At 38.0% G+C, this 57,671-nt stretch carries 60 protein-coding genes and 1 pseudogene (2 of these 61 cut by a window edge); 33 read left to right on the plus strand and 28 right to left on the minus strand.

Annotated features, from left to right (window positions below; genetic code table 11):
• A protein-coding gene (locus tag PR834_RS02205; RefSeq protein WP_272536355.1) for a C80 family cysteine peptidase crosses the window boundary here: on the minus strand, positions 1 to 3,348 show its 5' end (the start). It extends 3,972 nt beyond the left edge of the window; only the first 3,348 of its 7,320 coding nucleotides appear in the window; its start codon is at positions 3,346 to 3,348; its stop codon lies off the left edge, out of view.
• 251 nt (positions 3,349 to 3,599) lie between these two features.
• On the opposite strand from PR834_RS02205, the gene PR834_RS02210 reads away from it, so the two are divergent.
• Together PR834_RS02210 and ydeE are read left to right on the plus strand one after the other, a co-directional pair.
• Complete coding sequence (locus tag PR834_RS02210; protein WP_272536356.1) at positions 3,600 to 4,757, plus strand: iron-containing alcohol dehydrogenase; 1,158 nt, start codon at positions 3,600 to 3,602, stop codon at positions 4,755 to 4,757.
• Between the two features lie 302 nt (positions 4,758 to 5,059).
• Complete coding sequence (gene ydeE / locus PR834_RS02215; protein ID WP_262960701.1) at positions 5,060 to 6,250, plus strand: efflux MFS transporter YdeE; 1,191 nt, start codon at positions 5,060 to 5,062, stop codon at positions 6,248 to 6,250.
• A 48-nt stretch (positions 6,251 to 6,298) separates the two neighbouring features.
• On the opposite strand, the gene PR834_RS02220 is transcribed toward ydeE, so the two are convergent.
• Positions 6,299 to 7,450 (minus strand): MFS transporter, encoded by a 1,152-nt coding sequence (locus PR834_RS02220; RefSeq protein ID WP_262960700.1) that lies wholly within the window; start codon positions 7,448 to 7,450, stop codon positions 6,299 to 6,301.
• Between the two features lie 526 nt (positions 7,451 to 7,976).
• On the opposite strand from PR834_RS02220, the gene PR834_RS02225 reads away from it, so the two are divergent.
• Positions 7,977 to 9,224, plus strand: a complete 1,248-nt coding sequence (locus tag PR834_RS02225) for an MFS transporter (RefSeq protein WP_262960699.1) — start codon at positions 7,977 to 7,979, stop codon at positions 9,222 to 9,224.
• A 113-nt stretch (positions 9,225 to 9,337) separates the two neighbouring features.
• Here PR834_RS02225 and ada read toward each other — a convergent pair whose 3' ends face one another.
• Positions 9,338 to 10,414 (minus strand): bifunctional DNA-binding transcriptional regulator/O6-methylguanine-DNA methyltransferase Ada, encoded by a 1,077-nt coding sequence (ada, locus tag PR834_RS02230; RefSeq protein ID WP_036957739.1) that lies wholly within the window; start codon positions 10,412 to 10,414, stop codon positions 9,338 to 9,340.
• Between the two features lie 177 nt (positions 10,415 to 10,591).
• On the minus strand, positions 10,592 to 11,512 hold the full coding sequence (locus tag PR834_RS02235; RefSeq protein WP_272536357.1) for a helix-turn-helix domain-containing protein: 921 nt from the start codon (positions 11,510 to 11,512) through the stop codon (positions 10,592 to 10,594).
• Between the two features lie 88 nt (positions 11,513 to 11,600).
• Here PR834_RS02235 and PR834_RS02240 point away from each other — a divergent pair, with 88 nt between their 5' ends.
• From PR834_RS02240 to PR834_RS02260, 5 genes are all read left to right on the plus strand, one after another.
• Positions 11,601 to 12,143 (plus strand): GNAT family N-acetyltransferase, encoded by a 543-nt coding sequence (locus tag PR834_RS02240; protein ID WP_136134953.1) that lies wholly within the window; start codon positions 11,601 to 11,603, stop codon positions 12,141 to 12,143.
• Positions 12,144 to 12,319: 176 nt separating this feature from the next.
• Entirely contained in the window at positions 12,320 to 13,747 is a 1,428-nt protein-coding gene (locus tag PR834_RS02245) for a Na+/H+ antiporter NhaC family protein (RefSeq protein WP_196724905.1), read from the plus strand.
• A gap of 15 nt (positions 13,748 to 13,762) precedes the next feature.
• Complete coding sequence (locus tag PR834_RS02250; protein ID WP_196724904.1) at positions 13,763 to 14,752, plus strand: D-cysteine desulfhydrase; 990 nt, start codon at positions 13,763 to 13,765, stop codon at positions 14,750 to 14,752.
• Positions 14,753 to 14,882: 130 nt separating this feature from the next.
• Positions 14,883 to 15,404, plus strand: coding sequence for a GNAT family N-acetyltransferase (locus tag PR834_RS02255; protein WP_196724903.1), 522 nt, complete (start codon positions 14,883 to 14,885; stop codon positions 15,402 to 15,404).
• Between the two features lie 28 nt (positions 15,405 to 15,432).
• The gene (locus tag PR834_RS02260) at positions 15,433 to 16,299 is read left to right on the plus strand and encodes an SDR family oxidoreductase (protein WP_272536358.1); all 867 of its coding nucleotides are present in this window, start codon (positions 15,433 to 15,435) and stop codon (positions 16,297 to 16,299) included.
• Between the two features lie 307 nt (positions 16,300 to 16,606).
• Here the strand turns inward: PR834_RS02260 and yqfB are convergent, their stop codons facing one another.
• Entirely contained in the window at positions 16,607 to 16,936 is a 330-nt protein-coding gene (yqfB, locus tag PR834_RS02265; RefSeq protein WP_196724901.1) for a N(4)-acetylcytidine aminohydrolase, read from the minus strand.
• Positions 16,937 to 17,120: 184 nt separating this feature from the next.
• On the opposite strand from yqfB, the gene PR834_RS02270 reads away from it, so the two are divergent.
• The gene (locus tag PR834_RS02270; protein ID WP_272536359.1) at positions 17,121 to 17,903 is read left to right on the plus strand and encodes a GNAT family N-acetyltransferase; all 783 of its coding nucleotides are present in this window, start codon (positions 17,121 to 17,123) and stop codon (positions 17,901 to 17,903) included.
• A 137-nt stretch (positions 17,904 to 18,040) separates the two neighbouring features.
• Here the strand turns inward: PR834_RS02270 and PR834_RS02275 are convergent, their stop codons facing one another.
• Positions 18,041 to 18,961, minus strand: coding sequence for an alpha/beta hydrolase family protein (locus PR834_RS02275; RefSeq protein WP_272536360.1), 921 nt, complete (start codon positions 18,959 to 18,961; stop codon positions 18,041 to 18,043).
• A gap of 145 nt (positions 18,962 to 19,106) precedes the next feature.
• Between PR834_RS02275 and PR834_RS02280 the strand changes: the two are divergent.
• The 5 genes and pseudogenes from PR834_RS02280 to PR834_RS02300 all read left to right on the plus strand — a co-directional run.
• Positions 19,107 to 19,373, plus strand: a pseudogene (locus PR834_RS02280) (inositol monophosphatase family protein); the annotation flags it as partial.
• A gap of 13 nt (positions 19,374 to 19,386) precedes the next feature.
• The gene (locus PR834_RS02285) at positions 19,387 to 20,547 is read left to right on the plus strand and encodes an MFS transporter (protein ID WP_110591704.1); all 1,161 of its coding nucleotides are present in this window, start codon (positions 19,387 to 19,389) and stop codon (positions 20,545 to 20,547) included.
• A 186-nt stretch (positions 20,548 to 20,733) separates the two neighbouring features.
• Entirely contained in the window at positions 20,734 to 20,922 is a 189-nt protein-coding gene (locus PR834_RS02290; RefSeq protein ID WP_262960693.1) for an FAD-binding oxidoreductase, read from the plus strand.
• Between the two features lie 3 nt (positions 20,923 to 20,925).
• Positions 20,926 to 21,699, plus strand: coding sequence for a GNAT family N-acetyltransferase (locus PR834_RS02295; RefSeq protein WP_272536361.1), 774 nt, complete (start codon positions 20,926 to 20,928; stop codon positions 21,697 to 21,699).
• Positions 21,700 to 21,816: 117 nt separating this feature from the next.
• Positions 21,817 to 22,257, plus strand: coding sequence for an adenylate kinase (locus PR834_RS02300; protein WP_272536362.1), 441 nt, complete (start codon positions 21,817 to 21,819; stop codon positions 22,255 to 22,257).
• Between the two features lie 158 nt (positions 22,258 to 22,415).
• Here PR834_RS02300 and ddlA read toward each other — a convergent pair whose 3' ends face one another.
• Entirely contained in the window at positions 22,416 to 23,519 is a 1,104-nt protein-coding gene (ddlA, locus tag PR834_RS02305; RefSeq protein WP_272536363.1) for a D-alanine--D-alanine ligase, read from the minus strand.
• A gap of 133 nt (positions 23,520 to 23,652) precedes the next feature.
• The gene (locus tag PR834_RS02310; protein WP_272536364.1) at positions 23,653 to 24,537 is read right to left on the minus strand and encodes a LysR substrate-binding domain-containing protein; all 885 of its coding nucleotides are present in this window, start codon (positions 24,535 to 24,537) and stop codon (positions 23,653 to 23,655) included.
• A 149-nt stretch (positions 24,538 to 24,686) separates the two neighbouring features.
• On the opposite strand from PR834_RS02310, the gene PR834_RS02315 reads away from it, so the two are divergent.
• The gene (locus tag PR834_RS02315) at positions 24,687 to 25,301 is read left to right on the plus strand and encodes a LysE family translocator (RefSeq protein WP_272536365.1); all 615 of its coding nucleotides are present in this window, start codon (positions 24,687 to 24,689) and stop codon (positions 25,299 to 25,301) included.
• Positions 25,302 to 25,330: 29 nt separating this feature from the next.
• Here the strand turns inward: PR834_RS02315 and PR834_RS02320 are convergent, their stop codons facing one another.
• Positions 25,331 to 25,804, minus strand: a complete 474-nt coding sequence (locus PR834_RS02320) for an NUDIX hydrolase (protein WP_036957747.1) — start codon at positions 25,802 to 25,804, stop codon at positions 25,331 to 25,333.
• 351 nt (positions 25,805 to 26,155) lie between these two features.
• The gene (leuE, locus tag PR834_RS02325) at positions 26,156 to 26,797 is read right to left on the minus strand and encodes a leucine efflux protein LeuE (protein WP_004254492.1); all 642 of its coding nucleotides are present in this window, start codon (positions 26,795 to 26,797) and stop codon (positions 26,156 to 26,158) included.
• Between the two features lie 473 nt (positions 26,798 to 27,270).
• Here leuE and PR834_RS02330 point away from each other — a divergent pair, with 473 nt between their 5' ends.
• From PR834_RS02330 to PR834_RS02350, 5 genes are all read left to right on the plus strand, one after another.
• On the plus strand, positions 27,271 to 27,972 hold the full coding sequence (locus PR834_RS02330; RefSeq protein ID WP_004254495.1) for an AzlC family ABC transporter permease: 702 nt from the start codon (positions 27,271 to 27,273) through the stop codon (positions 27,970 to 27,972).
• Positions 27,969 to 28,283, plus strand: a complete 315-nt coding sequence (locus PR834_RS02335; RefSeq protein WP_004254498.1) for an AzlD domain-containing protein — start codon at positions 27,969 to 27,971, stop codon at positions 28,281 to 28,283. The genes PR834_RS02330 and PR834_RS02335 overlap by 4 nt, the downstream gene beginning before the upstream one ends.
• A 187-nt stretch (positions 28,284 to 28,470) precedes the next feature.
• Positions 28,471 to 28,938, plus strand: a complete 468-nt coding sequence (locus PR834_RS02340; RefSeq protein WP_094960596.1) for a DUF1456 family protein — start codon at positions 28,471 to 28,473, stop codon at positions 28,936 to 28,938.
• An 88-nt stretch (positions 28,939 to 29,026) separates the two neighbouring features.
• Positions 29,027 to 29,488: a type II RES/Xre toxin-antitoxin system antitoxin gene (gene parS, locus PR834_RS02345; protein ID WP_004254502.1), complete on the plus strand. Its 462-nt coding sequence runs from the start codon at positions 29,027 to 29,029 to the stop codon at positions 29,486 to 29,488.
• On the plus strand, positions 29,485 to 29,943 hold the full coding sequence (locus tag PR834_RS02350) for an RES family NAD+ phosphorylase (protein WP_196724897.1): 459 nt from the start codon (positions 29,485 to 29,487) through the stop codon (positions 29,941 to 29,943). Before parS ends, PR834_RS02350 begins: the two co-directional genes overlap by 4 nt.
• Here the strand turns inward: PR834_RS02350 and PR834_RS02355 are convergent, their stop codons facing one another.
• The 6 genes from PR834_RS02355 to PR834_RS02380 form a co-directional block, all read right to left on the minus strand.
• Complete coding sequence (locus tag PR834_RS02355; RefSeq protein ID WP_096863730.1) at positions 29,944 to 30,834, minus strand: LysR family transcriptional regulator; 891 nt, start codon at positions 30,832 to 30,834, stop codon at positions 29,944 to 29,946.
• Positions 30,835 to 30,879: 45 nt separating this feature from the next.
• The gene (gene accA / locus PR834_RS02360) at positions 30,880 to 31,839 is read right to left on the minus strand and encodes an acetyl-CoA carboxylase carboxyl transferase subunit alpha (RefSeq protein WP_272536366.1); all 960 of its coding nucleotides are present in this window, start codon (positions 31,837 to 31,839) and stop codon (positions 30,880 to 30,882) included.
• Between the two features lie 105 nt (positions 31,840 to 31,944).
• Positions 31,945 to 32,367 (minus strand): helix-turn-helix domain-containing protein, encoded by a 423-nt coding sequence (locus tag PR834_RS02365; protein WP_272536367.1) that lies wholly within the window; start codon positions 32,365 to 32,367, stop codon positions 31,945 to 31,947.
• A 30-nt stretch (positions 32,368 to 32,397) separates the two neighbouring features.
• Positions 32,398 to 32,961 (minus strand): GNAT family N-acetyltransferase, encoded by a 564-nt coding sequence (locus tag PR834_RS02370; protein ID WP_442959643.1) that lies wholly within the window; start codon positions 32,959 to 32,961, stop codon positions 32,398 to 32,400.
• Positions 32,942 to 34,402 carry an AMP nucleosidase gene (locus PR834_RS02375; protein WP_153673684.1) on the minus strand — a complete coding sequence of 487 codons (1,461 nt, stop codon included), beginning with the start codon at positions 34,400 to 34,402 and terminating at the stop codon, positions 32,942 to 32,944. Before PR834_RS02375 ends, PR834_RS02370 begins: the two co-directional genes overlap by 20 nt.
• A 104-nt stretch (positions 34,403 to 34,506) precedes the next feature.
• The gene (locus tag PR834_RS02380; protein WP_272536369.1) at positions 34,507 to 35,412 is read right to left on the minus strand and encodes an AEC family transporter; all 906 of its coding nucleotides are present in this window, start codon (positions 35,410 to 35,412) and stop codon (positions 34,507 to 34,509) included.
• Between the two features lie 298 nt (positions 35,413 to 35,710).
• Here PR834_RS02380 and PR834_RS02385 point away from each other — a divergent pair, with 298 nt between their 5' ends.
• The 4 genes from PR834_RS02385 (at position 35,711) to PR834_RS02400 (ending at position 38,656) form a co-directional block, all read left to right on the plus strand.
• The gene (locus PR834_RS02385; protein ID WP_004254527.1) at positions 35,711 to 36,478 is read left to right on the plus strand and encodes a basic amino acid ABC transporter substrate-binding protein; all 768 of its coding nucleotides are present in this window, start codon (positions 35,711 to 35,713) and stop codon (positions 36,476 to 36,478) included.
• 65 nt (positions 36,479 to 36,543) lie between these two features.
• A complete protein-coding gene (locus tag PR834_RS02390) occupies positions 36,544 to 37,308 on the plus strand; it encodes an amino acid ABC transporter permease (RefSeq protein WP_004254530.1) in 765 nt (254 codons plus the stop codon).
• Positions 37,295 to 38,017, plus strand: a complete 723-nt coding sequence (locus PR834_RS02395) for an amino acid ABC transporter ATP-binding protein (RefSeq protein ID WP_004254533.1) — start codon at positions 37,295 to 37,297, stop codon at positions 38,015 to 38,017. The genes PR834_RS02390 and PR834_RS02395 overlap by 14 nt, the downstream gene beginning before the upstream one ends.
• Positions 38,018 to 38,116: 99 nt before the next feature.
• Positions 38,117 to 38,656, plus strand: a complete 540-nt coding sequence (locus tag PR834_RS02400; RefSeq protein ID WP_094960603.1) for an NADAR family protein — start codon at positions 38,117 to 38,119, stop codon at positions 38,654 to 38,656.
• A 105-nt stretch (positions 38,657 to 38,761) separates the two neighbouring features.
• Here the strand turns inward: PR834_RS02400 and PR834_RS02405 are convergent, their stop codons facing one another.
• Complete coding sequence (locus PR834_RS02405; RefSeq protein ID WP_272536370.1) at positions 38,762 to 39,220, minus strand: GNAT family N-acetyltransferase; 459 nt, start codon at positions 39,218 to 39,220, stop codon at positions 38,762 to 38,764.
• Between the two features lie 103 nt (positions 39,221 to 39,323).
• On the opposite strand from PR834_RS02405, the gene pdxR reads away from it, so the two are divergent.
• Positions 39,324 to 40,811 carry a MocR-like pyridoxine biosynthesis transcription factor PdxR gene (gene pdxR, locus PR834_RS02410; protein ID WP_272536371.1) on the plus strand — a complete coding sequence of 496 codons (1,488 nt, stop codon included), beginning with the start codon at positions 39,324 to 39,326 and terminating at the stop codon, positions 40,809 to 40,811.
• Between the two features lie 93 nt (positions 40,812 to 40,904).
• Positions 40,905 to 41,486 (plus strand): YebB family permuted papain-like enzyme, encoded by a 582-nt coding sequence (locus tag PR834_RS02415; protein ID WP_004254550.1) that lies wholly within the window; start codon positions 40,905 to 40,907, stop codon positions 41,484 to 41,486.
• A 197-nt stretch (positions 41,487 to 41,683) separates the two neighbouring features.
• Here the strand turns inward: PR834_RS02415 and yajD are convergent, their stop codons facing one another.
• The 7 genes from yajD to PR834_RS02450 all read right to left on the minus strand — a co-directional run bounded on the left by yajD (position 41,684) and on the right by PR834_RS02450 (position 47,942).
• Positions 41,684 to 42,031, minus strand: coding sequence for an HNH nuclease YajD (gene yajD, locus PR834_RS02420; RefSeq protein ID WP_004254555.1), 348 nt, complete (start codon positions 42,029 to 42,031; stop codon positions 41,684 to 41,686).
• A gap of 173 nt (positions 42,032 to 42,204) precedes the next feature.
• Positions 42,205 to 43,236 carry a methionine synthase gene (locus PR834_RS02425; RefSeq protein ID WP_272525459.1) on the minus strand — a complete coding sequence of 344 codons (1,032 nt, stop codon included), beginning with the start codon at positions 43,234 to 43,236 and terminating at the stop codon, positions 42,205 to 42,207.
• A gap of 29 nt (positions 43,237 to 43,265) precedes the next feature.
• Positions 43,266 to 44,243, minus strand: coding sequence for a DUF1852 domain-containing protein (locus PR834_RS02430; protein ID WP_272525460.1), 978 nt, complete (start codon positions 44,241 to 44,243; stop codon positions 43,266 to 43,268).
• A gap of 719 nt (positions 44,244 to 44,962) precedes the next feature.
• Positions 44,963 to 45,604 (minus strand): class I SAM-dependent methyltransferase, encoded by a 642-nt coding sequence (locus PR834_RS02435; RefSeq protein ID WP_272536372.1) that lies wholly within the window; start codon positions 45,602 to 45,604, stop codon positions 44,963 to 44,965.
• Positions 45,605 to 45,616: 12 nt separating this feature from the next.
• Positions 45,617 to 46,312: a hypothetical protein gene (locus PR834_RS02440; protein WP_272536373.1), complete on the minus strand. Its 696-nt coding sequence runs from the start codon at positions 46,310 to 46,312 to the stop codon at positions 45,617 to 45,619.
• A 229-nt stretch (positions 46,313 to 46,541) separates the two neighbouring features.
• Positions 46,542 to 46,790, minus strand: a complete 249-nt coding sequence (locus PR834_RS02445; RefSeq protein WP_210837572.1) for an ogr/Delta-like zinc finger family protein — start codon at positions 46,788 to 46,790, stop codon at positions 46,542 to 46,544.
• 45 nt (positions 46,791 to 46,835) lie between these two features.
• On the minus strand, positions 46,836 to 47,942 hold the full coding sequence (locus PR834_RS02450; protein ID WP_272536374.1) for a phage late control D family protein: 1,107 nt from the start codon (positions 47,940 to 47,942) through the stop codon (positions 46,836 to 46,838).
• Positions 47,943 to 48,100: 158 nt separating this feature from the next.
• Between PR834_RS02450 and PR834_RS02455 the strand changes: the two genes are divergently transcribed.
• The 6 genes from PR834_RS02455 to PR834_RS02480 are packed head-to-tail and all read left to right on the plus strand — an operon-like array spanning position 48,101 to position 53,606.
• Positions 48,101 to 49,267, plus strand: coding sequence for a phage tail sheath subtilisin-like domain-containing protein (locus PR834_RS02455; protein WP_272536375.1), 1,167 nt, complete (start codon positions 48,101 to 48,103; stop codon positions 49,265 to 49,267).
• Positions 49,268 to 49,279: 12 nt separating this feature from the next.
• Positions 49,280 to 49,792 (plus strand): phage major tail tube protein, encoded by a 513-nt coding sequence (locus tag PR834_RS02460; RefSeq protein WP_272536376.1) that lies wholly within the window; start codon positions 49,280 to 49,282, stop codon positions 49,790 to 49,792.
• Positions 49,793 to 49,852: 60 nt separating this feature from the next.
• Positions 49,853 to 50,155: a phage tail assembly protein gene (locus PR834_RS02465; protein WP_272536377.1), complete on the plus strand. Its 303-nt coding sequence runs from the start codon at positions 49,853 to 49,855 to the stop codon at positions 50,153 to 50,155.
• A 41-nt stretch (positions 50,156 to 50,196) separates the two neighbouring features.
• On the plus strand, positions 50,197 to 50,304 hold the full coding sequence (locus PR834_RS02470; protein WP_227024188.1) for a GpE family phage tail protein: 108 nt from the start codon (positions 50,197 to 50,199) through the stop codon (positions 50,302 to 50,304).
• A complete protein-coding gene (locus PR834_RS02475; protein ID WP_272536378.1) occupies positions 50,301 to 53,171 on the plus strand; it encodes a phage tail tape measure protein in 2,871 nt (956 codons plus the stop codon). The genes PR834_RS02470 and PR834_RS02475 overlap by 4 nt, the downstream gene beginning before the upstream one ends.
• A gap of 3 nt (positions 53,172 to 53,174) precedes the next feature.
• Positions 53,175 to 53,606 (plus strand): phage tail protein, encoded by a 432-nt coding sequence (locus PR834_RS02480; protein ID WP_272536379.1) that lies wholly within the window; start codon positions 53,175 to 53,177, stop codon positions 53,604 to 53,606.
• 51 nt (positions 53,607 to 53,657) lie between these two features.
• Here PR834_RS02480 and PR834_RS02485 read toward each other — a convergent pair whose 3' ends face one another.
• Both PR834_RS02485 and PR834_RS02490 read right to left on the minus strand, forming a co-directional pair.
• Positions 53,658 to 54,206 (minus strand): protein NO VEIN domain-containing protein, encoded by a 549-nt coding sequence (locus tag PR834_RS02485; protein WP_272536380.1) that lies wholly within the window; start codon positions 54,204 to 54,206, stop codon positions 53,658 to 53,660.
• 309 nt (positions 54,207 to 54,515) lie between these two features.
• On the minus strand, positions 54,516 to 54,668 hold the full coding sequence (locus PR834_RS02490; protein ID WP_272536381.1) for a hypothetical protein: 153 nt from the start codon (positions 54,666 to 54,668) through the stop codon (positions 54,516 to 54,518).
• A 182-nt stretch (positions 54,669 to 54,850) separates the two neighbouring features.
• Here PR834_RS02490 and PR834_RS02495 point away from each other — a divergent pair, with 182 nt between their 5' ends.
• Positions 54,851 to 55,303, plus strand: coding sequence for a hypothetical protein (locus tag PR834_RS02495; protein ID WP_172767205.1), 453 nt, complete (start codon positions 54,851 to 54,853; stop codon positions 55,301 to 55,303).
• Between the two features lie 59 nt (positions 55,304 to 55,362).
• Here PR834_RS02495 and PR834_RS02500 read toward each other — a convergent pair whose 3' ends face one another.
• Entirely contained in the window at positions 55,363 to 55,860 is a 498-nt protein-coding gene (locus PR834_RS02500) for a tail fiber assembly protein (RefSeq protein WP_336298230.1), read from the minus strand.
• A gap of 122 nt (positions 55,861 to 55,982) precedes the next feature.
• On the minus strand, positions 55,983 to 57,671 hold the 3' portion of the coding sequence (locus tag PR834_RS02505; RefSeq protein ID WP_272536382.1) for a phage tail-collar fiber domain-containing protein. The gene runs 234 nt beyond the window's last position; the window shows 1,689 of its 1,923 coding nt (coding positions 235–1,923); its start codon lies off the right edge, out of view — the gene reads right to left on this strand; the stop codon is at positions 55,983 to 55,985.

Raw genomic sequence — 57,671 nt, forward strand, 5'->3', positions numbered from 1 at the left:
CCCATAATTAAAAAATGCATTTGCACAGGCCAAATCAAGGTTTTTCTGTATTTCTCGTCTTTCTTGTTCTGATAGATTCGGATTATCTAATTCATCGATCAACTGGTAAACAGAGTTGATTGTTAGAAATATCCCTGTAGAACCAATTCCTTGCCCAAAATAATTAGCTATTTTTGCATAAGTTGGTAATTTAATACCGATGCGTCGTAAATCTTCTATAGTCTTATTCATACCAACTGGATTATCGAGTTGTGATTTCTGAATAATTTGGAGCTGTTCTTGTAGTACGGCCCTTGGTTGGATCATTGAATTAACATCAATTCGTCTTGTTATATGATCATCTTGTAAACTCTTATTAATCATTTTAATTAAATTAATGTCTTTTTCATTTTCAGTTAAAAAGGTTAACTGAAATGCTAATTTATCAGGATTAAATTTAACATTATCCTCCCAGTTTGGAAGCTGAGTATGTTTAAAATCTAATGGTTCGCTATTTATTGTAGCCCCAATATCTCTAAGTTTTTTTAATGATGTTACCTGCTCGCCAAAAATAATTTCCGAGTCATTAGTCACTGATATTTCTGATGACTTGAAAAAGGTATCCAGCTCACTCATAATGCTTTGCCGCATACTGAGGTATGCTTCACTCTCTGTATTTATGATTTGCACTTCACCAAACAAGGCTTCACCCACTTTGTGCTTAAATCCCGCAATATTTCCTCTGGTTGATACTGAGCCATCCTCTTGCGTTATTTCTTGGTTAATATAATCATTAAAAACATTAGATAAGTGTTTCTTTGCCTGATTAAATTCTGAATGGCTAATAACAAGTTCGACACCTGTCGTATCAGATAAAGTCAAAAAATACTTATCATTACGTGAATAGCTTATAATCCTATATGTTTCCTCATCACTTTTAAAAGAGATAATCTGATTATTTTCCATATTATCAAATAATAATATATGAGATTGCTCATTTATTTCATTAGAAACAGCCCCTAATAAATCAAAATTAGATTGATATATTTCATCAAATTTATTGAGCACTTCCTGCTCTTTACTGGTAATATTACTTAATTCTTTTTTCCGTGTTAGCTTGGTTAAAACTTCAAATTTTCTCTTAATTTGCAAACTTTGTTCGTCAGTTAAATTGCTATGCTGTAAAAGGCGTAAAAAGCAGATATTCTCAAATGAATGTATTTCAACTGGCAATTTATTTACTGTAACATTGAACCCCACTTTATATGATAACTGAGATAATGCTGCATAATTAGATTTTCGTTTCTCATGTAAATCTAAAGTTAATCTAAATTCTTTTTTTAATGACTTTGCGTTTCCAAATGGGGTTTCAATATCTATATAGAGGATTAAAAAATCATCCATATATTGATTATATTCTCTTAATTTTATTGGATCTTGGACTAGTTTTAAAACTTCTGCATGATTAAAGCCTTGCCCACTAGGGAATAGCTCACTCAAACGGTTTATAGACTGCTTACTTAAGTAGTTTATTTTTTCAGGTTGGAGGCTCAAAAACTCTAAAATATTTTTTACTTCAATAGCTTGCTGTTTAATCCTAGTGGTGTCATCATCAATAAATATTGAATTCCACATATGAGAGAAATCATTTTCATTCTCAGCGTCACAAATTTTATTAATTTTTTTACTGATAATGGGGTCATATGCTGCAATATTTAATTTGTTCTTATCGACACTTCCATCTTGGAATGTAAAATACCCTTTTAAATAAAGGTGTTTATTAATATCAATATGCTCTGCTAGTAAATTACCTATACTAATATCTTCGAGTAATGCTTTTATTTTATGTCTTGGTTCAAAATTATTTTCTAAAAAAATTTTAGTATATATCCCATTTATTTTTAGCTTACTCGTCAACTCCTCGCCAAAAATCGCCTTTTCTTCTTTTGTCAAAAGTGCCTTTTTATCGGTTAAATATAGAATAATATTTCCTGGCATTTTAAAAGCATATCTTGTTTTTAATACATTCAATGAGTTAGCATAGTTTTGAATAAAACCAGGTTCAGAATGAAGATTATCTATTAATATCCACTGTTGTTTAGATGCTTTTAGTAAATGTTTTATATCTCCATACTCTGAAAAAAATTCCATCGAATTCGGGTTTACCTGAAACACTAATGTATTATCGGGGGAATATTTTACTAGTTCTTCTGCATATTTTTTGCCTATAGAGCCTCTCCCTGAACGAATAATAATTTTGACAGTATCATTAAATTTCTGTGGATTAGCATTGACATCGTTTTTATTAATCATTAACCATAATGGTGTTTCTAATATTCCAACATTTTCATATTCACGAATTAGTTCACTTCTAAAATCACTATTAAATTGAGTATCTTCCGCATTTAACTTCTGTTTAAAAATAGCGTATGCATCATGATTAAAAGCCACTTTTTTAATCAAATCAATATCGATTTTATACTCATTATTTGGATCCCTAAAAATATCCATAGTAGTAGAATGGTCATCTTTGATTAATTGCCAAACTTCTAACTCACCACTTCTTAGCTCATCGATAAAATATAAACTGGCATGCTTTCCATTAATATAGCTCTGTTGGTTAGTTTGGTTAACATTAATTTCCAACCGCCAATTCTTAGTAGACTGTTTTTCCCCTGCTAAATTATATGGCCAAGTTATTTTTTTACTGTCACTCGTGACACCGATAGGTCGATTATAACCTACTACTGGAAGATATATTCCATGCTTAGCTAATTCGACACTTGCCCTAAAAACAAAGTTTTCATTTACCCCCCCGCGTCCTAATTGGCAGCCTGCCAAAACAATCTTATTAGGTGGATATACCTTCAGTACATCATTTTTAAGATACTTCAACCCTGTAATAAGTTGGTAAGCTTGGTACCCTTCAAGGTGGCTTTGCTGGTTACGTCCAGTATATTGACCATGGCCAATAACCGCCCAACGTATTTTCCCGTTAACTTGAGTTTGTAAATCACCATGTAGTACTTTCCACTGTTCATTTTTAATATCAAACTGTATAACAAGCGAATTACTAGGAAATTTTGCTAATAATCTCCCCGTTGATTTAGCTGCTGTGTCATCACCTCCGATTTGGATTAAAACATGATAATTATATGTCGAGTCACTTGTAGGCCGACTCATTAAATGATGAAAAATTGTAAGCCTTGTGAATTCATCTATAGGATTAAACCAGTTAGATATATTTTTAAGTTCGGAAGACTGCTCCCCTACTAATGGACTGCCATCTATGTGTTCCGTTAAAAATATCAAATCATCATCTTTATTAATTATTTTATCATTAGTTTTCTTATCATTTACATTTATCATCTGAGTTTTCTTTCCATGTCAAATTAAAGCCCATCTTCAACTTAACAATATTGCCACATCAGTAAAATATATAAAAAAAACAATTAAGACTAACTACAATTAACAACGCTCAATATAATTTCCCTATTAAAATATAAACCATCAAATCGATGTGATACACAATCATTTTAAGATTATATTATGTTTACTTGTAATTATATTATATGCGTGTAATTATTTGGATTCATTTCTACTTTCTACGAAGGCCATATATGAACAATTTCGAATTTTATAACCCCACTCGTATCATGTTTGGTGAAGGTAAAATCAGTGAACTTGACCGAGTTGTCCCTAAAAATGCTAAGGTTCTTATTTTATTTGGCGGTGAAAGTGCAAGAAAAACAGGAACCTTAAATGAAGTTGAGCAAGCTTTAGGATCTCGAGCATTCGATCATTTTGGTGGAATTGAGGCCAATCCTCGCTATGAAACATTGATAAAAGCTGTCGATAAAATTGAAAAAGAAAGTTTCGATTTCTTGCTGGCGGTGGGTGGTGGGTCCGTCATTGACGGTGTTAAATTTATCGCGGCAGCGGTAAATTACCCAGGCGATAAATGGGAGGTGGTCACAAATAGAGGCACGACTATAAAAACGGCGCTGCCCTTCGGTACAGTGTTAACATTACCTGCTACTGGTTCCGAAATGAACAAGGGTTCTGTAATTACTCGTGAAGAACTGCATTCTAAACTTGCTTTTATGAGCGACCATGTATTTCCTCAATTCTCTATTCTTGACCCAGTAAAAACCTATACTTTACCGACTCGCCAAATAAGTAATGGTGTTGTTGACGCTTTCGTTCATGTTATTGAACAATATTTGACTTACCCAGTGAATGCTTACGTACAAGATGCATTCGCAGAAGGCTTATTGAAAACATTAATAGAGATTGGACCTAAAGCGCTTGAGACTCCAAAAGATTATGATATTAGAGCCAATTTAATGTGGACAGCCACCTTGGCTTTAAATGGTTTAATTGGTGTTGGGGTACCACAAGACTGGTCTACTCACATGTTAGGCCATGAAATCACTGTGCTGTATGGTTTGGATCATGCACAAACACTCGCTATTGTTCTACCATCCATGCTGACGGAAAAATTAGCCCAAAAACAGGCCAAATTAGTGCAATATGCAGAACGAGTTTGGGGAATTACGTCAGGTTCTGACCAAGAGAAAGCATTAAAAGCCATTGAGTTAACTCGAGAGTTCTTTGAAAAAATGCAAGTGGGCACTCGTTTTAGTGACTACCAATTGACCCAAGAGATTATTGAACCATTAGTTAATAGCTTAGCTGCACACAATATGGTGAAATTAGGTGAGCACCAAGATATTAACTTAGATGTTAGCCGCCGCGTATATACGGCCGCTTTATAATCTCCTCCCTCTCGAAAAGGTGCAAACTTGCACCTTTTTCTTTTTTATCACCGAAAGTCCTTTTCCTTATAACTCATTTAAATTTATCGGTTATTACAACAGCATATAACGTTTAATTGGCTAGATTGTATTTCATATTGCCAGATTTTTAATTGAGAATGGCACATTAGCATCAGCAAAATATTGTTTTCAATTTTGAGCATTAATCACCATATCTCACCACTGTAAATTTAGGTATTTTATAGCTTACAGATAGTCCGAAACAAATATATAACAACAATTAATAAGTTAGGTTGTGAGCCATGTTATCTAAATTTAATATATCAAACAGTGCATTACTTGCATCATCTCTGCTCTTAACGATTGGGCGTGGTGCAACATTGCCCTTCATGGCTATTTACCTAACCCGTGAATATAAGATGGCTATTGATATTGTCGGTGTTGCAATGTCAATGGCTATGGTGGTTGGTGTTTTATTTAGTATGGGCTTTGGTATGTTAGCAGACCGCGTTGATAAAAAACGCTGTATGCTATTCGCAGTTATCGCCTTTATTTGTGGGTTTATTGCGATACCTATCGTGAATAATGCTATTTTAGTCATTATTTTCTTTTCGTTAATAAATTGCTCTTATTCCGTATTCTCAACGGTACTAAAAGCCTATTTTGCAGATACCCTTACGGTTGCATTAAAAGCAAAAATATTTTCCTTAAATTATACCTTCATTAATATAGGCTGGACTGTTGGTCCTCCCATTGGCACCTGGTTATTAATGTATAGTATTAACTTACCATTCTATTTAGCTGCAATTTCAGCCGCTTTTCCAATCTTTTTTATACAACGGTTTGTACAGAGCATAAAACCGATACCATTAGAAGAAGGCCAGACCCGCAAATGGAACCCTGTCTCTATGCTACGAGACCAAGTGCTGGCATGGTTTATTTTATCAACTTTCTTAGGTTCATTAGTTTTTGGAACTTTTACCACTTGGATATCCCAATATGCCATCACCGTTGCTAACAGTGATTTTGCCCAAGTGGTTATCGGTGTTATTTTGCCCGTAAATGCTATTGTCGTAGTGACGTTACAATATACAGTCGGTAAACGTATCACTCCAGATAACTTAAGAAAATTGATGACATTAGGTAGTCTATTTTTTATTTTAGGGTTGGCAACCTTTATGTATGCCCATGAAAACTTATACCTATGGGCTCTTGGCGCCTTTATTTTCACTTTAGGTGAGTTAATCTACGCCCCTGGCGAATACATGTTAATTGATAGTATTGCTCCAGACGGAATGAAGGCCAGTTATTTTTCGGCTCAATCTTTAGGGCTACTTGGCGGTGCATTTAATCCGATGTTAACAGGAGTTGTATTAACTGAACTTCCCCCCTATTTTATTTTCATTATTCTTATGTTTATTACATTTTTAGCCTGGCTATCCATGCTAAATGGAATGCGTCTAAGAAAAAAACAATTATTAGTTACCCAATAGCATTTTTTCTCCACTGAAAAACATTTTCGGTGGAGAAAAATGACCAATCTACTGCCTTTTTATTCTCTGTCTTATCGGTAAAACTAAACAAATAGCTGAACTCAATAATACAATAGTCATGATTATAGAAACCTTAAGATAATTTTTCGAAATGAGTAAAGAAAATATTGGTAATGCAGATAATAAAATCAAGTTGTTAACACTCTCGGATATAGACAAGACAAAACCTTTATTCTCTGCACTTTGCCTTGCTAACATTGCGGTGCTTATCGGAGAGGCCAATCCTAACATCCCACCAATAACAGTTAAGCATAATCCATGACCAATTAACGAAAGCCATCCACTAAGAAATAAGATAATCGTTACTATGATTATTGAAATAATAACCACGAGTTTTGTATTATTTGATACTTTAATTTTTTCAATTTTTGCAACTAAGCCATTGCCAAATAATAATCCCATCCCAAATAATCCCATTAAGCTACCAACCTCCGCACTTTCTAAGTGGGATCGTTGCCTTAATATTTCACCTGCAAGCAAGAATATACAAACTGATACCCCATTCCATAAACCTTTCGCTAATATGAGTCTGGTAATACCTACATGTTTAATCGCTTTAAAAGATAATTTTTTTCCGACAGTTTTTTGAGAGTGCGGCAGTGTAAATAGCCCTATAATGAATACGACTAAGCACCCTATCGCGGTATAAATAAAAGGGGCGTACCAAGCAAAATACTGGACTAATATCCCTGCAATAATTGGCCCCGTAATAATACCGACAGTCATTCCCACCATAATACTCCCCATTGCTGTAGCTTGTTTACTTTCACTAATTACATCAGCAATAAGTGCGAAGATAACGGGAACAAGTGCAGCAGAAGCCAATCCTCCGAAGCCCCTTAAAACAAGTGCAGTCAATAGATTAGGTGAAAAAATAATGACTAAACTATCGAGTGATAATAGCAAAAGAGCCATAAGCACAATCTTTCGTCTATCAATTCTATCTGATAAAAAACCAATAATAGGAGCTGCCAAGGTATAGGCCAACGCATAAGCCGATACCAACCACGTAATTTGGTCAGGTTGAACATGAAATACCGTTGCTAACGGCGATAAAATAGCCGATAACATAAATTCTGCGGTACCAACAAGGTATACCGCTACTGCCGACAAAAGCAGTAAGTAATGAGTAGAAGTCATAGTTTTCTCGTTTTGATATATATTGCATTATCCAATCAGTGCTTATGATTGGTATCGATATGGTTTTATTTAAAAAAATTAGGGGAGTTTTTTGGCAGTGAGTAGCTAGTTGTAAGTAACGTTTAAATACTGGAAGTATTGAGATGATTAATTAAGGTAACAAACTGGAAGATAAGAGCGAATAGAGGTCTATTAAATCTTAAACTTTAATTAAATTCAAGAGATTCCTGAAAAGTTAAATATATATTAACAAATATTCCATCATCTTAAATTTAGAAAAAATAATTGCTATCTGATTTCCTTGTTACTATGCATTTAATACGTAATATTACCCATTCAAATACACTAATTCCTGCGATTAATCGACTATTAGCCACTTCTATGTCAAAAAAAACTCTCATTATCTATTTTATAATGTACAAACAATAACATGATAGTTGCTTCCATATTTGGTTATTAAATCAATAGAATAGTTTATTTAATAATCACATTAAAGCATGTTTAGGCTAACGGAAGGTATATAAACATGAATATTATCACTCGGCTTAAATTCGTTTCATTCCTACAATTTTTTATCTGGGGATCATGGCTAGTTACTTTTGCATCTTACCTATTCAATACATTACATTTCAAAGGCGGTGAAATCGGCTTAATTTTTAGCACATTAGGTATCTCAGCCTTATGCTCACCGATTATCATCGGATTTATTGCAGATAAAATTAATAATAGAAAACTTGTATACACTACATCACATATCATTTCTGCTGTATTTTTAATCGTAATGGCTCATAGTGATTCAATAACCCTACTATTTATTGTGACATTAGTTCATCTAATGTTTTATATGCCGACTATTTCTGTTTGTAATAGTATTGTTTTTGAGATGTTGAGCGCTGAAAAGCTCGATTCTGATGTTTATTTTCCTAAAATACGCGTTTATGGTACCTTAGGCTTTATTGTCGCTATGTGGACAATTAGCTTATTAAAATTGGAAATGAGCTTTTATCAATTATATATTGGTGCTATTGCATCGATTGTACTCAGTATTTTTTCTATTTTCTTTATTTCAACACAGATCTGTAAAATTGAGAGAAAAGAAGAAAAACCCAGTTTTAGTTGTCAAAATATTATTTTACTATTTAAAAAAGGACGAGTTGCAGTATTTCTATTCTTTGCCATGTTATTAGGCTCTGTTTTACAAATTACCAATACCTTTGGCGTTCCCTTTTTACAAGATATGGCATTAATGCCTGAAGCTAGAGGCTCGGTTTTTTCTGAATATCCCACAATCTTTTTATCAATATCGCAATTTTCAGAAATTATATTTATTTTGCTTTTACCGCTATTACTCAAAAAATTCAAAATTGAAGCTATCCTATTTATGAGTATGATCGCGTGGATTTTACGATTAGGTTTATTTGCTTACGGTGATTTCACTGTGATTGGTACTATCGCTTTATTTTTATCCATGGTTGTATACGGCTGTGCATTTGATTTCTTTAATATCGCGGGAGCACTATTCTTAGAAAAAGAAATTGCCCCCGAATTTCGTTCAACAGCACAAGGTGTATTCACCACATTAGTGAACGGTTTTGGCACATTTTTAGGCGCTGTATTATGTGGATGGGTTATCGAACTTAATACGGTCAATGGTGTGGTGGATTGGAAAACTTTCTGGATGATCTTTACCGGCTACACTGCGAGTTTTACACTTTTCTATGTCATTTACTTGTTCTATCCTAAAAATAGTCAACCGAAAACTGCCATTCAATGACTCGTATTCCCCTTATTCATGAGTCATATATACAGAATAAGGGGGGTTATATTATTTCAAATGTGTGATTTTGAAATAGTCATATTAGGGTTACTCTTCATTTTTAGTGCAATTTAATTATTATCTGCCTTATACTTCGCCTCTTTTAGCAATAACGCTTGTTTTCGGTCAATACCCCAACGGTAACCAGAAAGATCACCATTACTCCTAACAACACGGTGGCACGGTATTGCTACCGCTAACATATTTGCACCACAGGCATTAGCTACCGCTCTGACCGCACTAGGCTGGCCAATTTTTTCTGCAATATCACTGTAACTCTTTGTTTCCCCAACTGGGATATTACGTAAAGCTTGCCAGACGCGTTGTTGAAATGCAGTCCCTTGAATGTCTAATGGTAAATTTAAACCAATTTCAGGCGCCTCAATAAAACCCACCACTTGAGCGACTAGTTGTTCAAAGTCGTCATTTCCTCCAATGAGCTCTGCGTTCGGGAATTTATCCTGTAAATTATTCAATAACTGCTCAGGGTCATCCCCTAACAAAATGGCGCAAACCCCTATCGGACTTTGTGCAACTAATAATGTTCCCAACGAGCAAACCGCAAGAGCAAAATAAATTTTACTGCCTCTTCCTCCTGATTTCCATTCACTCGGCGTCATGCCTAGTCGTTGAGATGAGGCTTCATAAAAGCGACTATTTGATTGATAACCTGCATCATAAATAGCATCCGTAATTCGTTTTTTTTCTTGAAGCTGTTGCTGCAATGTTTTATGGCGAAATGCATCCGCATATGCCTTTGGTGTTAACCCTGTCTGTGCTTTAAATAAACGGTGTAAATGATAGCGACTCATACCAATATAATCAGCTAACTCTGCCAAGCTCACCGTTTGTTCCTGCTGCTCAATATAACGACAAGCCTTTTCAATTTGTTCTTGATAAAATTGGGTTAATTGTGACGTTTCTGTCCGAAAGCGTTTTCCAGCACAGTAGCCTTGTTCAATAGCTTGCTGTTCATTATCGAAAAACTCAACATTATCTCTATTTGGTAAACGCCCCGCCGCAGATGGATGGCAATAAATAGCAGAGGTTCTTACACCGTAAACAAAATGACCATCTGCGGATTTATTCCTTTCAACCACCGCTTGCCACCTCTGTTCTGGCGTTTTCCACAAATTTTTAGTTATCATCATGTCGCCCTTCGCTGGTTAATTACATTAATTATGACAAACTTCAGTCCTAAAAAACTCCGAACATTGCTTTTTAATTCTAGCTTTATCCGTCCAGCACAAGGCCATAATTACATGAATTCCAATGTGTTATTGCGTTTATAAAAAGCACTCAACAAAAATTGAACCGCATTAGTATTATTTGTTTTTCAGCTCTTTTTGTGCAATGCGTTTTTTAAATCCTGTTAACGTCATTCCTGTATGCCGTTTAAAGTAACGGCATAAATAAGATGTATCTTCAAAATTTAATTCATCAGCAATTTGCTTAATGGATAAATTACCAATTTCTAATAATGCTTTTATTTCTAAAATAACTTGCCTATCTATTAATACTTTTGGTGGGTCATTAAAAAAAGTTTGACTAATTTTGGACAAGTAGAATGGTGTAATAGACAATTGTTCAGCATAAAATTTCACTTCTTTATGCTGCTTACAGTGAGTTGTAATTAAGTCCCAAAAACGCCAACACAGCTGCTCTTGGCGGCTTTTATTTTCTGGTTTTATAGAAATGTGTCGTGCATGATTACTGATTTCTAAAAATAAATTTTGTAAATGGTTTTTTAATTGTAATACCCCATATTTACCCCAATTAGACACTATAGCTAAAAGAATGTATCTCCAGCTTTCAAACAGTGCAACTTTTTCTAATGGAATTGAAATAACAGGAAAATCATTAAAAAAAGCAAATAATTGATTTGGTAGTACATAGGCAATTTCTGTTGCTAGCTTTTTATCAATCAACCAATATTCCAAACGAAATTTACGTGATTTGGCTTGCAGCATTGCAAAAGAATCATCGTATAAAATGATAATATCGTTTTTGCGTATCAGATGCCGTTTGAAATTAATATTGAAGACTCCATATCCTTGCTTGCATACACAAACCGCCACATAAGATGTTTTAATCGGTTTAAATTGCATCTCTTCCATATTACTTTCACCAATCCGAATGGCTTCAGGTAAATCAATTTGATAATTTTTTAAATGCTGCATGATTGTTGTGTTTTGATTTGCTTCATATAACGCCATCATAACAAAAAAGTTGTCATAAGTACCCATAATGTACAAGTTATGCCCTTATTTTATTTTCATAAATACCTAAAATAGCCTTCAAATTAAGGGATACCATAACGGGGAAGATTAGAAAATGGTACTTGCAACAAATAGGTTAGTATTGCGTCCTTGGCAAGAAACAGATGCCGCTGATTTATATTTCTATGCAAAAGATGAAAGAATTGGCCCTATCGCAGGTTGGCCTGCTCACAAAAATGAAGAAGAGAGTCTTTCTATCATCAAGAATATTTTTATGCGAGATGAAATTTACGCGGTAACGTTAAAAAAAGAAAACCAAGCTATTGGCCTGATTGGATTATCATTTAGCCATGAAAGTAATTTTCCCATTGGGGAAAATGATGCAGAAGTCAGTTATTGGATTGGTGTACCGTTCTGGGGTAAAGGCCTTATACCAGAGTCAATTAACGCCATAATGCACCATGCATTCACTAATTTGAAATTAGATAATTTATGGTGTGGTTACTTTCAAGGTAACGAACAATCTAAAATTGCCCAAGAAAAATGCGGCTTCAAATACTATGCAACTCTTGAACCACAATTTATTGAATTAATTGGTGAAACTAAGACAGAAGATATTAGTAAAATAACCGCTAAAGAGTGGCTAGCTCGACAGTAATATTTGATTCTATCTATACATGTGGCCAGCATTTATCTGTTTGGCCTTTTTCTTATTAATTTATTGTCACAACTCATTTCAATGATGAATAAAATTATTCTACCGTGTTCCTATTAATGCTATGATTTTTCAATAATTATAAAATTCATACTTTCACTAGGATCACAGGTAAACACATGCAGGACTATGGTATTTGGACCGTTATCACTCCCATTGTGACTATAATTTTGGCGATATTAACTCGCCAAGTCATGCTTTCATTAATGCTAGGAATATTCGTTGGTTTTACTGTCATTAACGATCACAACCTATTATTAGGTGTGCAAGGTACCGTTGATGGTATTATTGATACATTTTCATCTGCAGGGAATACGCGAACAATTGTCTTTATGGTCATGATCGGAGGGATAATGAGGCTTGTTGTTGTGACAGGCGGAGTTCGAGCATTAGTTCAGCTACTAACCAATAAGACAAAACTGATTAAAAACCGTAAATCTACCCAGTTTCTTGCCATTATCATTACTTCTCTTATTTTTATTGAAAGCTCAATTAACCAATTAGTCGCTGGCGCCTCAACTAAAAATCTAGCACGACAATATGGTGTTGCTCCTGAAAAAATGTCCTATATTATCCAAACAGCATGTGTTTCTGTTTGTTCCTCCGCCATCATCAATGGTTGGGGTGCAGTAATAATGGGGTTAATCGGGGTACAAATTTCCCAAGGTCTGATTCAAGGCGAGCCCTTTGATATTTTAATTACTTCGATTGGTTACAATTTAATGGCATGGTTATCTATTATAACTATCCTATTCTATGTATTTACCAATATTTCATGGGGTCCCATGAAAAAAGCTGAAGATAAATATCAACAAAATTTTATTGAGGGGAATATTTCCCAGTTACAAAGCCAAGATAATGAAGAAGAGATTATTGATCACCCTAACGCTCATTCTTCATTAAACTTCTTTATTCCTATTTTATCTACGGTGTTAATGGTCCCTATCGCACTATATATCACTGGTGACGGTGACTTTAGCAAAGGAAGTGGTTCGACATCCGTATATTGGGGAGTCATGTTTGGTACTGTGATATCTTTCTGTTGGTTTATCGGTCGACGGTTACTAAATATTGATGAATTCTTTAAAGAATTATTTATCGGCTACGCCAATATGCTAAAAATCAGCTCAATTATGATCTTAGCGTTCTTGATGGGAAATGTCTCTGCTGAGTTAAACACGGGAGCCTATATTGCTGAAGTCACTCAAGGAGTTATGGCCCCAGGTTTTTCTATTGGATTTATCTTTATAATTAGCGCCATTATGTCTTTAGCAACAGGCACCTCTTGGGGAACTTTCGCGATAATGATACCTATCGGGGTTCAATTAGGTTTATCTGTAGGAATGCCTGTTGAATATATGATTGGTGCAGCAATTTCTGGCTCAATATTTGGCGATATGACCTCCCCAATTTCTGCGGATGCTATTGTTGCTTCAATGGCGACAGACTGCGAACATATTGAGCATATTCGTACTCAAATGCCTTATGCGTTAGTAACTGCCAGTATTGTTCTTGCTATTTACCTTTACCTTGGTTTTTCTTATTAATTATTGGGAGTTTAGATGTCTATCCAACAACAACTAACACAGTACGCAAAAATAGATTTACTTAACTCGTCGACTCCACTTAATCGATTGAATAATTTATCGCATAAGTTTGGTCGTGAGATTTATATAAAACGTGATGATATGACTCCCCTTGCTATGGGGGGAAATAAACTGCGTAAACTAGAATTTTTAATGGCTGATGCATTAGCCAAAAAAGCAAAAATTATTGTTACCGCGGGGGCAATTCAATCAAACCATGTCCGCCAAACTGCAGCTGTTGCTGCCATGTATGGGCTTGAATGCGTTGCGTTATTAGAAAATCCAATTAAAAGTGATAACCCTAACTTTCTGCATAATGGTAATAAATTATTAACTGACTTATTTGCCACCCGTTGTATGATGTGTGATGAATTAACCGACCCACAATCCCAAATGGAAGCGCTAATTAAAACACTTTCTCTTAAAGATGCCTATATTGTCCCTGTGGGTGGGTCAAATACATTAGGTTCTTTAGGCTATGTCCAATGCGCTATTGAGATAGCTCAACAGAAGCCAGAACATATTGAATTTGATAAAATTATTGTTGCTTCAGGAAGTGCTGGAACCCATGCAGGGCTTGCCATTGGTTTACAAGAATTACTACCACAGAGCCAAGTCATTGGCGTGACAGTGTCACGAAAGCAACAAGACCAAGCCCCTAAAGTTGAAAAATTGCAATCCGAACTGGCTCAATGGTTGGGTCTAGCTAAAACACCTGAAGTACAATTATGGGATAACTTTTTTGCTCCCATGTATGGAATGCCAAACCAAAAAGGCCTCGCCGCAATCAACTTATTAGCGCGGCAAGAAGGTATTTTATTAGACCCAGTTTATACCGGTAAAGCCATGGCTGGGTTAATTGACTACTTAGAAAATTCGGAAGAAAAAAACCCCATTCTATTTGTTCATACAGGTGGAGCCCAAGCATTATTTGCTTACTCAGATATTAGCCAAACAATTAAATAATCATCATCAGATAAAAGGGCCAAATAGTCCTTTTATCTTCTCTCTAATACCAAAAATGCTCTACTTTTCCTCTTCTATGACATTTATCAATTGATTGCTATACACTGATAAAGCACAGGAGAAAACATTTATGAACCAAGTTCCCCATATACTAAGAAAAGCAACGAAACACGACGCGTTATTGCTACATAAAATAGGTACGGAAAGTTATTTGCATCATTTTGCTACATTATGGAATAGCCAAAATGAACTTAACACATATTTAAATCAAGAATACAGCACAACTAAAATCACTGAGGACCTTAATCAACAGCATATTGATTGGTATATTATTGAAAATACGAGCCCAATCGGTTTAGTAAAACTAACCTATCACTCCTGTATACCTGAAACTAATTTAGTTGGTACTTTGTTAAATAAGCTTTACTTTTCTCCTGGCGCTACAGGTAAAGGTTATGGAAAAACCGTATTTAAATTTATTGAAGCGCTCGCAAAACAACAAGGTGACTCTTTGCTATGGTTAGATGTTCTCGCAAGTAACACTCGAGCAATGGCATTTTATCAGTCAAACGATATGCATATTCTAAAAGAAATGTTATTTACAAGCGAAACTCAGCAATCTCTTGAATATATTATGAGCAAAACACTTTAACTGAATATATTGTCACTATAGGATATTCATGAAAAATACAATTCTTATTACTGGTGCAACAGGCCAGGTTGGTCATTACCTTATCCAATCATTACAGAACAAAGGCTATCATGATATTGTTTTAGCGGTTAGAGATCCTGCTAAGTTGAAAAACACACCTTATCGAACTGTTGTTATGGATTATGATAAGCCAGATACTATTGAAACCGCTTTACAGGGTATAGATTCCGTTTTCATGATGACAGGCTATACCATTGATATGCTTGTACAAAGTAAGGTTTTTGTTGATATCGCAAAAAAATCAGCCGTGAAATATATCGTGCATTTAGGTGCCTGTGGGGACGATGAGGCGCAAGTGGCACATTGGGCATGGCACCAACTTATTGAACGCTATATTGAATGGTCAGGAATACAATTTACTCACCTTCGCCCCGAATCTTATATGCAAAACTTACTGGGTTATCAAGGGGATGAGAACTTGCAAAAAGGTATCTTGCGCTCTTATTTTGGCAATGCGGTACTCAGTTGGGTAGACTGTGCCGATGTTGCTGAACTAGCGGCTTATTACTTACTTAACCCGCAACAACATGCAGACCAAATTTATCGTCTTGGTTATGAAAACAAAAACTACACACAAATAGCTGAATTATTAACAGAACAATTGGGGATCCCTTTCAGCTATCAGGCAGAAAATCCCAATCAGTTTTGGCAACATGCCGTTAAAAATAATTTAGAACTCGCTTATATGAAAAGTATCTATGACCATTATGTCGCTTTTACCAATGGGGAATTAGACCGTTCAGGAATAATTTTTGATAATTTTCAAACTATAACGGGTAAAGCGCCAACATCACTAAAAGAATTTATTTTAAAACATCAAGAAAAATTCAAATAAACTTAAAATAGGCCTCTAATTTGGCCTATTTTTATATTATTTTTTATTCGCAATAAGTATTCCCAAAAAATTAATATTCTGCCAATAAAGGTCACTGTACTGAGTTGCTCATTAAGAAATAGAGTTCCCACAATAACCGTACTCAGCGGATTTAGTGCAATAAATACCCCTTCACCCACAGCCACTAATGATGACCCCCCTTAGCCCACCACTTAAGCGTAGTATTGCTTTTGCTGTTATTAACGAGAACCAAGCATCACCGGCAACAAAGGCATTTTTACAAATTACCAAAAAACTATATTCTTGATCAGTCAGTGCTATTCAGCAATTGGTAAGTGATCACGTATAAATATTGCTCGTTTGGGTAAATCTCTTTGATAAGTGCTTTCAACGTCTCTAGACCCATGGCTTCTTGCTTAGCGTGGTATTCAGAAATGTCATCATAAGAAATGGGCTCTACCGACAATATTTTAATATCAGTATAATATTTCCCTGTTTCTAACGCATATACCTTCACAATACTCCCAGGAACATAATCGCTCTCGCTTTTATCACGAATAGTGATAATTTTTTTACCGGAAACCACCAATGGAAGTAAACGCTCAAAAAAGGTTATCGTGTCTGGTGCGTTATTCATAATAATTCTCTTATTTTTATACAATCTCTTTTCTAGGAAGACCTATTTTCTTATAAATCCAATAAATTGCAATAAAATGGTTCTTTTTGTGCTTTCAATTATACGAACACTATAGCGATCATTGCGTTTTATATACAATCAAGCCATAAAAATATTATCTACTACTATAAACTGAGTATACATAATGGATAACAATGAAAATTTGTTCTATCAACAAGAACACTATTTTTGGTCTGCAATATGTGCAAATATGGTGAAAATTAGCAACCAAACTAGTGCTTATTTTTCTGAGCTACCATTGCCTATATTTAATTATATTTACCTCCACCAAGGCGCACTCATTTCAGATTACGAGAAGGCCGAAGCGCTGTTCAAAAAACAAACTAAGCCTTATGTACTGGTTGTTCATGACCAAATACTTTCACTATTTGAGTCAGAAATAATAACACGGAGATTAGTCTTTGATGGTGAATCAACCGCAATGATTTTGCCACAAGGGGCTCTGTCTCAATACAATTCACCACCACCGCTTAATACTGATTTTCAGATAATACAGAGTAATGATCGACTCGAAGATTGGGCTCAGCCGTTAATTACAGCATTCCCTGTCGATTCTGATACAGATGAAAGTGACTCAACTGTTACTGACGAGTATATTCGTTATCACCAAAGAGCACTTGATAAACAAACTAATATGGTGCATTTAGTCTTATTTGCAGATCAGCAACCAGTCTCAACCTTAACTATGACATTTAATAATGAAACAGCTCGACTTGATGATATTGGTACTGATATTCAATACCAAGGTAAAGGGCTCGCGACTTCACTTATTAAACATGCGCTATACCTTTGCTATCAACAAGGGATTAAACAGTGTGTATTGGAGTCATCCAGTGAAGGGTTATCTATCTACAAAAAACTGGGTTTTGAACCTATTTTTAATTACTACAGCTATATTTCGGAGTGATTTTATTGAATGCATCTTAATAATCAAGATGCATTTTACTTTACCTAAAAAAATAAGGTTTAATGTAATCACTAATCGCAAAACTGCACCTAGTGACACAATCATGGGGATTAATATAATGATAACTCCCAGTATATTTATTTTGTCACCGTTTGGTACCAATGTTGAATATCTGTCACAATTTGTTCAGTGTGCAACTGCCCATCTTTATCTTTGAAATAATGGTCTAAATCTTGATAAGAACGGTAACTAACATGGGTATTACGAACTTGTTTCATCATATTATCTGTACCATGAGCATCCACGTTGGTATCCGCCATCGTTTGTATCACCAAATGTGGGGTTTTAACTGACTGGATAAGTTTTAAATTGTCAATGGTGAGCATCTCATACCACCATTTCGAGCCATGGCCGCTGACAAATTGGTCGTTATTTAATTGCTTTTGTTTTACCGCTTCTGCAAATTGTTTAAAACCTTCCTTTGAGTTAGCAATTTCTTCTTTAGGTGTATTATTTTCAATACTATATAGAACATCATTAATGAAGTATTGGCCGCCAACATTCAATGCAACGGATGCGGTAATAAAGTTTTCTTGTGCAACAATTAAATTAGTTACCAGCGCACCTTCACTTCCGCCTAATAGCACTATGTGTTGGTAATCATTTTTTAATTGCTTTAATACTGCTACATAATTATTGGTGCGTTCTAATGGCGAGTCTTTCGACATGTAGTCAACAGGACATTCTTCTTCTGAAGCTTCTTCGCCATTAACCCCCACTTGGCTGTTTAATCCTGTTTTTTCAACTAATAAAATATCATTATGAGGAAATACAACCCCGAAATTTTTCAACATATTGGGGTTATTAATGACGCTTTTACAATCTGAGCCTTGTAATAAAACTAATAAATCCTTTGATTTTTTGGCTTGTTTTTGGATTAAATAATAATTTATATCTTTGCCTGCAAAGTGCATAGTTTGCATACTCACAAGTAAATTCTGTGCAAATACACTTAATGGATAAATTGAAAACAACAAAGGCGTAATTTTTAGTTTCATTGCACACTCATCATGTTCTATAAGGACCTTTCGACGATATTATATTGAGTTTTTTATAACAAATAGCGCCTAAAATGCCCTCGTAAAACAAGATTAAATATAGATATACGGTTTAGACCAGTACAATTTTTTTATGGCGCTTGAGAAACAAGTATTAATGACTCGCTATGGGGGAGAATGCTATGCAATGGCAATGTTAGCAGCGGGTAAAATCGATATTTGTGTCGAATTCGCACTGGAACCTTATGATATTGTTCCATTAATCCCTATTATAGAACGTGCTATTGGCAAAGTGACTACATTAGATGGTTGCTGAGCTGAAATTGGTGGTACGGTTGTAGCAACAGGCTACCCAAACCTTCATGAACAAATTCTGGCTATCTTAATACAGGTAGTTAATTTTATCTTTTAAGAAGTATTATAAAATGCAATCTACTCAACAAGTTAATAGTCATGTTTCCTTTATGCCTGCGAAAAGGGAACAAGTTTCTACTCGAATTATTTTTTTTATTGCCGGTTTTGTTACCGCGGCCTGGGCAGCCATTGTTCCTTATGTCAAACTTAACACAGGGGCAAATGATGCCACCCTTGGCATGCTACTATTATGTTTCGGTGGAGGGGCACTTATTGCTATGCCAGTAACTGGTGCATTAGCTGCCAAATTTGGTTGCCGCCGTTTAATGGTGTTTTCTACCATCGCCTTTAGTTTGTTATTCCCCATTTTATCCTCTTTATCGCAAATTAACTTTATTATCATTGCCTTATTATTATTTGGAATTTTCATTGGCTTAACAGATTGCGCGATGAATGTTCAAGCGGTGATTGTTGAAAAATCATCTGATAAGCCAATTATGTCCGGCTTTCATGGTTTTTATAGTGTCGGGGGGATAGCTGGTGCAGGTACCATGAGTTTGATCTTGTTACTTGGTGTTTCCGCGACAATGGCATCAATCATCGTTTCAGTTATTGCCGTAGTTTTATTAGCTATTTGCTATAACGGTTTAATCCCTTACGCTAACGCCCCAACAGGCCCTCTTATCGCTATACCGAAAGGCATTGTTTTGGTTATTGGGGTTGTTTGTTTTGCCGTTTTTCTTGCTGAAGGCGCAGTTCTTGACTGGGGAGCTGTATTTTTAATTGAACACCATGGATTAGAAGAAACTTTAGGCGGCTTAGGGTTTGCTGCTTTTGCCACAACTATGACGATTGGCCGATTACTGGGCGACAAAATTGTTATGCGAGTCGGTTCCTCTCGCGTCGTATTTTTAGGTGCTTTACTCGCTTGCCTCGGTTTTGTTATTGCTGTTTTATCTCCTCATCTTATATTTGCCATCATGGGTTTTGCATTAGTCGGTGCAGGTTCATCTAATATAGTACCGGTGATGTTTTCTGCTGTAGGGAAGCAAAAAACGATGCCAGAGGCTCTTGCCGTACCTGCAATTTCAACTTTAGGCTATTTAGGTATTTTGGCGGGACCTGCAGCTATTGGTTTTGTTGCTTTTCAACTGTCCCTGGCAACTGCATTATTATTAATTTCTGCATTATTAGTTATTATTGCTTTTGTGACTCGCTTTATCCGTGTGTGATTTTTTGAATCTCATAAGGCTGCCCTTGCAGGTTCAGGTAAAATACTCTGTGCTGAAGATTATATTGATGATAAGCCTGAACACAACGCGTTAGCTATCGCACAAAACGCCCTTACAACAATTAAAAATTCATTTATAGGTAGTAACACGCTAAATCTTGAAAACGCTTTCACAGGAATGCGACCTATGCCTAAAGATGAGACGCCAATTGTCGGAAAAGTTGCTGATTTCGAAGGTTTATATATTATCAGTATGCACGCTGCGATTACGCTAGCGCCTTTGATATGCCAATTGGCTCAAGATGAAATCTTGCATGGGATAGAACAAGCCGCATTAGGTCCATATCGATTAACTCGTTTTGTATCAGGTAACTGACAAATGAATATTCCGTTGTACTATTTAAGACATTATCAATCGATTGAAAAAACATTCTGGACATCTATTTGTGAACATAGTATCCAGATTGCACAACACACAATTTGCTATTTAACGCCCCTTAATTCGCCAGCGTTTAACTTCATTTATTTGCAGCCTGACTCAACCAGTCACGCCTTTATGCAGGCTCACAACCTGTTTGTTTCACAGAAGAAAAACCATACCTTAGTGATCCCCGAAGAGATGCTACAGCAGGTGGTAACTGAGGCTGAGTCATTAGGGTATAAACGTGACAGCGTCACGACTGCAATGGCACTGACCTTAGTAAAGCAAAATGAAGTTGAACTGCCTGATAACCAAGTCGATATCGTCTTAGCCAATCACGATTTGTCTTTGTGGGCAAAGCCACTGGTTTCTGCGTTTTACCTGTCTGAAGAGCACGATCAGGTTATTCAGGAATATGTGCGTTATCATGAGGATGCATTACAACAAGGCGCCCCGCAGTTTCACCTTGTGTTACTCGTTAATGGTGAACCAGCGACCTCCATGACTGTGACGATCGAAGGTACGTTAGCGCGTTTTGATGATATTGGTACCGAGCCAAGCCATCAAAGTAATGGTTACGCTTCACAACTTATTGATTATGCATTAGCATTTTGCCGCCAACAAGGTGTAGAACACTGTTTCCTAGATGCGTCTGAAGCGGGATTTGATTTGTATAAAAAATTTGGATTTGAACCTCTCTTTCGCTATATCAATTATGTTTGGTGCAAATAATTTATAACCATAATGTTATTTGTAGAGCTATCTGAAGTGGGATCATTGTTCACACAATGGTTCCAAGCTCAGTCATTCCAGATTAATCATAATGACAAAATTATCTAATATTTACATATGAAAATTAATATTATTGGCACTAGTGGTAGCGGTAAAAGTACCCTTTGCCAACAACTTTCGCTGTTGTTAAACGTCCCTTCTATCGAATTGGATAGCTTATATTGGTTAGCGAATTGGCAAGGTTCTTCGGATGATGCGCTTAACCAGAAACTCACCGCTGCATTAGATAAAGCGGTATCTGGATGGGTTCTTGATGGAAACTATACGCGAACCCAACCCATTAAATGGAAAGAGGTTGATATGGTGGTATGGCTGGATTACTCCTTACCAAGAACGCTTTATCAGTCGATTACGCGCACATTGTCGCGCATTCGTTCAGGGCAAGAGTTGTGGGCAAATACAGGTAATAAAGAACGTTGGAAAAATGCTTTTTTCAGCCGTGATTCAATAATTCTGTGGCTACTAAAGACTTACTATCCAAATAAGAAAAAAATCTAAGTCATATGGCAAATATCAACTTACGCCATATTCAGTTTGTTCGACTCACCTCACCAAAAGAAACAAACTTATTTTTACAACAAATGAAAGCTCAAGTTCAGAGTAAATAAACATCTCGGTAGCCATAAAAACCACCGAGATAGTATTTTATTCAGCAATTAAAGCTCATCACATGCCGTTTTCAACATCGCAGTTTGTTGGAATTTTTCAATTCCTAGCTCAATCAAGCGGCTGATTAATTGCGGGTATGTCATGCCCGCTTGTTGCCACAATTTTGGGTACATACTGATGTTCGTAAAACCAGGCAACGTGTTGATTTCATTGATGACTACGTCGTTATTTTCCGTTAAGAAAACATCTACACGGGACATTCCACTGCAATTTAATGCGCGATACGCGGATAAGGCAATCTCGCGGATTTTATCACTCACCGCAGCATCTAACTGTGCAGGAACCACGACAGAGGCGCCATTTTCATCAATATACTTAGTGTGGTACGCATAGAAACTATCGTGTAATACGATTTCACCACAAGGGCTGGCTAGAGGTTCTTCATTACCCAGTACGGCGCATTCAATCTCACGCCCTTTTACTGCACTTTCAATAAGGACTTTCATATCAAATAAGAAAGCAAAATCCAGTGCTGCGTCAAATTCCGATTCAGTGCTGACTTTACTGATCCCGACAGATGAACCTTGATTTGCGGGTTTAATAAAAAGTGGTAAACCTAATTGCGCCACGGTCGCTTCATATTCAGTTGTTGCGCGCTCATTTTTGAGCACTGTTATAAACGGAGCAATATTTAAGCCTGCATCTCTAAGTAATCTTTTAGTAACGTCTTTATCCATACAGGCAGAGGAACCTAAAACCCCCGGACCGACAAATGGTAAATTCGCCATGCGCAATAAACCTTGCAACGAGCCGTCTTCACCTAAGTTACCGTGAACAATAGGGAAAATAACATCGATTTGTGGCAATGGCTTAGCATCTTCTAACGAAATAAACTGTTCGCTTGTTTTACCTGGAACAAGTGCGATAGCTCGCTTAGGCGTATTCAACGCAATACGAGAGGGATCATCACCATGCAATAAAAAATCAGATTCGTTATATTCATGCCATTGCCCTTCTTTATTAATCCCTAAAAGGCATACATCAAATTTATTGCGATCTAACCCATTGATAATATTTTTAGCAGACTGTAGTGAAACTTCATGTTCTGTTGATCGGCCACCAAAAATAACACCGACTCGTATTTTGCTCATTATTTGCTCCGACATAAAACACCAAACCTAGCCGAGAAATATAGCACGCAAAGAAAAGGTTATGGCATAAATTATTTATTTTTCATTAAGATTAGCTGGCTTTATGACCAAACCTTCTTTTTTTGATAGCCAATTATCTTTTATCTATCAGAGTTTCAATACTAATATTCACCTGTTCAATTAGCCATTGTGTAAAAATAGCCGCAGCACTGCCTTGCTCTACAGGTTTAGATGACAATAAATAATATGCTGAATTATCTTCAATAAAACCATATGGCGCGGCTAATTGTTTCGATTTTACTTCATCTGCAACCATCAGAAATGAAGCAAGCGCCGCCCCTTGCCCAGCCAAAGCCGCTTGTATACACAAATAAAAGTGTTCATATGTAATAGTTTTACTATTTTGAAACGCTATTTCTTTTATATTTTGCCAAGTTTCCCATGCAGTTGGCCTAGATAGAGTTGACAGTAGCGTTATATGACTAAAGTTTTCTTTAAAATCAAGTTCAGGCCGAACCACGACGCCCATACGTTCTGAGCACACTTTTACCGCGCAAAGATTGTCATCCCATTTGAAATCATTGCGCCTCAATGCTAAATCAACATTCGTTTTTGTGAAATCGATAACACCACCTGCTGCCACTAAATGCACTGTAATATGGGGATATTGTTGATAAAAATGTGTAAGCCGAGGAATTAACCACTTCATTGCGATTGTAGGTTCACAAGACAAACTAACAACATCAGGAAATGTATTGTTTTTTATCTTTTCAACCCCCTCCTTAAGCTGTTCAAATATTGCACTGGTTGTTTGTAACAATATTCGTCCATTAGCCGTTAAAAAAACAGCACGGTTCCTTCGTTCGAATAGCTCAACACCAAGGTGTTCTTCTAATAAACGAATTTGTCGGCTAATCGCACTATGAGTCACATTCAGCTCTTGAGCCGCTTGCACAAAGCTACCTGCTTTCGCAGCAGTATCAAAAAAACGTAATGACGTTAACGGTGGTAGTTTCATATATAGGTAACAAAAACTGACAGATTTGCGTCAGGATAAATCGCTTTTTAGTTTTATTCAATCTATTGATAATAAAAACAATAAATGAAAAAGCATTTTTAGAATAAACCTGTTTTTGGTCTGTTTTTATTATCTTTTAGGAAATTAATATGAATGAAATCATTGCGGTTGCAACCATTACCATTTTAGCTGTCATTAGTCCGGGGCCAGACTTTGCTATGGTAACTCGTAGTAGTTATACCTATGGCATTAAAACAGGCTTATTGTGTGCGCTAGGTATTGCTGTTGGTGTGCAGGTTCATGTGTTTTATACCATTTTTGGCATCACTTTGGTCATTATGAGTTCACTAACATTATTCTTAATCGTTAAACTTATTGGGGTGTTTTACTTGGTATACATCGGATTTAAATCATTAACAAATAAAGTCAAAATATCCTCAGATAAAGCCGTATCAAAGCCATTATCGGCCCTAAATGCGTTTAAAAATGGTTTTCTGACAAATGCTTTAAACCCAAAAACCATGTTTTTTGTGATTTCTGTGTATAGCCAAGTTATTAGTACACAAAATTCAATTTGGTTAAATTTAAGTTATGGCTTATTTATTTCCTTTGCCCATTGGCTATGGTTTAGCCTAATTGCTATTTTCTTTGCAACGCCAGCAGTCAGAAACAAAATTCTTAACTACCAATTTATTATGGACCGAACGATTGGAATTCTACTGATTTTATTGGGATTATCTCTACTATTCTTTAATATAAACTAACTCCACATTCACATTCACATTCATGGTAGTTATTTACCCTGCAATCGATAATATTCATTGACCACTTTCGCCAACTCAACCACATCGGTTGGAATATTGAGTTTGGCGAGTTGGTCAAATGGCACCCATTCAAATGGGGCAAAAGGCGATTGTGATGAGGGTAATAGCTCACATAAGTAAATCATATCAATATGCCAATGGTTCCCTTTCTTTTTATCCGCAATAAATTCTTTCAAGATAGCGATGGGCAACGGTAATACTTGTGTATGGGATGAATCCTGCACTTGCGATACAAAGGGAAAACCGCAACTGACCACTTGGCACTCTAATCCAGTTTCTTCAAGAACCTCTCGGAAAACAGCATGTTGTGGTTCTTCATTTGCTTCAATGTGACCGCCTGGAGGTAACCAAAAACCAAGTTTTTGATGTTCGTGTAATAAAAACTCACCATGCTCATTACGGATCATTGCTGTTGCCGTAAAATGTTTAACTTCCTCTCTCATCTCACCACATCCTTTTTTTATTTTGTTATTCTTACATTGAGTTTCTGGTGGTGAGCCTAACACCTTGTTGCCTTCCAGTCACGGTAACCATTTCAACTTACATGAGGCATTCAAAGCGCAGTCAGCGGAAAGAAATTATCATATGCTTAGCTGATGGCGATTGGTTATTAACTCAGGTGGTTAAATTGAAAAAAGAATTTGATTTTTATAAGCAACAAGCTATGAACTTTGAGAATGGGGAACAAAATAAAAACCCATGAGATTTGTTATTGTTCATCATCAAGATGCGCAATAAATTGAACAAATTAGAGGAATAGCCAGCACATAGACTGGCTATTTCTGATAAAACCATTACGCGGTTAATGCAAGTTTTGCTCCAAACATCAAGAATACAGCACCAATACAGCTATTAGAGAACTTCGAAAGCTTTTTATTATGTTTAACCATATTCGTTACGGCAACAGCACCAAAAATCAGCAGTGATAAATAAATCATGCTACAAGTTTCTAAAATTAGGCCAAGTATGAAAAATGGCACACCTGCACTTGGGTAAGCTGGGTCAATAAATTGGATAAAAAATGAAACATAGAAAATGATCATCTTAGGATTTAGTAAACTTAAAAAAACGGCTTTCTTATAGGTGCCCTTGGTTTCTAAGATAATTGAATCAACATCACCTGTATTTTCTTTCTTATGCAATACGCTATACAGGGTTTTAATCCCTAAATAAAATAAATAAGCCGCCCCTGCGTATTTTATAACACTAAAAAAGATAGGTGATGTTTTTACTAAAGATGCAACACCTAAAAATGATAGAAAAATGAGCACAGCATCCCCGGTAAAGACACCTAATGCGGCTTTATAACCATTTTTCACACCATATTTTGCACTGCTAGTTAAAACAAATAAAGAATTAGGGCCTGGTACCAATGTAATAAAAATAACACCGATAAGATAAGTCCATAAGTTTGTAATACCGAGATTTTCAAGCATAGGAAACCCGCTAACTCAATAAAAGTTATAACAAAAAATTCACATCATTTATTTATGACTATATGATACAGGCTTTACATTACTTATAAAAGATATCACCACATAATAATGTCAATATGAAATATAAACCCAAATAATATTAAAATGCTAGATAAACAACAATGAATGAAGATCAAAAAACAGAATAACAAACCAAAACAAGAACCTTAGTTAGAAGCTAACTATAAATAGCCAATCAAGCAGTTGTAAATGCTGACATAGATAATTAAATTAGCATTTAATTTTATAGAATAAATAAAAGTAGTAGTAGTGATTTGATTAAGGTTTCGCGTTATAACATAAAAGTTCGTGCTATTTAAAAGTAAAATTGGATAAAGCCAGTATAAAGCTAAAATAGCCCATTACTAATATTTCATCTCTTTAAAATCAATCAAGTTATATAAGTGTTCAAAATTACAATAAGGTTAGCTTAAATGGTGTCACAACAAAGTAATCAATGGCAAAAAGCAATGATGGCAGGCGCTGTTCATACCGCTCCTCTTAATCTTGCTGTTATTCCTTGGGGAGTTTTAGCAGGTTCAATGGCGGTCGAAACTGGTCTCGATTTCTGGCAAAGCGTAGCGATGTCCGCGATGGTATTTGCAGGTGCAGCACAATTAGTCACCCTTGGGTTGCTTAACTCGGGTGCTGGCTATATCACGATTGTTATTTCTGTTTTTTTTATCACTTCCCAGCATTTACTTTATGGACTGACATTACGCCCCCAAGTTAAAGACTTTACAACTCCTCAGCGCCTTAGTATCGGTTTCTTATTAACAGATGAATTATTTGCGATTAGCGCTGCTAAACGTCAGAGTTTAAGCTTTCCTTATTTGTTTGGTGCGGGGTTTAGTTTTTATCTCGTTTGGTTAATTACTAGTCTTTGTGGGATTGCAATGGCCAATATTGTAGGCGATTTGAGCCGCTTACATCTCGACTTTTCTGTCGTGGCAACTTTGCTTGCAATCGTCGTTCCATTAACAAAAAAAATAAGTACGTTGTGTGGCGTGATCTTTTCACTCGTCGTCGCTATCGTACTTTCAATGTACTCCTTCAGTAGTGCTATTGTTATCGCAGGTGTGGGTGGGATGTTTGTTTCGGTAGCCGTTTCACGTTTATTGAAGGAGGAAAAATGATTTGGCTTTTAATTATTACCTTAACAGCGGTTGTTTTTACTCTACGTTATATTTTTCTAATACCACAGTTGCCAATACGCCTTCCTCTTGTGGTTCGTCAAGCATTAGGGTATTCAGCACCTTGTTTATTAACCGCAATTTGTGCCCCTGTTATCCTATTAGAAAACCATGAATTGCGATCCTTCCCTGATAATCCTTATTTATGGGGGGCGCTATTCTGTGTCATCGTGGCTTCTGTATTAAAAAACATGCTGCTAACTGTCGGCCTTACCTTAGTATTTTTCTATTCTCTTATTTATTTTATCGGTTAACTTATTATTTAAGATAAAGCATCGTTCAGCGCTTTGCTTTATCTTGGTTAATCCCTCATAATATAGCCCTCTCAAAATACATTCCTTTTCAATTTCACCCTGTCATTGATTGTCATAGTGAATACTTTATTGGCCTTACTCAATAAATAGCCAATTAACCTTTATAGATAATGGATAATACAATACCATGCTTAATAATTATGTTTTACGCAGCGTTCGCTATATGTTGGACTTAAGCGACGCCCAAATGGTTAAAATCGTAAAACTCGCAGATTTGGCTGTAACAAAAGAAGAAATGGTGGCTTGGTTAAAAAAAGATAATGAACCTGAATATGTTGAATGTAACGATAATATAATGGGGCATTTTCTAAATGGCTTAATCTATCACCGCCGTGGTAAAGATGAAAACCACCCCGCTCCCGAAGTCGATAGCCGACTTAATAACAATATTATGCTCAAAAAATTACGCGTGGCTTTTGAATTAAAAGATACGGATATGATTGAAATTTATCAGCTTGTTGATTTTCGTGTATCCAAGCCTGAGCTTAACGCAGTTTTCCGTAAACCTGGGCATAAAAACTATCGCGAATGTGGAGACCAATTACTGCGTTACTTCCTAAAAGGCCTGACAATTCGCCTACGTGGTGATAAATAACCGTTATTTTTGTTTGTTTTTTATTCATTAATTTTGCATTCTCCTGACATTTGTCTATAATATAAGTGACAAATGTCAGGAGATTCAAATGAGAAACTATATCCCCACAACCCCACTTCAACCGACTGCTTCATCCTTTAAACCACTGTGGCGCCATGTAGGGTTACCCGCAGAACGTGGTATTGAGTTAACTCATTTCTTGCGTCAAGGCCTATCTGTCTCTGTCTTAGACAATATCCAAGAATGGTCAGGAATGAGCAAAACTGAATTATTGCGAATATCCGGCATTAATGAGCGCAATATTGCTCGACGTAAAAATGCTGGCCAGCCCCTTAATGCTGATGAAAGTGAGAGAATTGCTCGTCTAGTGCGGGTATTCGATGCTGCGGTGCGTTTATTTAATGGAGATAAGCACGCGGCAAGTGATTGGCTTAACCACCCAGTTAAAGGGTTAGGACATTTACGCCCTATTGAGCTTATTGCGACAGAAAGCGGAGCCATTGAAGTGATTGATTTGATTGGCCGTATTGAACATGGCGTATTCTCATGATTTTATATCGATTGGTTAAATCCAATTTTGCGCATGATGCATGGTCGGGCCAAGGAGCTATGCTCTACGGCGGGCGTTGGAATCATAAAGGGACTCCTGCTGTTTATACTTCAACAAGTATTTCATTAGCGACCCTTGAAGTACTCGTTCACATCAATCAAGACATACTATTGAGCCAGTTCAGCTTACTATCCATAGATATCAATGATAAGTACGTGATGAAATTGTCGTTAGATCACCTTCCGACAGATTGGCAACAAGACCCCGCACCAACCTCCACCATGGATATTGGCACTATATGGCTTAATAACCAAGATAGCCTAGTATTATTAATTCCCTCTTGTATTGTTCCCTATGAATACAACGCAATTATTAACCCGTTACATCCGCAATTTCAAAAAGCTTTACATACCGTTAAATCACTAGATTTTAGTGTTGACCCGCGCTTAGCATAATTAGATATTTGCTAATAAATACTGTAAAAAAGCATCTATTTTCGGTGATAATGCACTACGGCTCGCATAAACCGCGCGAAGTTCTATAGGCGCTGGAGATACTTCATCGAATGCTATCCGCACTAATTTTTTCTGTTTAATCTGTTCTTCGCATGCATCTAACGCCAAAATAGCATAACCTACCCCATTCACTGCAGCAGCATGAGCCAAAATACCACTATTCACTCGGTAGCTGCTGTTAATTATCACTTTTTTCTGTAAGCCAGATGAATCAATAAATATCCACGGTTGCCCCTGTAATGCACTCAAGCTCGAAATGCACGGCATATTGGCTAAGTCAGAGTATGAACACGGTTTTCCTACTTTTTCAATTAATTGGGGTGATGCAACAACAACGCTTTGCCATGATTTGATCAGACGTGAGTGATAGCTACTGTCTTCAAGATGACCACGATGAAAAGTGAGTAACAAATCAATATCATCACTAATAACATCTTGAGGTATTAATTGTGTATCACAGTGAATATTCAATTGTGGGTGAGATAATGCAAACTTCGCTAATAAATCTGCTAATAATAAACTACCGGATTCACTGGGAATAGTTAGCCTTAACGTGCCTGTAATTTGTTGTGGATGACATATTTGCACTACAACTTGCTCTAATTCACTGACTAGTTTTTGGCTTTGTTCAAATAAAATATTTCCTGTTTCCGTTAGCCGCATTTGCCGGGTTGTACGTTCAATTAACTGGCTATTAAGTTGTTGTTCCAACTGTTTAATATAACGACTCACATTCGATGTTGGCATTGAAAGTAACTTTGCCGCATTAACAAAATTTCCTTGTGTCGCGACGGCAATAAACACTTTCAATAAATTCAGGTCAACAGCCATTTCTAATTCCTACAGTTCACGCGCTATTAACTTGAACTAATAGCACTAGCAGTAACCAAAATCCATTATTTTTTGATACCGCTGTGCCAGTAATTCGTCTATGTCTAATTGAGTTAGCTCATTTAAATCAGTGAGTAACTGTTGTTTTAATTGTTGTGCAGCTAACTGATAGTCGCGGTGAGCTCCACCCAAAGGCTCAGGTATAATAGTATCGATAATACCTAACTCTTTTAACCGTGGAGCGGTCATTCCCATTACTTCCGCTGCAATTTGTGCCTTCTGGGAATCTTTCCATAAAATAGAGGCACAACCTTCTGGAGATATCGCCGCATAAGTACTGTATTCCAACATATTAATACGATCCCCCACACCAATCCCTAATGCACCACCAGAACAACCTTCACCTGTAATGACACAAATAATAGAGGTTTTTAAATGAGACATTTCTATAATATTGCGTGCAATAGCTTCTGCTTGCCCGCGCTCTTCAGCACCAACACCGGGGTAAGCCCCAGCAGAATCAATAAATACCATCACTGGTAAGTGGAAATGTTCCGCCATTTTCATTAAACGAAGTGCTTTACGGTAGCCTTCTGGCGATGGCATCCCAAAATTACGCATAACTTTCTCTTTTGTTGTCCGCCCTTTTTGTTGCCCAAGCACCATAACCGGCCTACCATCTAAACGAGCAAGGCCACCCACCAGCGCTTTGTCATCAGCAAAAGCTCGGTCACCCGCTAATTCCTGAAACTCAGTAAATATTAATGGAATATAATCAAGGGGATAAGGCCTTAATGGGTGTCTCGCTAATTGGACAATCTCCCATGCCCCAAGCGATGCAAATATGGTTTTCGTAAGCGAATGACTCTTTTTTCTCAAGAGCTGGATTTCTTCTTCTAATTTAATCTCTGATGGATGTCCTTTTTGCTTGAAGGCAATAAGCGCTTCAATTTTGTCATTGAGTTCAACGATAGGTTTCTCAAATGCAAGAAAATGATTAGTCATAATGTTCCTAAAATGGTAACAGCAATCTTAGGAGTGTAATCAGAGAATCAATCCCATTCTATGCTTAAAAATAGGATTGATTGTTATCAAGAATGGGATAATGTTTTAACGCTGACTTTTCTTTAGCGAATTTGATTTTAAGCTGTTTTCCATAATCTTTTGAAAATTAGGGCATAAAAAGTGATTTTCTTCAGGACAATTCGCAATATGCAAAATACCCTTTTTTAAGGCTAGTAACCCTTGTATGGTTTGCTCAATTTCTTCTGCTTTTTCAAGTAGGCTCGCACGTTCAATATTAGGGCCATCCTTATGGTTGAGCATGCTAGCAATTTCATCGAGTGAAAATTTAGCTTCTTGCCCCAATGCAATTAAAGACAAACGGGTTATTACGTCTTTCCCGTGATAAACCCGTTTTAACCCTTTACGCCCTATCGGCTTAATCTGCCCTCTCTCTTCATAATAACGTAGGGTTGATGCTGCTAAACCTGATAATTGGCTAACTTGAGAAATATCTAACTCATCAGACATGAAATACTAACCCGCTATAATACTCGCTAATCAGGCTAATTGTTGGCGCAGTAACACCGTAATCGTGCCATTCATAAAAATTTCACGGTCAACAACGTAACCTAACTTTTCAGCCACACGTAAAGAAGCTAAGTTCCTCGGTTCAATAAAACAAATAGATTGCCGATACTTATTTTCTTTCGTCAGCCAAGACAGTGCAGCCTGCATAGCCTCTGTTGCATAGCCTTTTCCTTGATGTTCAGGTGCAATGACCCAACCCGCTTCTGGAATGCCTTTAACATGGGGTTCGACCATACGATGAAAATCCGCGAAACCTAAATCACCAATATATTGACCACTCGCTTTTTCACGGACAGCCCAATAGCCAAAGCCTAGTAATGGCCATAAACCACCATAAGCTAACATTCTCATCCATGATTCGCGCTCACTAGAAGGCATACCCCCAATGTAACGAACCATTAACTCAGTCGCCCATAACTTCGCAAGTGCAGGAAAATCACTTACTTGGTGTTTATTTAATATCAGTCTATCTGTTTCAAGTTCAGGTATTACAGCCATTGATTGCTTCTCCTTGCTATCTAAATGGGGGTTCATCGAACGTTCTTAATTTCCTTGAATGCAATTTATCCCCTTCTTTCCTCAATAAATCAATAGCACGAATACCTATTTGCAAATGTTCTGAGATTGCACCTTCATAAAAACTGTTTGCTTGACCGGGCAATTTAATTTCACCATGCAGAGGCTTATCAGAAACACATAACAGCGTGCCATAAGGAACCCTGAAGCGATACCCCTGAGCTGCAATTGTGGCACTTTCCATATCCACGGCAACCGCGCGGCTTAAACTAAAACGGCGAGCTGTTGCAAAAAAACGTAATTCCCAATTTCTGTCATCTGTTGTAACAACGGTTCCAGTTCGTAGACGTTGTTTTACCAATTCCCCAGGCATATTGCTAACTTGTTTTGTAGCGTCATATAGCGCACGCTGGACTTCCGCAATACTTGGAATAGGAATATCTGGCGGTAATACATCATCAAGAATATGGTCATCACGCAAATAAGCATGGGCCAAAACATAATCGCCAATTTTTTGGCTTTCTCTTAACCCACCACAATGGCCAATCATCAACCAAGCATGTGGTCGTAAAACGGCTAAATGATCGCAAATATTCTTTGCATTTGAAGGACCAACACCGATATTTACTAAAGTAATTCCTGCCCCATCTCTAGCGATTAGATGATATGCAGGCATTTGAAATTTTTTCCATGTTAAATCAGAAGTCGCAATTTGTGGATCTGCATTCTCAGCGGTTAAATAATTATGTCCAACACAAGATAATGCAATATAACGACTTTCAGGATCACGTACCTGTTCACATGCCCAATTCACAAATTCATCGACATAACGGTTATAATTAGTGAAAAGAATGTACGGTTGAACATGTTCAGGTGGGGTTCCTGTATAATGCTTTAATCGCGCTAATGAAAAATCCACACGTAATGCATCAAAATGAGACAGCGGCATTTCATCCGTAGCAGTGTTCAAACCATCTGTAATATCATCACTGATATGAGATAAATCGGTTATAGGAAAATGTGCAGCTAAATTACTGCTCATACTCCTATCTAATGCTAAATCTGAACCATCAATGACAAAAGGGTAAGGAATTTCAATTTTTGAAGGGCGAACGGAAAAAGTGACATCATAATCCTGTTGTAGGATAGATAATTGCTCAACTAAATAAGCACGGAATAGTTCTGGCTGAGTCACCGTAATAGTATAATCACCCCGTTTAACAAAACGTGCATAAGCACGGGTTTTTTCGCAATGATCAACTTTGCCTTCCCATGTAACACACAGTTCAGGATAAGCAAATAACCCATTTTCCCTTTCTGTAATATCGGGTATGCGGCCTTCTTTTACATAAATAGCGATAGCATCTCTTAATGAATCAATCGCATTGCTATATAACAACGAAAGTTTATCTAAAACATCTTCAATAGATAAATTTTCATATTTCTGGCATTTTTCCAAAGACACACACAACTCCTTATCATCAGATAAAATTATCTCCGATAACATAGAGTATCAATGTGACAGTTGCAAAATATATCGCGATTAACGTACTTATATCACAGTTAATGTACTACAAAGGATAAAACAATTGGTAATGTGAATACCGCAGCCACGGTTTGTAATGTAATTATACCTGCCATTAGTTGGCTGTCCCCATTTAACTGACGCGTTAAAATATAAGCGGTTGGCGCAGTAGGAATAGCAAAAAATAGTACTAATAGAATTGTTTCAAGGTTTGGCAAAGAAAATAAGCCCGCCACTGTTAATGCTAAAATAGGCATAAGAAGTAAACGTAACAATGTTGACGCCATAATAGGCTTAAATTCACTTAGTGTTGAGGTTTGTAATGCGGCTCCAATACAGATTAAGCCTAATGGTAAGCTGGCAGCTGCGAGTAGTTTTAAAAATTGGTCCGAGCCAAAGGGTAATCCCACTGGGGATATATTCAATAACACGCCAACGACACAGGAAATGATCAATGGGTTTTTTATGATTGGTAATAAAATTTGCTTAGCTGAAACCTTTTGTCCTGAAGATAACGAAAGCACAGCAATGACATTACAGCTTGGTACTAAAACAGCCATAATTACCGCAGCAATAGCGATCCCTTCTTTGCCAAATAAATCAGCAACAATAGCCAACCCTAAATAAGTATTAAAACGCGTGATTCCTTGGATATGCGCGCCAAATCTCGGGATAGGTATTTTGAATAAATATTTACAACCTAGAACTAGCACAGAACTAATTGCTAAAACACAAAGGATGGCGCTCGCTAAATAGGGTAATTTAGGGTTGTCCAAAGGTGCAGTTGCGAGACTGTTAATTAATAATGCAGGAAACAAAATAAAATAGTTTAATTTTTCAGCACTCGGCCAAAAATCAGTGGTGAATATTGTCGAGCGACGCAATACAAATCCCATTGCAATCAGAGCAAATAATGGCCACAAAACTAATAGAATCTTATCCATGAGAACGTAATCTGTTTTTATTTGAGCACTAAGTGAGTTTGTTAATCAGTCTATCGTTAAATTTTTGTAGCTGATAGGTAAAAAAAGCGCTATTCCTATGTTTTGCTTTTCTTAGCTTATTTTCGATTAAATCGAGATTGCATCGACTTTCTCTTATTTATATTTAAATAATATATTTTTCCGCCCTTAAAACACAAGCTCCTAAACTTATCTCACTTCGACATATAAAAATCATTTGCTTAGGAGTTCAATATTATGTATTTTTATTCATTATAAATGCATAATTAAAGAGGTTGGTATGTTTAAAAAATTAGTTTTTGCTGGCTGTATGTCATTGGCAGCTTTCGCGGGGAATGTTTACGCAAAAGAAAGCTATACCGTTGGTGCTGGTGGGACTTACCGTCCGTTTGAATATGAAAATAGCCAAAAACAGCTCGAAGGCTTTGATATTGACATCATTAAAGCAATTGCAGAAGCAGAAGGTTTTGACGTTAAACTTGTTAATACCCCTTGGGAAGGGATTTTTGCGACCTTATCGTCTGGTGATAGAGATATTTTAATTTCGGGGATCACAATTACAGATAAACGCAAAAATATGGTTGATTTCTCTAACCCCTATTTCCCGGCTGAGCAAGCGATCGTCATCAGTGAAACATCTGATGTTAAAGACTTAAATAGCTTAAAAGACCTGAATGTAGGTGTTGTGAACTCCAGCACTGGTGATATTGTTGTTTCGGATGTAATAGGTAAAAACAGTACAGCAATCAAACGTTTTGACAATACTCCTCTTTTATTACAAGAACTATTCGAAGATGGCATTGACGCTGCAGTTGGTGATGTCGGCGTAATTAAATATTATATAAAAACGCACCCTGAGAAAAAATTTAAACTGATTTACGATAACCATTTCGAAAAACAATATTTTGGTATTGCTGTCGCTAAAGGGAATAGTGAATTACAGCAAAAAATAAATAATGGCTTAGATAAGATTATTGCAGACGGTACATACAATAAAATTTACCAAAAATGGTTTGATGAAAATGTTCCTCAATTACCAAAACAATAATTAAATTTAACTTAAAGCCATCTATGGATGGCTTTTTCACGTTTTAAATCAGGGTGAAAATTAAGATGTCTGCGTTTCGTTGGGAAATAATTGAAGAGTATGCTCCATTATTTGCTGAAGGCGCAATGATGACGATAAAAGCAACCATCATTTGCGTTATTTTAGGCTCACTATGGGGATTAACCCTCGGTTTAGGCAGAACGGCCAAAGCTGAACAAGGGATTTGGAAACCTATTTTACACTATTTTGTACAGTGGCCAGTTCGCTTCTATGTCAGTGCCTTTCGTGGTACTCCACTATTTGTTCAAATAATGGTTGTTCACTTTGCCTTAGTGCCACTGTTTATTAACCCTCGTGATGGCTTATTTGTTACATCAGGGTTAATGTCTGTTGATACCGCTAAAATGCTCCGCTCCGATTACGGTGCTTTTCTATCTTGCGTCATTGCAATTACTTTAAACTCAGGAGCTTATGTCTCTGAAATATTCCGTGCGGGTATTCAATCCATTGATAAAGGGCAAATGGAAGCCTCTCGTGCGCTTGGTATGAGTTGGGCAAAAACAATGCGCAAGGTGATTCTTCCGCAAGCTTTTCGGCGCATTCTTCCCCCATTGGGAAATAATGCCATCGCAATTGTCAAGGACTCCTCCCTCGCTTCCGCAATCGGTTTGGCCGATCTCGCCTATGCTGCAAGAACAGTCTCCGGCGCTTACGCAACTTACTGGGAACCCTATTTAACAATATCTGTGATTTATTGGATGCTGACATTTATACTTGCTCAGTTGGTGCAATATATGGAAAGAAGGTTGGGCAGAAGTGATTTACGTTAATAATTTACAGAAAAAATTTGGTGATGCTCATGTACTTAGAGGCATTTCTTGTGAAGTTAAACCTCAAGAAGTGATTTGTGTCATTGGCCCTTCTGGTTCAGGAAAAAGTACCTTTTTACGTTGTTTGAATGCGCTAGAACGCCCTGACGGGGGCGAAATTCAAGTCAATGGTTTTAACGTTCATGATCCTAAAACTGATTTAAATAAAATGAGAGAAAATGTGGGGATGGTGTTTCAGCGTTTTAACCTATTCCCCCATATGACCGTGTTAGAAAACTTGATGATGGCGCCAACCTTAGTGAAAGGAATAAAAAAGGAATTGGCACTTAAACAAGCAGAACAACTTCTGATCAAGGTAGGGTTGTTAGATAAAATTGATGCATGGCCAGCCAGTTTATCCGGTGGGCAGCAACAACGAGTCGCTATTGCTAGAGCGTTAGCCATGCAACCATCCATTTTGTTATTTGATGAGCCGACATCTGCACTTGACCCCGAATTAGTTGGTGAGGTTCTTTCAGTGATGAAAACCCTTGCAAATGAAGGTATGACAATGGTTATCGTCACCCATGAAATGGGGTTTGCACGTGAAGTTGCCGACCGAGTCTTGTTTATTGACCAAGGTATTATTCAAGAAGAAGGCACGCCAGAACAACTCTTTACTGCACCTAAAAACCCACGGACTGCGGAGTTTCTAAGTAAAGTACTTTAATTTTATAGCCTGCTTAGTATGCTAAGCAGGTTTTTCTGATAGCCAGGTCTTTTTATTATCGATACGCTAAGAATATTCGCTCTTAATAAAGATTAATTTATGGATATCAAAAGCCTCTGCAAACAATACCGCTCAGGGAAAAAATTTAAATATGTTTTCTTCTGGGGCCACCAAACCAAACAAAATCAAATTACAAAAAGCTGCTTCAGCCAATGGTACCCTTCCCCATTTATTGTTAATAACCACCGCTTTGCCAGTGCAGAACATTTCATGATGGCCGAAAAAGCACGCTTATTTGGTGATTTAGAAACATTGGATAAAATCATTCATGCACCAAATCCCGGAGCGGCTAAAGCATTTGGTCGTGAAGTTCGTGGGTTTAAGCAAGATGTTTGGGATGAAAACCGTTTTGCTATTGTTGTCAGCGCTAATATGGCAAAATTCTCTCAACATGAAGAATTAAAACAGTTTTTACTCTCCACAAACGAACGTGTTCTAGTTGAAGCTAGCCCCGTCGATAAAATTTGGGGAATAGGCCTTGCCGAAGATAGTGAAAATATTGAAAACCCATTAACATGGAAAGGGTTAAACCTTCTCGGTTTCGCATTAATGGATGTTAGAAGTCATCTAGCCAATTAACTCTCTAATTTTTGCTTATTTTCTGATAAAATGAAAAACCCGTTGTTATTAAACAGCGGGCCCGTCATTATTTTATCAAAATATAGAATATACTACTGAGCTTTATTATAAAGGCATTCTGTATTCAATTACCCCAGGCCTTTCTGCCACCCAGTTATACAATTTTTGGCCTCGCAAATTGGTTTCTTGTGTATGCCAATATAGACGGCCACATTGTTTCTCTTGCGCTTGTGCGTGTACAAATTCAATTAATTGTTTTCCTACATGACGTCCTCTCATTTCTGGCGTCACATATAAATCTTCAAGGTAACAAAAATCATTTTCAGCCCATGTTGAGCGGTGAAATAAATAATTCACAAAACCAACAACTTTTCCATTTTCCAACGCAACAGCACAGTACATCGGCTCACTCTTATCAAAAAAGCGCTCCCATGCTTTTAAGGTAATTTCTTCACTTAAATCTACCTGATAAAATTTCTGATACTCTAACCAATACACTAACCACTCTGGGTAATGTTCCGGCGCAACAAATTCCACTGTAACTGGTAATGCTGTTTTACTCATAATAACCCTTCCATTTGTAGACATATTACATAATGGCGCTATAGTACCTAGCAATCTGGCTCTGTATAAGAGACACTTTTGTTATTTATTTAGGATCCACTTTATGCGACGCCAACAGCATGCCCAGTTCCCATTACTATTACTTGAAAAAGGTTATATTAAAGAAAATGTTTATCACACAATACGTAATGCCATCTTAGATGGACGTATTGCTGCTGGAATTAAACTTCCTTCCTCTAGAGCATTAGCAGAAATGATGGCGATCTCACGAAATTCGGTAATTGCTGGGTTTGAACGACTAATTGATGAAGGATACCTTTATTCCCAAAAAGGCTCAGGGACTTATGTTTCCCCCCATATTCCTGATGAATTAATTGGTGCCATAAGTAGCACTCAACAGGGTGACCAATCTGGATATCCTGCATTAAATCTGAATTCTAGAGTTTCCACTTTATCGAATTTATGGGAAAAATCGCGTCCAAATACCAACAAACACCAAATGTTTAATATCGGTATTGGTTGTGTGGACCAATTTCCGCATGAATTATGGGGAAGATTATTAGGTCGAGTTTGGCGTAAGTCCAAACAAATTATTACGCATTTTAATCACCCTGATGGGTATACACCACTAAAAGATTTATTGGTAGATTACGTCCGTTCGACTCGTGGGGTTCATTGTAAACAGCAACAAATTATTATTGTTAATGGAACACAACAAGCCATTAATTTAGCGGCAAAAGTCTTATTACAGCATGGGGATAATGTATGGTTAGATGACCCTGGCTATGACAGTGCGAGAGCAATTTTAACTGCTGCAGGCGCTGATATTGCCGCTATCCCATCCGACAAAGAAGGAATGGATATTATATATGGTGCTAAACACCATAAAACAGCAAAATTAATTTATACCACGCCATCTCACCAGTTCCCTCTAGGCACAACCCTCAGCTTACCACGGCGTTTAGCATTATTAGATTGGGCACAACAAAACAACGCATGGATTTTTGAGGATGACTACAATAGTGAATTTCGCTTTTTATCAAAGCCAATTCAAGCATTGCAAGGCTTAGATAATCATCAACGTGTTATTTATGCAGGGACATTTTCTAAAATGATGTACCCCGGCTTTCGTTTAGGTTTTTTAATAGTGCCAGAAATTCTGAGTGAGGCATTCACCATGATGAAATATTATAGTGATAGCCACTGTGGTTATTTAGAACAGGCCGCTTTAGCTCAGTTTATCCAAGAAGGCCACTATGCACGCCATGTCAGAAAAATACGGAAGATATGTTACGAGAGGCAAAATACTTTTATCAATGCCATCAATCACTATCTCCCTCACCTATTTAATGTACAGATGACGGATTCAGGCATTCATACTGTTTGTTGGGTGAAAGACGGTTATGATATTAACGTGATCCTTAACCAATGCCGTCTGTTGGGCTTTGGCGCACAACCGTTATCGCGCTACTGTATTCAAAGTACTCACCAAAATGCAATTCTATTTGGCTATGCTGCTCATTGTGAAAATGAGATAATTAACAATATAAAATTACTCAGTGAACAATTGAGTAATATATACCCTAGTTAAACAAAAATGATTTTCAGCGTTTATCCGATAGCGCGAATTCTTCTAATCTTTATAACTATACCTTAATAGCATTGTTTATATTGAGGTACTTTTATGACAAAAATAAATTATCCCCATGAGTACGAAGTTGGCGATGTTGTCTTTACCAGTATTGGGACTGAGCTATTTCGCCAAATAGCCTCGGCATCTTTATGTTGGAGTAATCATGTTGGCATGATTGTAGGTCACAATGGTGAAGATTATTTAATTGCAGAAAGTCGCGTTCCCCTTTCAACAACCACGACCTTATCGCGGTTTATTGCCCGTTCGTCTGACAATCGTTACAGTGTACGCCGATTTTCCCATACATTAACAAGTGAACAAAAATCCGCATTAGTCGCCGAAGTCCCTGCTCGTTTAAATAAGTTTTATCACACGGGATTTAATTATGAGTCTTCTAGGCAGTTTTGTTCAAAGTTTGTTTTCGATATTTATCAATCTGCGTTATCAGTTCAAATAGGGGAATTAGAAACCTTCAAGGAATTATTAACTAAAAACCCGAATGCAAAATTAAATTTTTGGAAGTTATGGTTTATTGGGCAAATTCCATGGGAACGTAAAACTGTTACTCCTGCAAGTTTATGGCATCACCCTGAATTATCATTAATTTATCGCAGCCATGATGACATTCATTAATTAGCGATATTGATATTTGACTAAGCCACTCAACGTATATAAGAGTGGCTTAACATGATGCCTTAATCTTTATCAATCAATAAGCATTGCATCGCCATTAAACAAATTTGCTGTAATAGCCAGTTATTATAGTAAAGCCTCTTCTATTAGAGACTTTACTTTGCCTACCTGTACTGGAATTGCGTGGGTTATCGCGATTATTTTTTCTTATTTAGCATCGATTTCAAGTCAGCAAACGGGTTATAAGTTGCTGCTTCAATATCATTTTGTGCATCTTCCCCTGCCACGACATTAGTGCCATACATTTCAGCTTCTGTGTACTTCGAATGCTCATGATCATGGCAAAATAAACACAATAGTTCCCAATTGCTGCCATCTTCAGGGTTATTGGTATGATCATGGTCGATATGATGCACAGTTAATTCACGTAAATTTGAATACACAAACTCACGAGTACAGCGTCCACAAACCCATGGGTAAATTTTAAGTGCTTTTTCACGATAGCCACTTTCTAATCGCGCATAGTTTTTAGGGATCAAAGCCATTGCCGATATTCCTATTAAAAATAGTAATTTTGAGATAATACGCCTAATATACCTCAATTCAGAGCAAAAAAAGAAACTCAAAACAACAAAAAACCCCAGATATGATGACATCGCCAACTTTATAGGGCATGTCATCAACTCCGGGCTAATTTATTAGTTAGTTTTTACTTAGATTACTTATTCAACAATTCTGTACGGATAATCTCAGCCCCTGCACTTAATGCATTAAGTTTACCCGTTGCGACCCGTCGAGATAATGGTGCCATACCACAGTTTGTTGATGGATAAAGTTTATCAGCATCCACAAATTGCAACGCTTTACGTAACGTATTGGCGACTTCTTCTGGTGTTTCGATGATATTGCTAGCCACATCAATCGCCCCCACCATCACTTTTTTACCGCGAATAAGCTCAATTAAATCCATAGGAACATGGGAGTTATGGCATTCTAAGGAGATAATATCAATATTTGAGGTTTGCAATTTTGGGAAAGCCTCTTCATATTGCCGCCACTCAGAACCTAGTGTCTTTTTCCAGTCAGTATTAGCTTTGATGCCGTATCCATAACAGATGTGAACTGCTGTTTCGCATTTCAGCCCTTCAATGGCTCTTTCTAACGCAGCCACCCCCCAATCGTTTACTTCATCAAAAAACACATTAAAAGCTGGCTCATCAAACTGAATAATATCAACGCCCGCGGCTTCAAGCTCTTTTGCTTCTTGATTCAATATGTTAGCGAACTCCCATGCCAGTTTTTCACGACTTTTATAATGGTTATCATACAGTGTATCAATCATCGTCATCGGCCCAGGAAGCGCCCATTTAATCGGCTGTTTTGTTAGCTTACGTAAAAATTTAGCATCTTCCACAAAAACAGGTTTTTGGCGTTCAACCGCTCCAACTACCGTCGGCACGCTCGCATCATAACGATCACGAATTTTAACCACTTCACGCTTTGCAAAATCAACACCACTGAGGTGTTCAATAAATGTCGTCACAAAATGCTGGCGTGTTTGCTCGCCATCGCTAACAATATCAATCCCAGCACGTAGTTGATCTTCAAGGGATAAGCGCAATGCGTCTTGTTTTCCCTCGATGAGTTCTTCATTTTGCAGCTTCCAAGGAGACCAAAGCGTCTCAGGTTCAGCAAGCCAAGAAGGTTTTGGTAAGCTGCCCGCGGTAGATGTTGGTAATAATGTTTTCATAATAATTGACCTTAAATTTTTATAATTAATCAAAGCGCGTAGTTAGCAGACCATTGCTCTAGAATATGCTTATAGGGTTCAATAAAGTGTTCTTCCGTATATTTCCCTTGCTCAATAGCCAATCGGCTACGTTCTTCGCGGTCATAAACAATTTTTGTTAATGAATAATCTTGGTTCGTCAAACTCGGTTGATAGCGTGGTCCCGCAACGGAGTTCGCATTGTAAATCTCTGGGCGATAAATCTTCTGGAATGTTTCCATCGTGCTAATCGTACTAATTAATTCAATATTGCTGTAATCACTCAGCAGATCTCCCGTAAAATAAAATGCCAGCGGTGCAACACTATTTTGAGGCATGAAATAACGAACCTGTAATCCCATCTTTTTAAAATATTGATCCGTTAATGAAGCCCCATTTTGCTGATATTCAATACCCAATATAGGATGTTGATTCCCAGTTCGGTGATAAATGTCTTTATTGGAGACGCTTAAACATATTACTGGCGCCTTACTAAAATGCGCTTTATATTCGCTAGAATTCACAAAATATTTAAAGATATTCCCATGCAAGTCACCAAAGTTTTCTGGAATACTAAAACTTGCTTGGTCCTTATTGTGGTCTAACAATAAAACACTAAAATCATAATCACGCACATAAGATGAAAAGTTATTTCCGACAACACCCTCAGTTCGTTCACCTGTTTTATGATCAATAATATTAGTTTTTAATATTTCAATCACAGGGAACCTATTACTATTTTCCTCAACACTCATCTCGACAGAAATAATTTCCAACTCGATTGAATAACGGTCGCTTTTAGGGTTATCCCAATAGGCTAATGTATTGAAACGGTTGTTCATCATGACAAGCGTGTTACGCAAATTTTCTTGGCGATTTTCCCCTCTGGCTAAATTAGCAAAGTTAGTTGTAATACGTGTATTTTCAGAAGGATTATAATTTTCATCAAAAAGACTACTTTTAATCGTAAATGTAAAATTTTTGTTCATCGTCTCGTCACACCCTAAATTCCAAGATGGAAACTCAATTGACTTCTTGATTTTTTAGAAGTTTTAGTTGCCCATTCATCAATCTTTATGTTGTAAATACGTTAATTCGTTTACGTTATCTAATTTATGCCAGAGCTGTTGATTGAGTGAAAGCGACTTAATTTCATTTCGAACATGAACGATTTTCATGATCATCTATTTCACTTATTTTAATTATGTGACAAAGAACCAAGAAATATTGTTTTTCATTATAATTCATAATGTTAAGTGTATTATATGGACAATTTCCTAGAGGGGATGAATATTCGACACGAAGACTTAAACATTGGTCAGTGAAATAAATTTATTTAGTACATATAGAAAACACTTAGGCCATACAGTCTAAGTTACTAACTAAAATTAACTACAATAATAAAAGGTGGCACAGTATTATGCACAAAAAAAAGGCACTCGCCCCCGAGTGCCTTTTGACTACAACTCACTGAATATAAAGTAAATTATACCTATTCAGCGGTTCTGGTACTTGTGCGGATTAGGTAATCAAAGGCGCTAAGTGCGGCGTTCTAAAAGTGAGTTAAACAATTGATTTAAATGGATTTAGTCAATGGTTGATGTCCACATATTGACCACACTTATAAAGCCTCTTTTGATAAGAGGCTTTATTTTTTTCAAGATATTAATTTTTTGCAGAGAATTATCACAGAAAAATATAGTTATTTTTATCTAGCAACTATCACATACGAGCTACCTGCATTAGTCCACGAATCTATGACTGACAATCCATTTTCTATACAAATATTTGCTACAATATCCTCATTAAGTAAACCATAATAGAATGAATTATGTGCGTTTTTATAAATATATCCATATAAGTGTCTGATACCTGATTCATATTTTTTAAAATACGAACTTTTATATTGGTTTACAATAAGGGCTTCTCCATTTTCATTTAATAAAATTTTAATATTAGAAAGCACTTTATCTATTGTTAGTTTGCATGGGATGGCTGAGAGTACATTTGAACACAAAATAAAGTCATATTGAGTACTATTTTTCTCGAGTTCTTCGAAAGAAATTGCATTTGCTTTTTTATAATTTTTAGACACATATTCTGTTACTGTAGTTTTCACACCTCTAATAATCTGTATTCTTTCCAGTTGTTTTTTGGAATCAAGAAATGTGACCTCATCAAATTTGTTTATTAATTGCTCTGAATACCTCAATTTTCCACAACCAAAATCTAAAGCACGTCCACTCTCAGCCCTTTGTTCTATATAATTACAAAGATAACCTGATGGCATAGTGTGGGGTTTAGCTGCATTCTCGGAGCGAATAGTAACTCCATTAACGATGTAGTTCAAATTAACCTCTATTTATTTAATTTGATTTTTTTTAAAAAAATCTTTTACTTTATTTTCAGGTATTTGCCTGACCTGACTTTCAGTTCTAGGTTTAACTGATGCGATAAAAATGAGAAAATTGAACATAATCAGAAAAAGAATCCATACCCATAAATAAAGTAAAGATCCTGTAATCACAAATAAACAGAAAAATTTAGATATACTAATAATAGAAGCAGTAATAAAAGCAATTACTGTATGTTCAAAAAAAACCCAAAAGTAATAAACTTTATTCCAAAAAAGCTCAACATAGTGTTTATCTTTTATTTCTTTAACTTCAGGATAATATAGTTTACTTAATACATTATAGGATTCATCTTTATTTAACTTTCTTGTAACACCAGCGATTTTAGCCAATGGCTTGATAATATATTGATTATCCCATACATATCTGACTTTAATTATTTTTGCTATATTGTTATGTAGATCTAAAGCACCGCTTATTACTGACCAAAAAATTGAAAATGCAACTGGCAAAACGCCAAATGTTAATACCCACTTAATAATTTCTTCATAATCCTTAATTGGAGGGATGTACTTAGCATTAATACCAACTAAAGGTATATACCCAAAAATTACTAATGATAGATAGAATATTAATGTTGTAATGAAAGTTGCCTTATGAAGCATAGGTAGCAATTCATTATAACTTTTTGGAGGCTCTAACATTTTTTCTCCATAGATCAATTTGTTAATTGAAGTACAGTTAATTCTATACATATACTTATGATTGGTCTAGCTTTGATGTTCAAGAAACTAGCTTAGTTTTGACAATGGTCAGATAAGTTCCAAACAACTAATCTTCAGTAAAATTTTGCTCTTAATAATAAAATCAAAAATAATAACAGTACATTACAAAATGAATAATGGAGAACAAAAATGATGCATATTTGTCTCATCAAAACATCTCCATCTGTTTCTCTCCCCGATGTGATCTCGGTAACTCATCCATCGGGATTTCAAAGCCTTCTGGCAGTTCTTGCGGGATTGTCTTTGTTAGATAAATTTCCACTGAGGTTATTGTCGTAAAAGAACAACCACACAAAATATTTTGGCATTGGTGGTAACTTCTACGGGTTTCACTACTCATGGATTTACTAGTTTTGGTATAAGTCACAGCGCCACACTTTGGACAATTGAACGCCATTTTATAACCTTGGGTTATGGGTATGCCTGACGTTATTATAATCAATTATGTTTCGTTTTGCTCGTCATCCGTCATATCAATGTCTTTGATTTTTATTTCAAGTTCTAAATGGGTAATAAACCCGCCGCCATCAACCGTATGAACAACTCTGCTAATCACCCACTGGTGACTATCAATGGTCGGTTTAAAGCCAGTTACCGTAACGGGCATTTCAGGATATAAATCAGCGCGCCCCTCGGCTAAGGTGATATTAAATTCTGCTACGCCCCTTTGTAATTTTGACCACTTGGCCGCGGCGGCGCGTTTAGCGGATTGTTCGTTTTTAAAGGTTTGTCGCATCACAAAAACGTTACCTTCCGCACCCTCGATGTAATCGCCCTCTTTTTTGCTCGACTTCTCTTTTTTGGGTTTTTGCTTGCGTTTGAGGTTGGTTTTCTTTTGTTGGCCATAGTTCAAATCGAGCCAATAGGCTTGTACGCCGGTGTACGCTTGACGGTCTGCTAACCTGAAATAATGCTTATCCCCACTTTCGCGCATAATTGTGATCACCGGCAAGGGCTTGCCGCTTTGCGTGACTCCCTGATTAGGCACAATAAATAACAAACTGCCATTTTTAATGGTGGCTATCGCGCCGAGCATTTCAGCCATGCGCGTTAAAAAGCTAATATCGCTTTCGTTGGTCTGGTCAGCGTGGTCAATTTCAATGTGCATCAATTGTTTGCTCACCGCTGGCTTGAGGTTATAACGCCCCGCTATCGCACTCACCACATCAGGCACTTTGATATCGTGCCAGCTGTATTCACGTTTGACGTTGAAATCTTGCCGAAAATCCGCACTACGAGCGGTGACAGTGATTTGGTCAGGTGGGCCTGAATGACTAATTTCATCAACGGTATACATCCCTTTGTGTATCAAGGCTTCACCTTGCCAGCCAAGGGATACGGAAATCTCAGCCCCGCGCGCCGGTAATGCAATTTTGCCGTCAGTATCATCGATAGTAAGTTCTAGTGTGTCAGCCTCAAAACCCCGATTATCCGTTAATGTTAATGACATAAGCCGGTCATTGACGCCGAGCAGCTGTACGCCACCAACCGTTAAATCAAATGCAGGAACTTTGACTAAATTCCCCTCTGTCCAATCCGTAAAAGACATATTCACCACCTAGCCAATTCAATATGCCTAGATTGTCGTCGCGCGCGTAAGTGAGCAATCACCCGTGGTTCTCATGTGCCTATGAGAACGCTAAGTACATGATTTGTTATCAAACATCCCTGAGAATAAAGATAAATAGACATCAGGAGATAATAACGATGGCCGTATATCATCACGGTGTTGAAGTCCATGAAACAACGGATCTCAGCACCCTTATTCGAGATATCGACACTTCCGTGATTGGTATTGTCTGTACCGCAGAGGATGCTGACCCCGAGGCGTTCCCACTCGACACCCCCGTATTAGTCACACGCATTAAAACGGTACTCAGCAAAGCCGGTAAAACCGGCACGCTTTACACCACATTGAAAGCCATTGATGACCAATGCAGCCCAAAAGTAGTGGTTGTGCGCGTTGCAGAAGCGAAAGAAGGCAGCGAAAAGACCCAAGACCAACTAGTGATTGGCGGCACGGGTAACGATGGCCGCTATACCGGACTTTATGCATTGCTAACCGCTGAAGCGAATATCGGTGAACGTCCGCGTATTTTGGCGGTACCGAAATTGGATACCAAACCGGTTGCCATGCAGCTTGCAATTTTTGCCGAGCAAATCAAAGCCTTTGCCTATATCAGCGCAAACGGCTGTAAAACTATCGCCGAAGCCAAGAAATACCGCGAAGATTTCAATCAGCGCGAAGTGATGATTATCTACCCTGAATTTATCGCCTACAACAAAGAAAGTGGCCAAAATGAAGTTATTCCCGCCACCGCTTACGCCATTGGTTTGCGTGCCAAGATTGATGCGGAACAAGGCTGGCATAAGTCGATTTCTAACGTGCCTGTTAATGGTGTTTTGGGTATTAGCGCGGATATTTACTGGACGTTACAAGGTAAAGACACCGATGCCAACGATTTAAACAGCCACCAAATCACCACGCTGATTAAGCGTGATGGGTACCGCATTTGGGGTAATCGCACCGGCGATAAAGAAATCTATACCTTTGAAGTGTATACCCGCACCGCGCAAATCTTGGCTGAAATGATCGCCGAGGCGCATTTTAGCTATATCGACAAAACACTCACACCCTCATTGGTGAAAGATATTGTCGATGGGATCAATCGCAAAGGCGCACAACTGGTCACGCAAGGCCGTTTATTAGGGTTCCAATGTTGGTATGACCCATCGGATAACCCGAAAGAAAATTTACGCGATGGTAAGGCGCACATTCGCTACAAGTACACCCCCGTACCGCCACTGGAAAACCTGTCTTTAACGCAGGAATTCACTGACGAGTATTTCGCTGTTTTTGACCAACTGGGCTAAGGAAATTGAATTATGGGTATGCCTAAAAAACTTTTTATGTTTGACCTGTTTATTGATGGCCAAACCTACCTTGGACAAGTAGAAGAAGTCACCCCGCCAAAGCTGTCATTAAAAACAGAGGATTATCAGGGTGCCGGTATGGTGGGCTCTGTGGCTGTCATGATGGGCTTTGATTCTGGCGCATTAGATATGGAGGCCTCGATGGGGGGCTTAATGTCTGAATTACTGGAAAGCTGGGGCGCTACCATTGACGGTAAGCAATTCCGCTTTGCGGGCTCTTACTACAATGATTCAACCGGTGAATCCGTTCCGTGTGAAATTCAAACTCGTGGGCGCTTTACCGAATTGGATTTCGGCAGTGCGAAAGCCGGTGATAACACGCAACATAAATACACCATCAAAAATACCTACTGCAAAATCACCATCAATAACAAAGAAGCGTTTGAGGTGGATTTGCTCAATATGGTGTGGAAAGTCAACGGCAAAGACATGCTGGAAAAACACCGCGCCAATATTGGCCACTAATTAACACGGTGGGTCAAATCACCCACCCATTTTATGTTTATTTTAATAGGAATAGTAATCATGGCTGAAGTTATTCAATTCGACGCACCCATCAAATTAGAGTCAGGGCAAGAAGTCACTGAAATCACCATCACCGACACCATGAAGCAAGTCGGTGCCTTACGTGGCTTAAAACTGTATGACGTGATGACCTCTGATGTGGATTCACTGATTAAGTTGCTACCGCGTGTGACCTCACCCCGCATGACTGAGCGCGACGTTTCACAATTGCCTATCCCCGCATTTAATGCACTCGCCACCGGTATTGCCAATTTTTTAGTACCGAACTCCCCGCAAGAGACGACAGACAGCGCGGACGAGTAATTGAGTGCCCGAACATTGAAACGGACGAGTTAATCGCTGATATCGCCACCGTTTTCCACTGGGCGCCGTCTGAATATGACGCCATGACGGTTGGCGAAATCCTGTTATGGCATAAACGCGCAGCCGCCAGAACAGGAAATGAATCATGAGTGACCGCAATTTAAATATCAAAGTGTCGTTAAGTGCTGCGAATAAGTTATCATCCCCTGTCAGTGCTGCACAGCGCAGCGCAGCGGGGTTAGCAACTCAAATCAAAGCCACACACGCTTCAATCCGTAATTTACAAAGCCAGTCGAAAACGTTCGAACGGCTTTCTAATTCCGTTACTAAAAACTCACAAGCCTACGAAACGGCCAAAAATAAAGTTAAGGCGTTACGTGACCAATACCCACCGCTGACACAGCAAACCGAAGAACAAAAGAAAGCCTTAGCCGCTGCACGGTTAGAGCGTGACCGCTACGGCCGCACACTCGACAAAGAGAAACAAAAGCTTAATAACGTGACAGCGTCACTCTATCGCCATGGAGTATCAGCACGACAAAGCGGTGATGCGACGACACAAGTCACCCGACGCACCGAAATTTATAACCGGCAACTGGATGAGCAACGCCGCCGACTCAATGCGGTCACACGGGCGCAAGGCCAATATGCCAAATCAAAAGAGCTACGTAATAAATTAGCCACTGGCGGTGCAATTGCCACCGCAGGCGGCGCGGGTGCGCTATATGCCGGCGCGCGAATTACCGCTCCTGGTCGAGACTTTAACGAGGGCATGTCAACGGTTCAAGCCCTCACCCGATTAGATAAAAACTCGCCACAGCTGGCCATGTTACGCCAGCAAGCGCGAGAGCTGGGCGCCAGTACGGCGTATACCTCTACTGATGTGGCGGCTGGCCAAAAGTTTTTGGCGATGGCCGGTTTTACACCGGATGCCATTAAGGCGGCATTGGGTGGCGTGTTAAATATGGGGTTAGCCGGCGACATGGATCTCGGTGAGGCCTCCGACATTGGCTCAAACGTTCTGACGCAATTTCAATTAAAAGCGGAAGATATGAACCGCGTTTCTGACGTGCTCACAGCCACCTTTACCCGCAGTAATACCGATTTACGCCAACTCGGTGAAACCATGACCTATGCAGGCCCGATTGCTGCACAACTTGGCGTCAGCCTTGAAAGTATGGCCGCAATGGCGGGAACCATGGCAGATAATGGTATTCGGGGCAGTATGGCGGGTACGTCATTGCGCGCCGGCTTATCGCGCATGGTTGCCCCTGTCGGCAAAGGCCAAGCCGCCCTTGATAAACTGGGAGTGAGTGTTAAAGACGCTAGCGGCAAACTCCGTGACGCCGACGAAATCTTAAAAGACGTTGGCAAAAGCATGCGTAAGTTTGACCAAGCCAGCCAGATTCGCATGAAAAAAGATATTTTCGGCGAAGAAGCGATGGTCGGTATGGGCGCCGTCATTGATGCTGTCATGAATGGCCGTTATGACGCACTGAAAACCGCCAACATGGGCGCCGAGGGTGAAGCCGATAAAAACGCCAAGGTTAAAATTGATAACTTAAAAGGCGACCTAAAACAATTGCAATCAGCATGGGAAGATCTCGGCATTGAAATTCAAGAAAATGTCGATTCCCCTTTACGCCGTGTCACTCAATCATTGACAGGTTTCATTGGTAAAGTTGGCCAGTGGATGAAAGAACACCCCAAAATGACGCAAGCTCTTGCTGTCGGTGGGATTGCTATTGCGACTTTAGTCACTGCGCTTGGTGCTTTAGCCCTTGCTGCTGCGGCGGTGATTGTGCCGTTTGCCGCGATGCGGCTCAGCCTATTTATGCTTACCAGCACCCAAGGATTTGGTGGCTTAATGGTCGCAGGGAGTAATGCCATTAACCTTATTGGTGGCGGGTTTTCTTTGTTATTAAGTCCTGTTGGCCTATTTGTTGCCGCTATCGTAGCCGCTGGGGTATTAATTTATCAATATTGGGAACCGATTAAAGCCTTTTTCAGTGGGTTTTGGGATGGTTTTACATCTGCCCTTGCGCCAATAGGTGTGGCTTTCAGAGCTACCTTTGCGCCGTTCGCCCCGATATTTGACGGCATCTCAAATGCGGTTAGTAAAGTATGGAATTGGTTTAAAGAATTACTGTCACCCGTTCAATTATCTACGGAAGAATTGAAATCGTGTACTGAAGCCGGCCAAGTGTTCGGCGAGGTAGTGGGTAAAGCTATCAGCGCCCTATTCTTTCCCATTCAACAAGTTGCCAAAGGCTTAGGCTGGATATTAGAAAAACTCGGCGTTATTCCCTCCGCGGCCGAAGCTGCCGCCGATGCGGCACGTGCCATGGGGGTTGACCCGAACGAAAAAGACCCATTCAAAGTACTGAACTCCGTTTCCGCTTATGCAGGTAAAACCGCCAAGGCCAACGAACAGGCACAAAAACAGCAAGCCGAGGCAACCAGTAAAATCACCAGTAGCGTCACCGTTGCCGGTAAACAATTAGAAAAAAACAGCGAGCTACAACAAAAAGCCAATGACGTTAACCCGCTAGAGAATGCGGAAAAATACGGTACCTTGGTGTATGACGGCGCAGAGAAAAAGAGTAAAGCCAAAGGCAGTAAATCCGCGTTAAGTGACGCCGCGGAAAGTGTCGATAGAAATAAACTCGGCGATATTGTGTTTAAAAACTTTCCGGCAGTAAAGGCCGTTGATGGGTTATATCAAGAGCCCCGCATTACCGCCAGAAAAGCGTCATTATTTCCACAATTCAATGATGCGTTGATCAATACGTTAGCCCCTATTCAACCCAAATTAAATGCGGTACCGGTGGCGGTATCACCGACACGGCCAGAAAGACAAATCATGCAGCCGGAATACAATACCTTTGAGTTGAATTTCTACGGGGTTGATATGAGCAATAAAAAAGAAATAGCCGACATTGTGAAACAGCAATTAAACACCTTGTTACGTGAACGTGATAGCCGCCGCCGTTCCAGCTTAAAAGATCAGGACTAAATTATGATGATGATTTATGGCATGTTTGTGTTTGAACTACGCACCGCCCCTTATCAAACCTTTAACCATTCACTTGATTGGCGCCATGTGAAAAATGACCGTGTTGGCCGCAGTGCAAAATGGCAGTATGTGGGCGCCGGTGAAGATAAGATCACACTGGCCGGCACACTTTATCCCGAAGTTACCGGCGGTGATGTATCGTTGGAATTGTTAAAAACCTCGGCCTATGTTGCCCGCCCATTACCACTGATTGAGGGCACTGGTACCATTTATGGGATGTATGTGACCACTAATTTAGTCACTGATAGAAGAGAGTTTTTTTCGGATGGTAAGGCAAAAAAAATAGATTTTACGCTGTCGTTGAGTCGGGTGAATGAGGATGTTAGGGAAAGGCTGGCAGGTGTGGATGTTGGGGAGTTGATTACAATACAATAACCAAATTATCATTCCAGCTCTATCAACTGGAATGATATTTTTTTAATATAACTATGCAGTAATTTGAACTATTGCCGAAACATACTCATTCCAATTCACTTTACCACCTGAACAGTTTTCAATTGACCAACATTGATTTCTAGAACTGTAAAAACATACATATAAATTAAAATCTTCATCAGAAAGTGCATTATTGACAATACAAAGCCTATAATCAGATTCATTTTTTAAGAAGTGTCTATATTCATTGGGGGTTAGCTGAATTTGTTTGCCAAGGCCAAATAAACCTTTAACTTCGATTCTTAATAGTTCATCAGATTTATATGCTTCTAAATCCCAACCAACATTGTCACGCTCAACACTTTTTATACTATAACCCTGTTTCTCATAGTACTCCGTCGTTCTTGCAACTGCTGATTTTTCTGTTTTCCTTCTTAGCTCAGGATTACTATTATAAATAGCAGAGATAATATCTTCTTGCGTCATACTGTCTTGTTGTTCATTTATTAAAGAGGTTCTTAAATTTATAATTCTCTTCACTCGTTCAACAAAGTCAGCGCCTTCACGGCTATCCCCATACCAAAAAGGTGATGTTCCCATTAAACCTTTTCCATTTCTAGGTACTCTCAAAGTTCGTTCTTCTACAGGAAGCAGTAAGCTATCTTTTGCATCAGCTTCAAACCAATAACTTTCCTCTTCATCATAATGAGCTCTTGGTTTAGCAGTATTCTCATCTAGTTTTTGAATATTCCTAAAAACACGTGCATTTCTATACCACCCAATGACAACATTCCCATCACTAGGACTAGTTGCGCACCAGATAACATCAACACCATCAATGTATGGCTCTTTTATATTATCATTGCCTGAAATCCGTTCTAAATTAAAAGAAGAGCCTCTGTTCCTGACTTAACCATAATATTTACCGCCAAACTCCAAAAAATTTCGGTTTTCATGACCTGTTTTCATCTCACTAACGTAAGAACCACCATTGACTATTTTATCCGTAGTTTCTCCACGGTAATTTTCCATCCATCCAATATTACAAAATAAAATCGCCATATATTTCTCCTTTTTATATATGATTACTCTATAACATTAATTATGATTATTCTGTAAGATAAATTGCTTAGCCGTTAATTCTATGAGACCAATTTATTGTCTTGTGTTTCCTATTTAGTATTCATATATTTTTCATGTAACATACTATGCAGTATAAAATTACTTTACTGAGTTTATTGCTAATGAAAAAAGCATTTCAACGAATTGGTTCTGTATCTAATGCGCATGTTGGCCTTGATTTTGAACTCAAAGCTCAATTGTTTTTTGAAAAACAAGGCATTTTGTTGGAAAAAAATCACAAAGTAATGATAGGTGTTGATAAAATCAAAAAATATCATCGGTTTGATTTAGGTTGTTCTGAACAAAAAATCTTAGTTGAATGTAAATCGCATCGCTGGACAACAGGTAATAATGTACCAAGCGCAAAATTAACAGTATGGAATGAAGCTATGTTTTATTTTCATTCTGCGCCAACTGACTATCGAAAAATAATGTTTGTACTTAAAGACAAAAGAAAAAAATCTGGTGAAACATTAGGTCAATATTATGTAAATAGATTTAAACATCTTATTCCTAATGGTGTAGAACTATGGGAATACGATGAAGTTTCGATGAGTGCTACTCAGGTTTATTGATTTGACAGAAATATTTTAATAACAAAGCCCCACTGGCTGGGGCTCAGAATAGATTAATGTTATTCGGGTTTTTCAGGCCAATCAATATCTGGTGCGAGTGAAGTATCAACACGGTTTAACAAAACACGGTATGTTTTCCACGCCGTTAATTTTGCTTGGTAATCGTCATCATCAAGACCGACTTCAATGGCATCTTGTAAATACGTGATAGTAGCATTCGCTTCCTCTAATCGCTGCGCCTTTTCCTGCTCGGCTTGTGCAACCAATACCGCTTTTTGAGCTTCAGTATCTGTTACCCATTTTTTGCCGTTCCACTTATCAAATTCTGTTTTCGGCTCTAAGAGAGTTAGCGTATCGGGCAAATCGCCAATAAAATCAATTTCAATCGGTTGGCGGGTTTCTGTGCTGTACGCTGTTTTACCTCTGTTATCTGTCACGATTTCCCACTTAGAGCCATCTTCACTACGCACCACCGCAAAGCCCGCTTTTGTCGGTAGTTCTGGTGCATCAATATAAGCACCAGCCGACACGCTCACATCAAAATAAATATTCTCCATGCTCGCGTTTAAATATTCACGCGTTTGTGGGTCTGCTATATAAACCTTAATCCAACCCGCTTTTGTTGCTAAACCATTTTAACCGATTTCGGCTTGTTCAATTTCTAAATTATAGTTTTTCATTATGCTGCTCTCACGATATATAAAAATGCAATGTTGCGCGGACGTGTTTCTGTTCCACCCTCAAGGTTCATCGCGTCTTTTGAAATTGTTCTACGACTACCGTTCCCCCTACCGAAATAAGCAGTACCAGAGCCAGAATCCTCACCAATTACCGAGTGGTTATGTGCTCGAAATGCATCACCTTGAGCCGATAGAACCGCACGACCTGAATCAACACCGCGCCCAGTATCAAGACCTCGAAGGAACTCTCCTCGTAAATCAGGTAAAATTCCTGTTGGGTATGCTTTTGCTAAAAGTGGATAGGTTGTTTTATTAAATGACTGTCCATTGCAGACTAAAAAACCTGCTGGAGCGGTAGCCTGAGGCCATGGAATAGGAGCGCCCACAGGATAATCACTTAATTCATTAGAAGAACCAGAAACTTTTAGATTGCCGTTGCGGTCTTTGATTGTGTTTGCTGGACTATATGCATCCATCCAGCCGGAAAACCTCCCTCCAGAAGTCCCGCCACGAGAACTTAATATCCCTGTGAATGAATCAACTTGTATCTGACTACAAAAACCAGTGCCGTCAGCCCCGCCGCGTCTTGTCATATTTAACATCGGTGAGTATGTAAAGCGCGCATTTTCAGTTAAATCATCGGACTTATACACCGCCGTTCTGTCGGCATCATTGAAGTTTTTTATGGTAATAGTATCAGTTGCATTACTTTTTCTACCCGCACCGAAACCTAAATCACCAACTTGCATTAGCGTGCCTGTGGCGTTTGGCAGTAAGTGCGCATACCATGTCCCTCCCTTTATTTTGTGCTCGATGCGAGGGCCTTCAGTAGATGCTGGATTTAAATTTATCTGGCTATCATCTGCTGTTTTTGCTCTTACTTGCGCTCCTTGAATGTCGGATGTTACTGCAACATTACCGTTTATAGTGCCACCAGTTTTATCAAACTTTTGATTAAGCCCGTTGTTTAATGCCGTGTTTGTTGCATAGTCACCTGTGGGTTGAGCTCCAATATCAGTAGGGGTAATTTTAATATCTTCCCCTTGCCCTTGGAATGTATGACCCGCTATACGACTTGGTTTATCCAGTTTTTTTGCTGCAATCGCAGGGTTATTTATTCCCAAATAACGCTGATTGAAATCTAAAAAATCCGCTGGGATCACGCGCCCTTTTAAAGTGATACTGCCACTGGATGATAAAGAATAAATGATATTTGTTGGCGCAGTACCTGTTGCTATTTGAATGCCACCTCCCGTCACAATTTCATGAAAAATAGTCGAGTTGTATAAATGCCTGAAACGTCTTAGGTAATTTGCAATTTCATCTTTGTTACCCGTTAAACTTTCGATGTCATACGTTAAAGGGGCAACACCGTTAAATTTCAATGTTCCTGTAACATTATCACCCGCTTTATTGACTTTATTATCAATTTGTTTTTGTAGTTTGATATCCAGCGCAGTAATCAAATCATCCACATACTTGCGTGTTGCTAAAACAACGGACGGATCTATCTTTAAGGTGACTGACTCGGTATGGCTAACAACTAATATCATCCGAATAGCTTGTGTACGACCCGACCCCTCGGCAAGTTGCGGCTTATACGTTTCAGGGCAGTTCGCCACGGCAATTAAATTACCAGTCTTATCAAACAAACCGATTTCACGTATCCACCAACCGCCATCCTGTTC

Origin of the sequence: Providencia sp. PROV182 (assembly GCF_028480325.1) — a bacterium.
Taxonomy (GTDB): domain Bacteria; phylum Pseudomonadota; class Gammaproteobacteria; order Enterobacterales; family Enterobacteriaceae; genus Providencia; species Providencia hangzhouensis.

Coding starts and splice junctions, on each gene's coding strand:
- PR834_RS02285 (WP_110591704.1), top strand. CDS start 19,387: ATGCAATCTACTCAACAAGTTAATAGTCATGTTTCCTTTATGCCTGCG.
- PR834_RS02485 (WP_272536380.1), bottom strand. CDS start 54,206: ATGGGAACATCACCTTTTTGGTATGGGGATAGCCGTGAAGGCGCTGAC.
- PR834_RS02235 (WP_272536357.1), bottom strand. CDS start 11,512: ATGGGTACTTATGACAACTTTTTTGTTATGATGGCGTTATATGAAGCA.
- yqfB (WP_196724901.1), bottom strand. CDS start 16,936: ATGAATAACGCACCAGACACGATAACCTTTTTTGAGCGTTTACTTCCA.
- PR834_RS02245 (WP_196724905.1), top strand. CDS start 12,320: ATGCAGGACTATGGTATTTGGACCGTTATCACTCCCATTGTGACTATA.
- PR834_RS02500 (WP_336298230.1), bottom strand. CDS start 55,860: ATGGAGAATATTTATTTTGATGTGAGCGTGTCGGCTGGTGCTTATATT.
- PR834_RS02370 (WP_442959643.1), bottom strand. CDS start 32,961: ATGAACCCCCATTTAGATAGCAAGGAGAAGCAATCAATGGCTGTAATA.
- PR834_RS02415 (WP_004254550.1), top strand. CDS start 40,905: ATGACAAAAATAAATTATCCCCATGAGTACGAAGTTGGCGATGTTGTC.
- parS (WP_004254502.1), top strand. CDS start 29,027: ATGAGAAACTATATCCCCACAACCCCACTTCAACCGACTGCTTCATCC.
- PR834_RS02240 (WP_136134953.1), top strand. CDS start 11,601: ATGGTACTTGCAACAAATAGGTTAGTATTGCGTCCTTGGCAAGAAACA.
- leuE (WP_004254492.1), bottom strand. CDS start 26,797: ATGCTTGAAAATCTCGGTATTACAAACTTATGGACTTATCTTATCGGT.
- ada (WP_036957739.1), bottom strand. CDS start 10,414: ATGATAACTAAAAATTTGTGGAAAACGCCAGAACAGAGGTGGCAAGCG.
- PR834_RS02340 (WP_094960596.1), top strand. CDS start 28,471: ATGCTTAATAATTATGTTTTACGCAGCGTTCGCTATATGTTGGACTTA.
- PR834_RS02475 (WP_272536378.1), top strand. CDS start 50,301: ATGAGTGACCGCAATTTAAATATCAAAGTGTCGTTAAGTGCTGCGAAT.
- PR834_RS02465 (WP_272536377.1), top strand. CDS start 49,853: ATGGCTGAAGTTATTCAATTCGACGCACCCATCAAATTAGAGTCAGGG.
- PR834_RS02220 (WP_262960700.1), bottom strand. CDS start 7,450: ATGACTTCTACTCATTACTTACTGCTTTTGTCGGCAGTAGCGGTATAC.
- PR834_RS02425 (WP_272525459.1), bottom strand. CDS start 43,236: ATGAAAACATTATTACCAACATCTACCGCGGGCAGCTTACCAAAACCT.
- PR834_RS02355 (WP_096863730.1), bottom strand. CDS start 30,834: ATGGCTGTTGACCTGAATTTATTGAAAGTGTTTATTGCCGTCGCGACA.
- PR834_RS02335 (WP_004254498.1), top strand. CDS start 27,969: ATGATTTGGCTTTTAATTATTACCTTAACAGCGGTTGTTTTTACTCTA.
- PR834_RS02385 (WP_004254527.1), top strand. CDS start 35,711: ATGTTTAAAAAATTAGTTTTTGCTGGCTGTATGTCATTGGCAGCTTTC.
- PR834_RS02440 (WP_272536373.1), bottom strand. CDS start 46,312: ATGTTAGAGCCTCCAAAAAGTTATAATGAATTGCTACCTATGCTTCAT.
- PR834_RS02295 (WP_272536361.1), top strand. CDS start 20,926: ATGAATATTCCGTTGTACTATTTAAGACATTATCAATCGATTGAAAAA.
- PR834_RS02210 (WP_272536356.1), top strand. CDS start 3,600: ATGAACAATTTCGAATTTTATAACCCCACTCGTATCATGTTTGGTGAA.
- accA (WP_272536366.1), bottom strand. CDS start 31,839: ATGACTAATCATTTTCTTGCATTTGAGAAACCTATCGTTGAACTCAAT.
- PR834_RS02225 (WP_262960699.1), top strand. CDS start 7,977: ATGAATATTATCACTCGGCTTAAATTCGTTTCATTCCTACAATTTTTT.
- PR834_RS02275 (WP_272536360.1), bottom strand. CDS start 18,961: ATGAAACTAAAAATTACGCCTTTGTTGTTTTCAATTTATCCATTAAGT.
- PR834_RS02315 (WP_272536365.1), top strand. CDS start 24,687: ATGAATGAAATCATTGCGGTTGCAACCATTACCATTTTAGCTGTCATT.
- PR834_RS02400 (WP_094960603.1), top strand. CDS start 38,117: ATGGATATCAAAAGCCTCTGCAAACAATACCGCTCAGGGAAAAAATTT.
- pdxR (WP_272536371.1), top strand. CDS start 39,324: ATGCGACGCCAACAGCATGCCCAGTTCCCATTACTATTACTTGAAAAA.
- PR834_RS02460 (WP_272536376.1), top strand. CDS start 49,280: ATGGGTATGCCTAAAAAACTTTTTATGTTTGACCTGTTTATTGATGGC.
- ydeE (WP_262960701.1), top strand. CDS start 5,060: ATGTTATCTAAATTTAATATATCAAACAGTGCATTACTTGCATCATCT.
- PR834_RS02350 (WP_196724897.1), top strand. CDS start 29,485: ATGATTTTATATCGATTGGTTAAATCCAATTTTGCGCATGATGCATGG.
- PR834_RS02455 (WP_272536375.1), top strand. CDS start 48,101: ATGGCCGTATATCATCACGGTGTTGAAGTCCATGAAACAACGGATCTC.
- PR834_RS02300 (WP_272536362.1), top strand. CDS start 21,817: ATGAAAATTAATATTATTGGCACTAGTGGTAGCGGTAAAAGTACCCTT.
- PR834_RS02320 (WP_036957747.1), bottom strand. CDS start 25,804: ATGAGAGAGGAAGTTAAACATTTTACGGCAACAGCAATGATCCGTAAT.
- PR834_RS02405 (WP_272536370.1), bottom strand. CDS start 39,220: ATGAGTAAAACAGCATTACCAGTTACAGTGGAATTTGTTGCGCCGGAA.
- PR834_RS02270 (WP_272536359.1), top strand. CDS start 17,121: ATGGATAACAATGAAAATTTGTTCTATCAACAAGAACACTATTTTTGG.
- PR834_RS02450 (WP_272536374.1), bottom strand. CDS start 47,942: ATGTCTTTTACGGATTGGACAGAGGGGAATTTAGTCAAAGTTCCTGCA.
- PR834_RS02430 (WP_272525460.1), bottom strand. CDS start 44,243: ATGAACAAAAATTTTACATTTACGATTAAAAGTAGTCTTTTTGATGAA.
- PR834_RS02480 (WP_272536379.1), top strand. CDS start 53,175: ATGATGATGATTTATGGCATGTTTGTGTTTGAACTACGCACCGCCCCT.
- PR834_RS02380 (WP_272536369.1), bottom strand. CDS start 35,412: ATGGATAAGATTCTATTAGTTTTGTGGCCATTATTTGCTCTGATTGCA.
- PR834_RS02290 (WP_262960693.1), top strand. CDS start 20,734: ATGCCTAAAGATGAGACGCCAATTGTCGGAAAAGTTGCTGATTTCGAA.
- PR834_RS02365 (WP_272536367.1), bottom strand. CDS start 32,367: ATGTCTGATGAGTTAGATATTTCTCAAGTTAGCCAATTATCAGGTTTA.
- yajD (WP_004254555.1), bottom strand. CDS start 42,031: ATGGCTTTGATCCCTAAAAACTATGCGCGATTAGAAAGTGGCTATCGT.
- ddlA (WP_272536363.1), bottom strand. CDS start 23,519: ATGAGCAAAATACGAGTCGGTGTTATTTTTGGTGGCCGATCAACAGAA.
- PR834_RS02310 (WP_272536364.1), bottom strand. CDS start 24,537: ATGAAACTACCACCGTTAACGTCATTACGTTTTTTTGATACTGCTGCG.
- PR834_RS02445 (WP_210837572.1), bottom strand. CDS start 46,790: ATGGCGTTCAATTGTCCAAAGTGTGGCGCTGTGACTTATACCAAAACT.
- PR834_RS02495 (WP_172767205.1), top strand. CDS start 54,851: ATGAAAAAAGCATTTCAACGAATTGGTTCTGTATCTAATGCGCATGTT.
- PR834_RS02330 (WP_004254495.1), top strand. CDS start 27,271: ATGGTGTCACAACAAAGTAATCAATGGCAAAAAGCAATGATGGCAGGC.
- PR834_RS02250 (WP_196724904.1), top strand. CDS start 13,763: ATGTCTATCCAACAACAACTAACACAGTACGCAAAAATAGATTTACTT.
- PR834_RS02390 (WP_004254530.1), top strand. CDS start 36,544: ATGTCTGCGTTTCGTTGGGAAATAATTGAAGAGTATGCTCCATTATTT.
- PR834_RS02255 (WP_196724903.1), top strand. CDS start 14,883: ATGAACCAAGTTCCCCATATACTAAGAAAAGCAACGAAACACGACGCG.
- PR834_RS02490 (WP_272536381.1), bottom strand. CDS start 54,668: ATGGCGATTTTATTTTGTAATATTGGATGGATGGAAAATTACCGTGGA.
- PR834_RS02260 (WP_272536358.1), top strand. CDS start 15,433: ATGAAAAATACAATTCTTATTACTGGTGCAACAGGCCAGGTTGGTCAT.